This is a genomic window from Microvirga sp. 3-52, from assembly GCF_018383585.1.
Lineage (GTDB): Bacteria > Pseudomonadota > Alphaproteobacteria > Rhizobiales > Beijerinckiaceae > Microvirga.
In genome coordinates, this window is the sequence record NZ_JAHAMK010000026.1 from 1 (window position 1) to 57,671 (window position 57,671).

Sequence of the window (57,671 nt, forward strand, 5' to 3'; positions counted from 1 at the left end):
GCCGGCTCCCACGCTGCGACGCCTCGAGCGCGCCCCTCGTCAGGAACCGATCTAAGGCAACTCTCTAGCTTGTGTGCAACACAGTGTCAAGAACAAAGTGAGAACATTGTCCCCAGGCCTGACCACGCCCTCCACGTCATCACCGGCCCTGCGCCGGTGATCCCGATCGGAAAGGCACAGCGCCTCTCAGCATCGGGATGGCCGGGTCAAGCCCGGCCATCACCCCCGAGGGATGCACTTGCTGTCATTCAGGGGCCGCGTGAGCGCCCCCGGGATCCATCATCGCAACGTTGCAGAATGAGGCGGTGAGCGTCGCGCACTCTTCGGAACCGTCGTGATCATGGATTTCCACGCCTTCGCGCGGTCCTTCGGATCGGGCTCGCCTACGGCGCACGGAATGACGGTGCGAACCGCAGCGGTCGAGCGGCTCACGGCAACGGTGCCGGGACAAGCCTCAATCCCCGCTCCTCCAGCAACGCGCGAAAAGCCTCCGATTTCAGATAATTCAACTCCGCCACCCGGCTGTCCAGCGCCGGGTCGAGGGCGCGCAGCTCGTCATCGACATAGCCCGGGTGGCACATGACGAGGGGCCGGGCTCCAAGTTTCGAGAACGCCTCCTCGAAGATGCGAGCCGCCAGAACCGAGAGATCGAGCGGGGCGAAGCCCGAGAAGCCCTTGTTCGTCCGGAAGCCCGCCGCATGGGCGCTTCGAGCAAAGCCGCGGGCCAGGGATTTGACGATCAGCGCCTTGTTGCGCCCGACGGGGCGGCGCAGGATCGCCGTGGCTTTGTCCGAGGGGTCGCGCAGCCACACGCGGCCCGCATAGCCCCTCGCCTGCAGCGCCTGGATCAGGGCCGGCCTGATCGCCGGCAGGACATGGACGTGCTGGTGGCCGTCGACGAAAGCGGGGGTGTCGCCGAAGGTCTCCTCGAAGGCATCGATCTGGCGGCCGATTTCCTCGGCGATTTCGGTATCGGGCAATTGCCGCTTCAAAGCCTTCGGCAGCAGGTCCTTCAAGGCTGGAAATGTCCCCGAAGGCGCCAGTCCCGGCATCGGTCCCAGGGGCGAGCCCACGGTGAAGTTGAGGTGCAACCCGACGGCGATCCGATCCCTCAGGGGGATCAGAGCCGGCGCCGCCCGGCGCCAGCCGGGCATGTTGCTCATCGCTCCGGTAGCCGACAGACGGCCCATCTCGGCCAGTTCCACGATGCCCCGGCTTACCCCAGCGGCAAGGCCGAAATCGTCGGCACAGAGGATTACGCTACGAGAGAAGCTCATGCATGTCCTTAAAAATCGGCTTTGCCGCAGCCTAATGCTCTTGAGCAAAGGCGCAAACTCGGCTCTTGATGCAGCCCGACAATCAAGGGTCCTTTGCAGTGGCGTCGCCTCAGCTCAGCGTCATCATCCCCGTGCACAACGAGAGCGTGAACATCGCCCCCCTGTGCGAGCGCCTGCTCCCCGTCCTCAACCGGATCACATCGGTCTGGGAGGTGGTCTTCGTCGACGACGGCAGCCGAGACGAGACCTTGGACAGGATCAAGGAGATCAGCCGCTCCGAGCCTCGCATCGGGGCCGTCTCCTTCAGCCGCAACTTCGGCAAGGAAATCGCCATCGCGGCGGGGCTTGACCATGCCCAGGGCGACGCGGTGGTGATCATGGACGCCGACCTGCAGCATCCGCCGGAGATGATCGAGACCTTCGTGGAGCGCTGGCGTGAGGGCTACCTGATGGTCTACGGCCAGCGCACGGACCGCTCCGACGAAACCCGCGTCAAGCGCGGCTTCGCCCATCTGTTCTATCGGCTCTTCTCCCGCTTCGGCGAAATCGGTCTGCCCGAGGGCGCGGGCGATTTCCGCCTCATCGACCGCAAGGGCGTCGAGGTGCTGCGGACCCTCGGCGAGAAGGCCCGCTTCTCGAAAGGCCTCTATGCCTGGATCGGCTTCAAGGCGACCGGCGTGCCCTTCGTGGTGGAGGAGCGCCAGTTCGGCGCCTCGAAATGGAGCTTCAGGACGCTCTTCCGCTTCGCTTTCGACGGCATCGCGGCCTTCTCGACGGTTCCGCTGCGGATCTGGACCTATATCGGCTTCCTGATCTCGATCCTGTCGATCGCCACCGCCGTGTTCTTCGTGATCCGCACCCTCCTGTTCGGCACCGATCTCCCGGGCTTCCCGAGCCTGATCGTGTCGATCATGTTCTTCTCCGGCATCCAGCTCATGTCGCTTGGCGTCGTCGGCGAATATGTCGGCCGCATCTTCGCCGAGGTGAAGCGACGGCCGCTCTACGTCGTCGCCGAGCGCATCGGTGGCGCTGCGGAGGTATCGAACGGCCTCGTTCCCGACAATTATCGCATGCGCCGGGCCTGACAGCGATGTTCCGAAAAATCCTCTCCGTCGGCGGCTGGACGCTCGTCTCGCGTCTGACCGGCTTCATCCGCGACGTGGTGCTGGCAGCCGTCATGGGTGTCGGCCCCATCGCCGATGCCTTCGTGGTCGCGTCTCGCATCCCGAACCATTTCCGGGCCATCTTCAGCGAGGGCGCCTTCAACAGCGCGTTCCTGCCCACCTATGCGCGGGTCCTGGAGACGGAGGGCGCCACTCCCGCACGCTCGTTCGCCAGCCGCATCAGCACCCTGATGCTGATCGTGCAGGTCGCGCTCCTCGCGCTGGCGCTCTCCGCGATGCCGGCGGTGGTGACGCTGCTCGCCCCCGGCTTCTCGGAGGATCCGGCAAAGTTCGACCTGGCGGTGACGCTGACCCGCATCACCTTCCCCTATCTGCTTTTCGTCACCCTGGTGACGATCCTGTCGGCCATCCTCAACGCCCACGAGCGGTTTGCCGCCGCCGCCGCGGCCCCCGTCCTGCTCAACGTCTCCATCGTGGCCGCTCTGGCGGTGGCCTTCCTGTTTCCCAATGCCGGCTATGCGGCAGCCTGGGGCGTCACGGTTGCGGGCGTTCTCGAACTGCTGCTGGTCTGGGTCTCGGCCAGGCGCCTGGGCGTTGCGCCCGGCGTCGAGGCGCCGCGCCTCGATCCGGCCATGAAGCGGTTCTTTAAGACCCTGGGACCGGCCGTGATCGGCTCGGCGGGCGTGCAGCTCGCCATGTTCGCCGACACGATCATCGCCTCCTTCCTCCCCACCGGCGCTGTGGCCTCGCTCTATTATGCCGATCGGATCTATCAGCTGCCTCTCGGGGTGATCGGCATCGCGGCCGGTACGGTGCTGCTCCCCGAAATGAGCCGCCGGATCGCCGCGGGCGATGTTGCGGCAGCCCATGGGGCCCAGAACCGGGCCGTGGGGCTGACGCTGGCCCTCGCGGCACCGTTCGTCGTGGCCTTCCTGACCATGCCGGATCTCATCATGTCGGCCCTGTTCCAGCGCGGCGCCTTCGATGCGGCCGCAGCCCAGCGCTCCGGCGCGGTGCTCGCGGCCTATGCCGTCGGACTCCCCGCCGCCGTGCTCATCCGCTCGGCCGTGGCGAGCTTCTATTCGCGCTCCGACACGGTGACGCCGCTCATCGCCTCGCTCAGCGCGGTGGCCGTCAACGTGGCCCTGAAACTCATCCTGACCGGCCCCTACGGGGTCGTCGGCCTGTCGCTCGCCACCGCCATCGGCATCTGGGTCAATCTCGGCCTCCTGGTGCTCCTCGCCATGCGCCGGGGCTGGATGGATCCGAGCGGCACCCTCGGCCGCACCTCGGCTGCGGTGGCCGCCGCAAGCCTGCCGCTCGCCGCCTTTGCCTGGTTCGCGCCCGTGCCTCTCACGGAATGGACCGCCGCCCTCCCCGCCTGGCGCAACGAAACCCTGCTCGCGGGTCTCGGCGCTGCCGGCGCCCTGATCTATGGCGGCATGCTTCTCGCGGGCCTCAAGGTGCTGGGCGTCAGGCTGTCCAGACGCTGACGGACGCGAAGGTGAAGAGCTCCCGTTCCGTCGCGATGCCCCGGAGCCGGTGCCGGCCGAGGGAGCGGACGGGGACCGGGCTCGCCGAGGCCACGCTGTCGGACAGGACGACGGAACAGTCGAGGCTGCTGCACAGCGCCTCCATGCGGCTGACCTCGTTGACCGCGGGGCCGATCACCGTGAAGTCGAGGCGCCCGGCCGCGCCGATATTGCCGTAGAACACATCCCCGCAATGGAGTGCGATGTCGAGGCTGAGCGGCGTCTCGCCGGCACGGAGGCGGTTGACGGCATCGTTGCGGTCGAGCGCCGTTCGCGCAGCCCGTATCGCGGCCGCGCAGGCGCTCTCGCGGGAACGTTCCTCGGTGATCGGAAACGCCGCCAGGACGCCGTCTCCCATGAACTTGAGCACCTCGCCGCCATGCTCCGCCACCGGATCCGCCATGGCCTCGAGATGCTGGTCGAGCCGGGCGATCAGGTCCATGCCGGCGGTGTCCGCCAGACTGGTGAAGCCGCGCAGATCCGCGAACAGGAGCGCCGCCGTCACGGTCGTGCCGAACCCGCGCCGGATCTCGCCGCTCAGGACCCGTCTTCCGGCCGACAGCCCCACATAGGTGTCGAGCATCGCAACCGTGAGGTCGAACAGCGTCATGCGATAAGCAGCCAGGCCCAACAGGGGCAGAAGCCCGTCGATCCCTGCGATCTGCTCCGGCTGGAGCCCTTCGGGACGGCTGCTGGAGAAAGAGATCCCGATGCCCCGGAGGTCCGGGGCGCTCGTGTTGTCGAAGCTGAAGAGGCGCGCCAGATAATCAGCCCCGCCCTCGCGCCTGACATCCTCGAACACGTCGAACTGCTGGGCCGTCGGATCGTCGATACGCCAGTAGCAGCTCGTCTGCCCGGTTTGCATCATGTGGTTGAAGGGGCTCCGGTCGAACGCACGTTCATTGCGCTCATGGGAGACGCCCTCGACCATCAGGCCGGCCGAGCGGGTCCAGACATGGGTGTAGACGCGGATCGTCGGATTGACGGTCGGCAGGGCGAGATAGACCCGGACCAGCGGCATCCCCTCCGCCACCAGCTGCTCGGCAAAGCCTGAGAGCAACGAGCCGACATCCGTTCCCCGCAGGCCTTGTTCGATGATCCAGTCTTCGAGATTCGCCATGGCGGCCAGTCTAGCATTCCGGTCGGGAATGTCTTCTGGGACCGAACATCGGTTACCGGCCGGCGTGGCGGGTTGCCCCGCCGGTCCCGGCGATTTCCGTCAGGAGCTTGCGGCGAGCGGCGACCGCGAAGGGCCGCATCTCGTCGGCGATCTCGACGAAGGAACCGGGGCCCCCGATGACGCTCTGGCCATAGTAATCCTCCAGCGACATCCCGCCGGGCCCGCCCGGGCGTCCGCTGCCGGGACGGCGGATCGCCAGGGCGTTGATGGTGAAACCCTTGGCAAGCGCATCCGCCCTCGCCTGCTCGAGCGACCGGCCGTTCATGTTCGGGCCGTCGCCCGACACGTCGATGACCTTGCGGGTGCCTTCATGAGCGTTGGTCTCGACGAGGCGAACGGAAAAGTCGATGGCGTTGGAGATGGAGTTGTAGCCATAGGCTCCGCGCGGCGCGCTCATGAGTTTGTCGGCGAAGACCCTGGCGCTCGCCTCGTCGCGGAGCACGTGCCAGTCGACGATGAGAACCTGGGAGCTCGGCCCGCCCCATTCCATGTAGGCAACGGCAATGGCGCCGATGGACCCATCCTTGATGCCGTTGAGCACATCGGGGCTCACGAGCGCATCGGCCCAGCCCTGGCGCTGGAGGCGCAGTTCCGCATCGTCGATGGAGCCGGAGCCGTCGGCCGCGAAGACCAGTTCCAGGTCGACGGACTCCGCGAAGGCCGGAGCCGTCAGGAGGCCAAGGGCCACAAGGCTTTTCAGGACAAGGCGCATCGAAGGCTCCAGCGTTGGGCACAATGCTGGAGCCATTTAGGGCATTCCGTGGGGGAGACGGCCTCACCGGGCGATCACAAGTTTGTTGGAGGTCTCGGTGTCACTCGCCACTGAAGCGTTGCTGGAGGGGGTGACACCCTCCACGTCATCACCGGCCTCGTGCCGGTGATCTCGGTCCGAAAAGGCACGGTGTCTTCCAATCGGGATGGCCGGCACAAGGCCGACCATGACGGCGGTAGAGGCAGGATGAGATGAGACGGTGGCAAAGACAGCGTCGTGGCGAGAGGCGTTCGTTCAGCCAGACTCCTATCGCAGAGGAAGATCAGACTTCAGCGTTCAACTTCGCGATCAAATTGCAATAAGTCCGCCAAAATCCAACCCCTCAATAGTGCGAACACGGTTAACCCGATGTTTCACAATTCCTGAAATACTTTCCTGCAAGGGCATAGAATTCTCATGGGGCAAAAACGGTGTCTTTCTCGCTTCGATCCTGGTCCATTCGGACCAAGCTGTTTCTCAATTTCGGTGTACTGGCGCTGCTGATCGTCTCTGCCGTCGGTGGGGGCTGGTTCGGCACCCAGTCCATGCACGATTCCATCGACAGGATCTATGTGGATCGCATCGTCCCATTGCGGGACCTGAAGGTCGTCGCCGATCTGTATGCGGTGAACATCGTCGATACCTCCCACAAGGTGCGCAATGACAATCTGGGATGGGCCGATGCCCTGAAGGGCGTCGAGATCGCGAAGGCCGACATCGCCAAGCACTGGGCCGCGTACAAATCGATGATCGACGATCCGGGCGAGCTGAAGGCCGCCGAGGATGCTCAGGAACTCATGAAGAATGCCGACATTGCGATCGAAAAGCTCGTGGAGTTTCTGAAGGCGGAAGACAAGGTCAGCCTGACCTTCTTCACGATGACGGATCTCTATGCCGCCATCGACCCTGTGTCCGAAGCCGTCGGAAAACTCGTGAACATTCAGCTCGAATCGGCCAAGGCGCGCGCCGACTCGGCGAACAGCCTGTTCTCGACGATCAGCATCGCGTTCATGGCTATCGTGGCCTTGAGCGTGGTCGCCCTTGTCATGGGGGGCTGGTCGGTCGTTGCAGGCGTCTCCCGGCCGTTGACCCGCATCACCGGGCAGATGCAGGACCTGGCCGGCGGCAACCTGGCGGTCCAGGTGACGGATGCCCACAAGGGCGACGAGATCGGAATGCTCGCCCGGGTGCTGCAGGTGTTCAAGGATGAGCTGATCGCCAAGAAGCAGGCGGATGAAGCGGCCGCCCTGGAAGCGGACGCCCGCATGCGCCGGGCTGAGGTTCTGGACCAGCTCACGAAGCGCTTCGACGCCACGGTGTCGGCCCTGACCCAGGGGCTGTCCGCGGCAGCCACCGAGATGGAGGCCACGGCCCAGACCATGACGGCCGGCGTGGAGCAGGCCGCCGATCAGCTGGTGACCGTCTCATCCGCCGCCCAGCAGACCTCCTCGAACGTGCAGACGGTGGCGGCCGCCACCGAGGAGCTGTCGATCTCGATCCGTGAGATCGCCAGCCAGGTGAGCCAGTCCTCGCAGGTGGCGGAACGGGCCGTGGCCGGGACCCAGCGCACCAGCGCCACGGTGCAGGACCTCGCCGCCAGCGCCGAGAAGATCGGCAATGTGGTGCAGCTGATCAACACCATCGCGGGCCAGACCAACCTGTTGGCGCTCAACGCCACCATCGAGGCGGCGCGCGCCGGCGAGGCCGGCAAGGGCTTTGCCGTGGTGGCCACCGAGGTCAAGGACCTGGCCACCCAGACGGCCAAGGCCACCGAGGAGATCTCGGCCCAGATCGGCTCGGTGCAGCAGGCGACGCAGCAGACGGTGGCGGCGATCCAGGAGATCGCCCGCACGATCACCGAGATGAGCCAGATCTCGACCTCGATCGCGGCGGCCATGGAGGAGCAGGGTGCGGCCACCGCCGAGATCGCCCGCAACGTCCAGGAGGCGGCGCGCGGCACGGAGCAGGTGACCGGCAACATCGTGGGCGTGCAGCAGGCCGCCCAGGAAAACGGCGCCGCCGCCTCCCAGGTGCTGAGCGTCGCCGAGGAACTCGCCCGGCACTCCAGCGATCTCGGCCGCGAGGTCGAAACCTTCCTGTCCGGCGTCAAGGCTGCCTGAGTCTCAGAGCGCGATCCGAATAAGATGGGCGCGGGCGGCTTTCGAAAGCCGCCCGCGCCCATTGTCTTTTCCTCAGGCGTCTCGCCCTGCGTGCCGGGCAGGCCTCAGGCGGCCTTGAGGATCCCCTTGTCATGGGCGAAGGCCCAGTAGAGCTCGCGCGCCCGGCGATAGAACGGGCCGGGCTGCAGATCGCGGCTGTCGATGCGCAGCACCGGCATGACCTTGGAATAGTTGCCCGAGATGAAGATCTCGTCGGCGCTGGCGAAATCCTCGTAGCGCAGCGTTCCCTCGACCACCTCGGCGCCGTCGTCGCGCAGGAGCTGGATCACACGCTGGCGGGTGATGCCGTTCAGGAACGTGCCGTTCGGATACGGCGTATAGACCACACCGCCCTTGGCCATGAACACATTGGATGTCCCGGTTTCGGCCACGTTGCCGAGCGCATCGCACACGAGCGCGTTGTCGAACCCCTTCTCCTTCGCCTCGCGGATCACCCGGGCATTGTTGGGGTAGAGCGCGCCGGCCTTGGCGTCGGTCGGCATGGATTCGAGGGTCGGGCGGCGGAAGCTCGACTTCATGACCGAGAGCCCGCCCGGCACCGGCATCGGCGCCTCGAAGACGGACAGGCAGAACTGGGTCGATTCCGGATCCGGCGCGATGGTGGCCAGGCCCTCGGCCTCGCCCCAGTACATGGGCTTCACGTAGAGCGCCGTCCCCGGAGCGAACTTCTTCACGCCCTCGCGAACCAGATCGAGCATGGTCCCGACATCCATGGTGGGCTTGAGGCCGATGGTGGGGGCCGAGCGGTTCACGCGCTCGCAATGCCGGTCGAGATCGGGCGCGACGCCCTCGAACACCCGTGCGCCGTCGAACACGGACGAGCCGAGCCAGGAGACATGGGAGCGCGGCCCGATCAAGGGCGGATTGCCCTCATGCCATGCGCCGTTGAACCAGTTCCAGGTCTGCGAATGCCAAGCCACTTGTCTCGATCCTCTTAGGTCAGAAAGCCTGTCGCATCGAATCCCCTTCAGCCTCACCCGTCAATCGTTCCTTCGACCATCGGGGCATAAAGACTTGTGATGGATTCCATCCGGAGTGCTGATCATTGGCCGGATTGCCATCGATCCCTGTCGGTGCGAACCTTGCCGAATGCCCGCCTCAGCCGTCATCCCGGTCTCTGCCAAAGCCGTCGTCTTCGACGCCTATGGCACTCTGTTCGACGTGCACGCGGCCGTCGCCCGCCACATGACCGACATCGGACCGGACGCGGCGCGCTTCTCCGAGGTCTGGCGCGCGAAGCAGCTCGAATATTCCTGGGTGCTGTCGCTCGCCGGCCGATACGAGCCCTTCTGGACCCTGACCGAGAAGGCGCTCGACCATGCTTTTGCCCGGTTCCCGCAGATCGACCGTTCGGTCGGACCGCGCCTGCTGGAGGCCTATCGCACCCTCGATGCCTATCCTGATGTGCGGGAGACATTGCGCGCCCTGCGGGCACTCGGTCTCATGACCGGAATTTTGTCGAATGGCGATCCGGGCATGCTGAACGCGGCGGTGTCATCGGCAGGACTAGCCGATGATCTCGATACGATTCTGTCGGTCGATGCCGTGCGGGTGTTCAAGACGAGCCCCCGCACTTATGAACTCGTTCTCCAGGCTTTGCCCGTCGCCGCGAGTGAAGTCGTCTTCGTCTCCTCGAACCGCTGGGACATCGCGGGCGCCGCCGCATTCGGCTTCCATCCCGTATGGGTGAATCGGGCGGGCCTGCCGGACGAATATGCGGAGCTCGCGCCAAGCGCGGTGGTCAGGTCGCTCGGAGAGTTGGTGTGAACCGTCGTCATGGCCGGGCCTGTCCCGGCCATCCGATCAGAAGCGCGTTGCGCTCCACCGAAGCGAGATCACCGGCACGAGGCTGGTGATGACGTGTGCGGAGCACCGAATGTAAGACAATTCACTTCGCCAATGCCGCCAGGATCCGCGCCCAGGAGCGCGTGCCTTTGTGGAAGCTCTTGAGATCGTATTTCTCGTTCGGCGAGTGGATGCGGTCGTCGTCGAGACCGAAGCCGACGAAGAGGGTGTCGAGGCCGAGGGTGCGCTTGAAGTCGCCGCCGACCGGAATCGAACCGCCCATGCCGATGACGATGGGATCCTTCTGCCATTCGTCGTGGAGCGCCGATTTCGCCGCCGTGATCGCCGGGAAGTCGTGCGGCAGGGCCAAGGCGCGCGAGCCCTTGTGCCTGATGAATTCCACCGAGCAATCGGCGGGAATGCGCTCGCGCACGAAGGCCTGGAAATTCTCGGAGATCCTTTCCGGATCCTGATCGCCGACGAGACGGAAGGAGATCTTGCAGCGGGCCTCAGCCGCAATCACCGTCTTGGTGCCCTCGCCCGTATAGCCGCCGATGATGCCGTTCACGTCGCAGGTGGGGCGCGACTGGATCTGCTCGATCAGCATGCGTCCCTTCTCGCCGGCGGAATGCCTCAGGCCGATCTGGCCGAGGAATTCCTCCTCCGTGAGATTGAGGTTCTTCCACTGCTCGAGAACCTGCGTCGGCGTTTCCGGCACGCCCTCGTAGAAATCCGGAACCGTGATCCGCCCGTTGTCGTCGTGAATGGCCGCGACGATCTTCGAGAGCACATGGATCGGGTTGCGGGCCGCGCCGCCGAAGGTGCCCGAGTGCAGATCGCGGTCCGCGCAGCGCACGATCACTTCCTCGTAGACCATGCCGCGCAGAGAGGACGTGATGGCGGGCGTGTCCTGATCCCACATGCCCGTGTCGCAGACGAGAGCCACATCGGCCTTCAGCTCGTCCTTGTTGGCCGCGATGAATTCGGGCAGGAACTTGGAGCCGTCCTCTTCCGCGCCCTCGACAAGGAACGTGATGTCGATCGGCAGCGAACCCGTCACGGCCTTCCAGGCGCGGCAGGCCTCGACGAAGGTCATCACCTGCCCCTTGTCGTCGGAAGAGCCGCGCGCGCTGATGGCCTTGCGGCCATCGGCGAGCGTGATGATGCGCGGCTCGAAGGGGGGCGTTTCCCAGAGTTCGAGCGGATCGACGGGCTGCACGTCGTAATGCCCGTAGAAGAGCACATGCAGCTTCCCCTCGTGGCCGGCACGGCCGAGCACCACCGGATGCCCGCCCGTCTCGCGCAGGGAGGCCTCGACCCCGATGCTCTTCAGCTCGTCGACGAGCCATTGCCCGGCAATGCGGCAATGATCCTTGTAGGTCGGGTCGGTGGAGATGGACGGCACTTTCAGCCAATGGAACAGCCGCTCCAAGGAAGTGTCGAGATCGGCGTCGATGCGCTGAAGAACCTGGTCGAGATGGGACATGGGAGAATGCAACTCACTTGAGACAAGCTGCCGATTCCATGCTCCCGATCCTGGCTTATTGCAAGGCCTCCGCTGCTTTCACGGGCGCGGGCTCCAGGATGCCCACGGGACACAGCAAGGCGCCGAGCCGTGCCTGGACGGCGCGGTACGAAGCCATGTGCACCCCGTCCCGCATCGTACCGGGCTGAGCGGTGCTTCGATCGCGCTCACGGGCGGAGTCGTACGGATCGACAAATTCGCATCCCTCGCGGGCGCACAGATCGCGGAGCATCTCCGAATAGGCCGCAACGGCCGGGATCTCGAAACCGTCCTTGAAGGAGCTGACCGGTGGAACGGCCGTAACGATCACGCGGGGCGCCACCTTCCGGAAGGTGGCGACAATCTGCGAGACGTCGCGCTCGTAGGCGTTCTGTGATGCCGGCGCGAGCGGATTTCTTTTCCGGGTCAGGTTGTTCGTGCCGATCGTCAGCACGATCGCCTCCGGGCGGGAATGGAACTCGAGCCTTGAAGCGAGATCCCTGTAGAGATCGGACTTTGCGCCGCTGATGCCGCCATTCACGATCTCGCGGCCGCACAGACGGTAGGTTTCATTGAACAGTTCGACGTGGGAGTCGCCAGCGAGAAAGATGAAACCCTTCCGGACCTCGTCCAGATGGGTGTTGATCTGCGGGAGCCGCTGCTCCGCATAGGTTTCGGAACTGAGCCCCCTCGACTGCTTGGTTCCAGCCCAGAACGCCAACCCGCCACAGAGAGCAAGGACCCCGAGTGAACTCGCGATCAAGCGGGATGGGTGTCCGGCCCGGCCGGCCAGGACGAAGGAGTGGAAAAACCTGAGGAACATCGGGCAACGGGACTCGGTTTACGCAGATACGCCTGCCGATTCCTTACATAATTACACTGCAAAACCTCAACGTTCCCTTACCGGGCACCTCCTCAATTTGTGACATTGTGACATTTTTGCCTTACCGCCGCAGGAGACCGCCCAGGGTTCCGCGCACGATGGCGCGTCCGATGGAGCTGCCCTGGCGGCCACCGATGGTTCTGCCGATCTCGGCCGCCAGGCCGCCCACCGTCTGGTTGACGATCGTGCGGGTGACCTCGCGGGTCACCCGCTGCGTCGCCGTCATCGATCCCTTGCGCTGGCCCGTCGTGCCGAAGAGACCGCCGAGCATGTCCAGAATGCCTCCTCCGCCTTCGGCCGCCTTCGCTTCGGCGGCCGCCTGCTCGGCGCGCTTGGCGAGCATCTCGTAGGCGGATTCCGGATCGACCGGCTGGTCGTATTTGCCCCGCATCGGGCTGGACGCCACGATCCGCTGGCGCTCGGACAACTCGATCGGCCCGACCTGCGCCATGGGCGGCGCGATCAGCGTGCGCTCCACCATGGAGGGCACCCCCTTCCCTTCCAGGGTCGAGACCAGGGCCTCGCCGACGCCGAGTTCGGTGATGGCCTTCTCCGTGGCGAAGGCTGGGTTCTGGCGGAAGGTCTGCGCCGCCACGCGCACGGCCTTCTGCTCGCGCGGGGTATAGGCGCGAAGCCCATGCTGCACCCGGTTGCCGAGCTGCGCCAGGATGCTCTCGGGCACGTCGACCGGGTTCTGCGTGATGAAGTAAACGCCGACGCCTTTCGAACGGATGAGGCGGACCACGCGCTCCACGGTCTCGACGAGCGCCTTCGGGGCATCGTTGAAGAGAAGGTGCGCTTCGTCGAAGAAGAAGACGAGCTTGGGCTGATCGACATCGCCGACTTCCGGCAGTTCCTCGAACAATTCGGACATCAGCCACAGGAGGAAGGTGGCGTAGAGGCGCGGATTGCTCATGAGCTTGTCCGCCGCCAGGATGTTGACGACGCCGCGTCCGTCGCGATCCGTGCGCATCAGGTCCTTGATGTCGAGCGCCGGCTCGCCGAGGAACTCGTCGCCCTGCTGGTTCTCGAGAACGAGAAGCTGGCGCTGGATCGTCCCGATGGTGGCCTTTGACACGTTGCCGTAGGTCGTGGTGAGTTGGCTCGCATTGTCGGAGATGAGCTGGAGCAGCGCCCGCAGATCCTTCAGATCGAGCAGCAGCAATCCTTGCTCGTCGGCGATCCGGAAAGCGATATTGAGAACGCCCTCCTGCGTATCGTTGAGATCGAGGAGGCGCGAGAGAAGCAGCGGCCCCATCTCGGATATCGTCGCCCGCACACGGTGGCCCTGCTCGCCGAACAGGTCCCAGAACACCACCGGGAACGTGTCCGGCACGTATTCGATGCCGATCTCCTTGGCGCGTTTCACCAGAGGCTCCTTGCCGTTGCCGGGAGCCGCCATGCCGGAGAGATCGCCCTTGATGTCGGCGGCGAAGACCGGGACGCCCGCGTTGGAGAATCCTTCCGCGAGCACCTGGAGCGAGACGGTCTTGCCCGTACCCGTGGCGCCGGTCACCAGGCCATGGCGGTTGGCGAGCCTCAGGTCCAGATATTCCGGCTTGGTGCTTTTGCCGATGAAGATCTTCCCGTCTTCGAGCATCGTGATCCAGAGCATCGGGCCCAAAAGCGAATCGCACTCTCGGGATCAATCCGATGCTCTCCTCTTCGATAAGCGCATCGTTCTGCGCGAAAACCGGATCCACTTTTCCGCACGACGCGCTAAGGATCTTAGACGGCTTGTGGCGAGTTTCCACTCTCGGGTTTCTTGATTTAACAGTTTAGTCGTGAACTATCGCCCCCGTACCAGTATCAGGAGAATCAGATGGACGAACTCATCGCCCGCGTGACGCAGAAGACCGGCCTCGACCAGGCGACCGCCCGGAAGGCCATCGGCATCATTCTGGGCTACCTCCAGAAAGAGGGACCGCAGACCGAGGTCAACCAGCTGATCGCGGCCCTGCCGGGTGCCGAGGACGCCATCGAGCAGGCCAAGACCGGCGCCGGCGGCGGCATGATGGGCATGATCGGCTCGATGGGCGGCGGCGTGATGGCACTGGGCGGCCAGCTCATGGGTGCCGGCGTGTCCATGGGCCAGATGCAGCCCCTGGGCAAGGAGCTCTTCGCCTATGGCCGCGAGAAGGCCGGCGAGGACACGATGGGCACCATCATGGGCTCGATCCCCGGCCTGTCGCAGTTCGTTTAAGGGACAAATCGGGCACCGCCGGCCACGCAGGTGATCCCGATGCTGAAAGGCACGGCGCCTCTCAGCATCGGGATGGCCGGGTCAAGCCCGGCCATGACGAGGCAGGGTACGACGGGATGATGGACGACGCCGGATGAGGCGCAGCCTTTCACTCCTCCCTCCACGTCATCACCTCCTCCACGTCATCACCGGGCTTCTCCCGGTGATCCCGATTGTGTGGAGCGCCGCGCTCCACACAATCGGGACGGCCATGACGGCGGAGACATGACGGCAGGCCTGCGCAATCCCCGTCCTTTGGGGCATTCCCACGGCATCCCCATCCCGGTATTGTCCGGCGCAATCTCAATGCCCTGCCCGAATGGGAATGCCCATGGACGATCTCTCTCTCGCGGCCGATTTTCCGCCAGCCACCCACGAGCAATGGCTCAAGCGGGTCGAAGGCGTGCTGAAGGGCGCGGACTTCCAGAAGAAGCTCGTGTCCCGCAGCCATGACGGCATCGCCATCCAGCCGCTCTATCCGAAGGCGGAAGGGTCCGCGCCGGTTGCCCGCGAGCAGGCCGGCCGCTGGCGTGTGTCGCAGCGGGTCGACCATCCCGATCCCTCCAAGGCCAACGAACTCGCCCTGCTCGATCTCGAAGGCGGCGCCGATGCGCTCACCCTCGTGACCCACAAGGCGCCCGCCGCCCGCGGCTTCGGCGTGCGGATCGACAGCCTCGACGATCTCGACCGGGCGCTCTCCGGCGTGATGCTCGATCTCATCCACCTGCGCCTCGACGCCGGTGGCCATGGCCGCCAGATCGCCGCGCTGGTGCTGGCTCTGGCCGAGCGGCGCGCCCACAGGCTCTCCGACGTCTCCCTCGATCTCGGCCTCGACCCCATCGGCGCCATGGCCGCGCAGGGGCACATGTCCGCCTCGTGGGACGCCATGGCCCGGCGCATGGGCGACACGCTCGCGAATCTGACGGATCAGGGCTTTGCCGGCCGCACCTTCCTGGCCGATGGACGGGTCTATCACGAGGCCGGCGCCAGCGAGGCGCAGGAACTGGCTGCCGTGCTCGCCACAGGCATCGGCACCCTGCGCGCGCTTGAGGCCCAGGGCCATTCGCTCGATGCCGCGCGCCGGGCGCTTTCGTTCCTGCTCGTGGCCGATGCCGACGAGTTCCTCACCGTGGCGAAGCTGCGTGCCCTGCGGCGCCTCTGGGCGCGGGTCGAGCAGGCCTGCGGCCTGGAGCCGAGGCCGATCCGCCTGCATGCGGAAACCGCCTGGCGCACGACCACCCGGCGCGACCCGTGGGTCAACATGCTGCGCACCACGGTCGCGGTCTTCTCGGCCGGGATCGGCGGGGCGGATGCGATCACGACGCTCCCCCTCACGGCGGCCCTCGGTCTGCCCGACGCCTTCGCCCGCAGGATCGCGCGCAACACGCAAGTGATCCTCCTCGACGAATCGAACCTCGCCCGCGTGGTCGATCCGGCCGCCGGTGCGGGCGGATTCGAGGCACTCACCGATGCTCTCTGCGAAAAGGCCTGGGGACTGTTCCAGGAGATCGAGCGCGAGGGCGGCATTCTGGAGAGCCTGAAAGGCGACAAGCTCCAGGGTCGGATCGCCACGGTCCGGGCCCGGCGGGAGAAGGCCGTGGCCACCCGCAGGGAGCCGATCACCGGCACGAGCGAGTTCCCGAACGTCCATGAGGCGGATGTGGCGGTCCTTTTCCCCTCCCCCATGTGGGGAGAGGCCAGGGTTGGGGCTGACGGCGCTGAACTGGACCAGCGTGGCGCTCACACCCCCTCCTCCACCTCCTCGCTACAAGGGGGAGGAGAGCTGGTCGCGGCGGCAGAGACCCCTTTCGCCGCTCTCGTCCAGATGGCCGTGCAGGGTGCGAGCCTGCCGCAACTCGCCGGCACGGCTTCCGGCCCCTCGCCGGTCTCGATCGCACCTCTGCCGTCGATCCGCACGGCCGAGCCCTTCGAGCGCCTGCGCGATCGTTCGGATGCCTATCGGGCCAGGACCGGAGAACGCCCCAAGGTCTTCCTGGCCAATCTCGGTCCGATCTCGGCCTTTTCGGCCCGCGCCACCTTCGCCAAGAATTTCTTCGAGGCGGGCGGAATCGAAGCCGTCATGACCGATGGGTTTTCAGACAACGACAAGCTCCGGCAAGCCTATATCGAAAGCAAGGCCAAGCTGTCCTGCATCTGCTCGACCGACGAGATCTACGAGAAGCACGCGCTTGATGCCGCGGGAATCCTGCGCTCGGCCGGATCGCCGCTCGTCTGCCTTGCGGGGCGGCCGGGTGAGCGTGAAGCGGAGCTGACCCGCGCAGGCGTCACCACTTTCATCTATGCCGGGTGCGACACCCTCGAGGTCCTGAGCCAGGCTCTCGACGAGGCCTGCGCCTGAAGCTTTGAGCCTCCTCCCGGTTCTTCGGGTGCCGGATGGTTCGGAGGCCCACCGGCGACGCCTGCTCCAGTCCCGTCCATCAACATTCCAGAGCCGCTGCATCCGCCGGTGCAGCGGCTTTTTCGCGGCTCACGCAAAGCTGAAAGACACAGCAGGAACCTGCCCGAAAACCTCACGTTGGTTCAGCCCATTCCTCGATGTTTCGGAGTGTTTCATGGGTGTGATGTCCTGGCTTGGCGCGGCAACCCTGACGGCCATCGTTCTTGCGCCCCAAGCTCATGCGCAAGCCAACCGGTTCGACGGCAACTGGAGCGTGGAAGTCGTCACGGAGAGGGGCGCCTGCGACCGGGCCTATCGCTATGCCGTCGTCGTTCAGAACGGCCGCGCCCGCTACGGCGGCCCGGAGAACTTCAACGTCAACGGCCAGGTCAGCCCGAACGGCTCCGTATCCGCCAGCATCTCGCGCGGCCAGGACCGGGCCAGCGTCTCCGGCCGCCTGACGGGCAACACCGGCCGGGGCACCTGGACGACCTCCGGCGGACGGGTCTGTTCGGGCTATTGGAACGCGGAGAAGCGGGGGTGATGTTCCATGTCATGGCCGGGCGCGTCCCGGCCATCCCGATTGATTGAAGCGCGGCGCCTCCCGGGTCGGGATCACCGGCACGAGGCCGGTGATGACGTGGTGGAGCATCGGCCTACCTTCTCCGACCATGCGCCGATAGCATCCCGGTGCCGGATGCCCTAAAATGAAGCCGTTCATATTGTTTCATCCGTCAAGGGCACCCGTTCCAAGGTCATGACCAGCATCCCGGACTTTCCGAGCGTCGCCTTCGCCGACGCTCCCCTGGCATCCTCCTCGCCGCAGCAGGCCGAGCCGTGGCTGACGCCGGAGGGCATCGCGGTCAAGGCCGCTTATGGAGCCGAGGATCGCGCCGGGCTGGATTTCCTCGACACCTTGCCGGGCATCGCGCCGTTCCTGCGCGGCCCCTATCCGACCATGTACGTGAACCAGCCCTGGACCGTGCGCCAATATGCCGGCTTCTCCACGGCCGAGGATTCCAACGCCTTCTACCGGCGCAACCTCGCGGCGGGCCAGAAGGGCCTCTCGGTCGCCTTCGATCTCGCGACCCACCGCGGCTACGATTCCGATCATCCGCGCGTGGCGGGCGACGTGGGCATGGCGGGCGTCGCCATCGATTCCATCTACGACATGCGCACGCTGTTCGCCGGCATTCCGCTCGACCAGATGAGCGTGTCGATGACCATGAACGGCGCGGTGCTGCCGGTGCTCGCGCTCTACATCGTGGCCGCCGAGGAACAGGGCGTGCCGCCGCACAAGCTCTCGGGCACGATCCAGAACGACATCCTGAAAGAGTTCATGGTGCGCAACACCTACATCTACCCGCCGAAAGGGTCGATGCGCATCATCTCGGACATCTTCGCCTATACCTCGGCGAACATGCCGAAGTTCAACTCGATCTCGATCTCCGGCTATCACATGCAGGAGGCGGGTGCGACGCAGGATCTGGAGCTCGCCTATACGCTCGCCGACGGCGTCGAGTACATCCGCGCGGGCATTGCCGCGGGTCTGACCATCGACCAGTTCGCCCCGCGCCTGTCGTTCTTCTGGGCGGTGGGCATGAACTTCTTCATGGAAGTGGCCAAGATGCGCGCCGCGCGCCTTCTCTGGGCGAAGCTCGTGAAGGGCTTCGACCCGCAATCCGAGAAATCGCTGCCGCTGCGCACGCACTCCCAGACCTCCGGCTGGTCGCTCACCGCGCAGGACGTGTTCAACAACGTCACCCGCACCTGCATCGAGGCGATGGCCGCCACGCAAGGGCACACGCAGTCCCTGCACACCAACGCGCTCGACGAGGCGCTCGCTCTGCCCACCGACTTCTCGGCCCGCATCGCCCGCAACACGCAGCTCTTCCTGCAGCAGGAGAGCGGCACCACCCGCATCATCGATCCGTGGGGCGGCTCGTACTACGTCGAGCGTCTCACTTATGAGCTAGCCGAGAGGGCCTGGGCCCATATCCAGGAGGTCGAGAGCCTGGGGGGCATGGCCAAGGCCATCGAGGCGGGCATTCCGAAGCTGAAGATCGAGGAGGCGGCCGCCCGCACGCAGGCGCGCATCGATTCCGGTCATCAGAAGATCGTCGGCGTGAACTGCTTCAAGTCGACGGACGAGGCTTCCATCGACATCCTGAAGGTCGACAACGCCGCCGTGCGCGCGAGCCAGATCGAGAAGCTCGCGCGTCTGAAGGCCGAGCGCAGCCAGGCCGACGTGGAGGCTGCTCTCAACGCCCTGTCGCAGGCGGCAGCCGGCGCGGGCAACCTGCTCGACCTCGCCGTGAAGGCGGCGCGCGCCAAGGCGACGGTGGGCGAGATTTCCGACGCGTTGGAGAAGGTCTGGGGCCGTCATCGGGCCGAGATCAAGGCGATTTCGGGCGTGTACAAACGGGAGGTCGGCATGGCGTCGCCAGCGGTCGAGAAGATCCGCGCTCTGGTGGAGCAGTTCGAGCATGACGACGGCCGGCGCCCGCGCATTCTCGTCGCCAAGATGGGCCAGGACGGGCACGACCGCGGCCAGAAGGTGATCGCCTCGGCGTTTGCCGATCTCGGCTTCGACGTCGATATCGGCCCGCTCTTCGCCACGCCTGCGGAAGCGGCCCGTCAGGCGATCGAGAACGACGTGCACATCATCGGCGTGTCGTCGCTGGCGGCGGGCCATCTGACGCTCGTGCCGGAGCTGAAAGGCGAGCTCGCGAAGTTCGGCCGCGACGACATCATGATCGTGGTCGGCGGCGTGATCCCGCCGCAGGATTTCGACGCGCTGCATCAGGCCGGCGCCTCGGCGATCTTCCCGCCCGGCACCGTGATCGCCGATGCGGCCGTGAACCTGATCGACGATCTCAACCGGCGTCTGGGATACGGGCCGAAACAGGCGGCGGAGTAACGCCGCCTCGCTTTCCGCGAACACCTTTCGATGTCATGGCCGGGCTCGTCCCGGCCATCCCGGCTCTGTGAAGCGACATGCTTTTCCTAATCGGGATCACCGGCACGAGGCCGGTGATGACGAGGAGAGGTCAGTTGAGACGACGGCCGGAGAGTTGGCCAGTCGGTGATGTGGTCGAACTACGACCGCTCGATCGCCCGCTTGATCACCTGCTGCACTTCATTGTTCGACAGGAACAGGTCGTGGTTGATGATGCCGCCGCCGAATTCGGAGGCGTCGGCCACGCGCACGCCGAGGGATTCCAGCCGCTCGCGGTCCGCCGCTCCGGCCCGGATGATGCCGCCCGCGAGACGGCTCGAGACGGCGAGCGCCCGGTCGTTGGTGGAGCTGATGACGGTGATCTTCTTCGCATCCGGTCCCAGCCGCTCGAGGCCGCGGGCGAAAAGATCGATGTCGATGTCGGGGGCCGCCAGCACCACGGCGCCGATGCGCTCCATGGCGTTCTCCCCGCCCGAGGCGCGCAGCATCCGAAGGGTCTCGAGGGTGAGCAGGGTGCCCATGCTGTGGGCCACGATGTGGATGCGCCCGCCGCTCGGGGTCTTGGCGATGGCGGTGAGCAGATCCTCCAGGGCGTCGCGGGACCACATGGCGCTTTCGCGGTCGGCCACGTAGCTGAAGGTGGAAGCCGCGGAGGGCCAGGTGAACAGGCCCGTCACGCCGCCGAACTTGATGCCCTCGGAAAGATCGATCGTCGAGGTCGCGGCCGTCTCGAAGCTTTCCTTGTAGCCGTGGATGTAGAGCAGCAGGTTGTGCCCGAAGGCCGCCTGAGCGAAGGCCTGGGCCGCGTTGCCGTGATCGACCTTCTCGACTTTCGAGATGCTCCAGCCGCGGGTTCCGAGGAGGGAATCGGCCGGCGGCGTCAGGCGCGCTTCCGCGAAGACCAGGTCTGCGGAGCGCTCGCTGCTGAACCAGGGCTTCCTCGGCGGATCGCCGACCGGGAGCCGCGTGGTCGCCACGAGGAGCTTCGGATCCCGCGCGAGACCGACCTGCGACGAGACCGGGGTGGTGAGCGCCGATTCCTCTCCGAGGCAGCCGGACAGGGCGAGGCTTGCAAGGCACACGAGAGCAAGGCGCGAAACAGGGAGGAGCATGAGGCCTGGTTTCAAGAGACAATGGGGGCAGTGCTGTTTTGGCCCCGATCATGGCATGCGCAAGGCAGAGGCCCGATGAAGACGCGTCGGAGCGGAAATACGGTAACCCAATGGTGAACGGGAGCGCCCGCATGTCACCTTGATGCTCCGGCGGAGCCTCCGTACCTTGGCACGATGCTTGCTTTCCTTTCCCGTGTTTTCCTCGTCATCGTCGGCCTGTTTGTTCTTCCCCTAGGGGCTCATGCGCTCTGGTGGGCGATGCGCGACGACGTCGCGCCGAGTTGGCGCGCGGCGGACTGGTCGAGCGCGAAGCTCCTGCCGGCCGTGTCCGAAGCGCCGCAGGCCATCGTGGCGATCTATGCCGCGCGGGTCGGCCGTTGGCGCGGCATCTTCGCCCATCACACCTGGGTGGTCATGAAGGAGGCCGGGGCCGGCACCTATACCCGCTACGACAAGGTCGGCTGGGGCAGCCCGGTCCGCACCAACGGATGGGCGCCGGACGGCCGCTGGTTCGGCAATGCGCCGCATCCCGTCGTGGTGATCGAGGGCGAGGCGGCACAGCGCCTGATCCCGCAGGTCCGCCAGGCGGTGGCGAGCTACCCCTATCAGACCTTCGGCGCCTACAACGCCTGGCCCGGCCCGAACTCGAACACCTTCGTGGCCCATGTGATGCGCTCGGTCCCCGAACTCGGCGCAGCGCTTCCGCCGACGGCGCTGGGCAAGGACTGGCAGCCCTGGCGGGAGATCATCGGCCTGACCCCGAGCCGCACCGGCATCCAGATCTCGCTCGGCGGCTATGCGGGCGTCGCGCTCGGCTGGATCGAGGGCATCGAGGTCGACTTCATGGGCCTCGTGGCCGGCATCGACGTGCGCCGCCCGGCCATCAAGATTCCCGCCTGGGGACGAATCGGCATGGACCCGATCACCTGGTGAAAGCCGGGCGCAGATGCGCTAAAGCTCTCCCATGACCGGGGGCTCGCACAGGAAAACGGACATCACGGCTGAAGCCGTCGCAGCAGGCGACCGGGCCGCGCTCGCGCGCGCCATCACCCTGATGGAATCGCGCCGCCCCGATCATCGCGAGGCCGCGCGCGCTCTTCTGCAGGAACTGATGCCCCGCACCGGCCATGCGGTGCGCATCGGCATCACCGGCGTTCCCGGCGTCGGCAAATCCACCGCCATCGATATGCTGGGCTCCATGCTCACCGAGAAGGGGCACAAGGTCGCCGTGCTCGCGGTGGATCCCTCCTCCACGCGCACCGGCGGGGCGATCCTCGGCGACAAGACCAGGATGGCGCGGCTTGCCGCCGACCCTAATGCCTTCATCCGCCCCTCCCCGTCCTCCGGCACGCTCGGCGGTGTCGCGGCCAAGACGCGCGAGACGATGCTGCTCTGCGAGGCCGCCGGCTTCGACGTGATCCTGGTCGAGACCGTGGGCGTGGGCCAATCGGAAACCGCCGTCGCGGATCTGACCGACTTCTTCCTCGTCCTCATGCTGCCCGGCGCGGGCGACGAGTTGCAGGGGATCAAGAAAGGCATCCTGGAGCTCGCCGACATGATCGCCGTCAACAAGGCGGACGATGCGGGCATGAAGGCGAAGGCCGCCGCCGCCGAGTACAAGGCTGCCCTGCACATCCTGGCGCCCGCCTCGGCCACCTGGACACCGCCCGTGCTCACGGTCTCGGGCCTGACCGGACAAGGCCTCGACGAACTCTGGATCAAGGTTCTGGATCACCGCAGGCGCCTGGAGGCGACAGGAGAGCTGATGGCCAAGCGCCGGGCGCAGGACACGAAATGGATGTGGGCGCTCGTTCATGAGCGCCTCCACGAACGCCTCCATCACGATCCGGCCCTGCGTCGGCGCGTGCCCGAGATCGAGAAGGCCATCGCGGACGGTACCCTGTCGCCCAATGCCGGGGCGAGCGAGATCGTGAATCTGCTGGGGATTTAGCCTGCAGCTCTATCCATTCGTCATCACCGGCGTTGTGCCGGTGATTCCGATGGGACGAGCGCCGCGCCTCACCGGATCGGGATGGCCGGCACAAGGCCGGCCATGACGTGGAAGGGGCCTATCCGTAATTCCACCTGATCTCCGTCCTGAAATCCGCTTCACTCTGCAGTGAGCAACCGTCAGCCGCGAAGAAGCGAACCGCGTCGTGATCGATAGGCTGCATCAATTTCCCATCGTGACGGGCGCAGTGATCGTCTGCCTCGTCTTCCTGGTGCCGACCCTGATCGGCTCGGCCCTGCTGCAGCCCGCTGTCGGGCGCCTGCTGCGGGACGAGCGGGATCCGAACACGGTCGTGGGGCTGCTCCTGAATGCCTTCTCGCTCTATTACGGCGTGCTCCTGGCGCTGCTCTCCATCGCGGTGTTCGAGAATTACGGCAAGGCGCAGGATGCGGTGGGGCGCGAGGCGTCCAGCATCATCGCCCTCTACCGCACCTTCAGCGGCTATCCCGAACCGATCCGCACATCCCTGTCCGACAATCTTCGCCAGTATGTCGACGAAGAAACGGGACCGGGCTGGGCTTTCCAACGGCGCAATCAGGCCTCGACACGCGGGACGCTGCTTGTCGACCAATTGAGTCGTCAGCTCCTCCGCTTCAGGCCCGATCGCGCTTCAGGTGAAGACCTGATTCATCAGGCGGCCTTGCGGATCTTCGAGGATTTCGTCGAGCAGCGCCGCCTGCGCATTCAGGCGGCCGGGACCAGCATTCCAAGGGTGATCTGGGCAGTGGTCATCGTCGGCGCAGCCCTGAACGTCTTCATTCTGTGGCTGTTCGACCTGAAGCGAACGACGCATTTCATTCTCGGCGGCGTGCTCATGATCTTCGTGGGCCTGGTCGTCTACATGGTCGGCGTGCTCGACCGGCCGTTCCACGGCGCCCACGGCCTTCAACCGGGCGACCTCGTCCATGCCCGCCAGCAGATGAACCCGCGACCGTGAGCCACTGCCGATCAAACTCTGACCTCATCCTGAGGAGGTCGCGCAGCGACCGTCTCGAAGGAGGATCCAGCGCATTCTGGAGGCGCCCTCTCCTTCGAGACGCCGCCTCCGGCGGCCCTCAGGACGAGGGCTCGGGAATATGCTGATTTGGATCCAAGCTCCGGTGTGCACTCGTCATCAGCGCATCATGTGAAGCGCCGACCGCGTTGCCATTCGAGCAGGATCCGCTAAGCCGCGCCCTTGATCTCCGCCGAGACGCGGATCTGTCCGACCTCGACCCCGTTCCAGTTCTTGAGCACCGGCTGGGCCAGCGCTTCGACAGCGCGACGCTCCTCGGTGTCCAGGTTGAGGAAACGGAGGACGAGCCCGGCCATCATGACCTCGGCCGCGCGGGCATTGCCGTCCTCGATCTTCAGGGCGACGCCGTAACCGAGTTCGGGCAGGGACGCGCAGTAGACGCCTTCGGCCCCCACCTTCACGAAGGCGCGCTCGCCGAGGATCTCCATCAGCCTGGTGTCGAAACGGCCGGTGCCGGCGACCATGAAGGGATGCCGCGCCACGGCCTTGCGGATCCGGGCCGAAGCGGCCCTCCCGTCACCCGGCAGCCCGCTTCCGGTGCCGAACCGCGCAAAGCCGAAAGCGAGCGAGGGAAGACGGATTGCATAGGTCGGGATGGAGCAGCCGTCGATGCCGCTCTTCTCCACCGTATGGCAGGCGCCGGTGATCTCTTCCAGGGCCTCGCGCACGCTTCGCTGCACCGGATGGTCCGCCAGCACATAGCCCTTCGGGTCATGCCCCACGCCACAGGCGAGGCAGACGAAGCCCGCATGCTTGCCCGAGCAGTTGTTGTGCAGGGCACTCGGGTTTCCGCCGCTTGCAGCCAGCGCCCGGTTGGCGGCCTCGCCCATGGGCCAGTGCACGCCGCATTCGAGGCAGCCGACATCCCGTCCGGCCTTCGTCAGCATGGCCTGGGCGGTCGCCGCGTGTTCCGGCTCGCCCGAATGGGACGCGCAGGCGAGCGCGATCTCCGCGTCGGTCAGGCCGTACTTGTCCGCGATTCCGCTCTCGACCAGCGGCATGGCCTGGAGCGCCTTCACGGCGGAGCGCGGAAAAACGCGCCGGTCCACATCTCCAATCGACAGAACCGTGGCCCCCTCGGCATCAACCACCGAGACGCTGCCCCTGTGGCGCGACTCGATCAGTTTGCCGCGGGTGACCTCGACAAGAAAAGGATTGTCCATCAATGCCCCGTTCAAAAAGCGGCGGAGTTGTGGAGGCACTTGTCCCAGAAGTCAAAGGGGGCATTGTTGCAATAGCCAGGAAAACTGCCCCGAAATCGCCAGACGCCACAGCTTGCTGCGAAGCCCTGGCCACACTAAACCCAAGTTTCGGACAATCAGGGAGTTCTCGATGCGTGTCGCGATGATCGGAGCGGGCTATGTGGGCCTGGTCTCCGGCGCCTGCTTTGCGGATTTCGGCCACGAGGTCTGCTGCGTCGACAAGGATCCGGCCAAGATTGAGGCTCTCAACCGGGGCGCCATCCCGATCTTCGAGCCGGGCCTGGACGATCTCGTGGCCAAGAACGTGCGCGAGGATCGCCTGACCTTCACGACCGATCTGTCGCAGGCGGTCCGGAACGCTCAAGCGGTCTTCATCGCGGTGGGCACCCCGTCGCGGCGCGGCGACGGCCATGCCGATCTGTCCTACGTCTACCAGGCCGCCCGCGACATCGCCGCCACCATGGACGGCTACACGGTGATCGTGACCAAATCGACCGTGCCCGTGGGCACCGGCGACGAGGTGGAGCGCATCATCCGCGAAACCCGGTCTGATGCGGAGTTCGCCGTGGTGTCGAACCCGGAATTCCTGCGCGAAGGCGCGGCGATTGCCGATTTCAAGCGCCCGGACCGCATCGTCGTGGGCACCGAGGACGAGCGCGCCACGGGCGTGATGACCGAGCTCTACCGCCCGCTCTACCTCAACCAGTCGCCCCTGCTCACCATGTCCCGGCGCACGGCGGAGCTGACGAAGTACGCGGCCAACGCGTTCCTGGCCACCAAGATCACCTTCATCAACGAGATCGCCGATCTGTGCGAGCAGGTGGGCGCCAACGTGCAGGACGTGGCCCGCGGCATCGGGCTCGACAACCGCATCGGGTCGAAGTTCCTGCATGCCGGGCCGGGCTATGGCGGCTCCTGCTTCCCCAAGGACACGCTGGCCCTGATCAAGACCGCGCAGGATTACGAGGCGCCGATGCGCATCGTCGAGACGGTGGCGGCGGTCAACAGCCAGCGCAAGCGCGCCATGGGCCGCAAGGTGATCGCCGCTTGCGGCGGGTCGGTGCGGGGCAAGACGGTGGCGGTGCTCGGGCTGACCTTCAAGCCCAACACGGACGACATGCGCGATGCGCCCTCCATCGATGTGATCACGGCCCTGCAGGATGCGGGCGCCCGGGTGAAGGCCTATGACCCGGAGGGGATGCAGGCGGCCCGATCGGTGCTGACGGACGTGGCTTACGCCAAGGACGCCTATGACTGCGCCCGGGGTGCCGACGCCCTGGTGCTGGTGACCGAGTGGGACACGTTCCGGGCGCTGGACCTCGCCCGCCTGAAGGCGACGCTCGCCGCCCCGGTGGTGGTGGACCTGCGCAACGTCTACCGGCCCGAGGAAATGCGCCACCACGGTTTCACCTATGTCAGCGTCGGGCGGACCTGAATCCCGGCGTTCCGTGTCATTCCCGACAGTCGGGACCGGAAAGGGAATCTGCTGATCCGCGTTATCCCCGGTGGCCGCAGGCCGGGAACGACACCGTGGATGATCGAGCCGGGAGGTTCTCACCGGCACGGTCCCGTGCCATATCTCCCTGACGATCGAATTCCAGACGACCTCTCGGAGCCCCCCATGCAGACTTTCTTCGTCGAGATCAAATGCAAGCTCGGCAAGACCTACGCCGTCGCGAACGCTCTTGCCGACCGGGAAATCGCGTCCGAGATCTATTCGACGGCCGGCAATTACGACATCCTGGCCAAGTTCCACGTGGACGACGGGGTCGATATCGGCCATTTCATCGCCGAGAACGTCCAGGTGATCCCCGAGATTGCCGACACGCACACGATCATCACGTTCAAGGCGTTCTGAGCTCCCTGACCGTTTTCAGGTGCTTCCAAGCACACCACGGGGATTCCACCCGAGATAATATCGACGCTCCTTCAAGGAGGAGCCGATGTCATCACATATGGATTGGCGCAGGGTCTACGACTTCTGGTTTCCGGTCGACCTTTCGGATTCCCATATCGCGGCACACTGGCAGATGATGGCCTGGTGGATGCGCGGCGGGGCCAATGCGGAACTCCACCGGTTCGCTCCCCTGGTTCACGCGGCCAAGGCCGGTCAGCTCGATCACTGGGCCGGAACGCCGCTCGGGCGGTTGTCGCTGATCATCGTTCTCGACCAGTTCCCGCGCGGGTTGTTCGCCGGCACGCCGGAGGCCTATTCCTCCGACCCGGACACTCTGAGGATCGCCGAGGAAGGGCTCAGGAACGGGCACTACGATGCCCTGACCAGCCCTTACGAGAAATTCTTCCATTTTCTGCCCCTCGCCCATGCGGAGGGACCGGACCACGTGGACCGGATGCGGCGCATCGTGGCCATCTCGGAGCGGGCCATCGAGGACGCTCCCGAGCATCTCAAGCCGGTCTGGCAGTTCTCCCTCAGCCAGGCCCAGGCCAATTTCGACGTCATCTCCCGCTTCGGCCGCTTCCCGCACCGCAATCCGGTCCTCGGACGCGCCTCCACGCCGGAGGAGCTGGCCTATCTGGCCAAGGGCGATTTCGTGCACACCCGCTCGCTGCCCGCGTCGGCGTCTTCGGCCATCAGTGCGATCGGATGATCGGGGAAGGGGCAGATGCGGTTCAACGAACTGCGCCGCCGGATCGAGGGTCTGTCGCAGAAGATGCTCTCGCAGACGCTCAAAAGCCTCGAGCGGGATGGGCTGGTCAGCCGCAAGGCGTTCGCGACCGTGCCGGTCACGGTCGAGTACAGCATCACGCCGCTCGGTCACACCCTTACATCCACGGTCGACACCCTCCGGATCTGGGTCGAAACCCATATCGGAGAGGTCGTCGACGCGCAGAAGCGCTATGACGCAGCGGCCTGAAGCTGGGAAGCGGAAGGATCGAGCGGAGACGTTCCTCGCTGCTCGTCGAGGGCAGAGCCGCCGAACGCGAGCGGCAGCGCCAGAATTCCGTTCTTACTGGATGAGCGGCTCGGCGACGGCCGTCCGCTCCGTCTGGCGGGAGATCTCGGCCAGGTAGGGGCCGATGCCCTCGTAGCGGTCGAGCCGGCGGACGATCTTCGTGTCGATCTTGTTGTAGAGTTCCGCCACGCTGACCGAGCGGCGCTTGCGACCCTTGCCTTCCGTGAACAGCCCGGCATTGGCCTTGGCGGCCTTCGGGAAGAGCTTGGACGCCTTCATGTTCGGGTCCTGGTCGAGGACTTCGAGGAACCGGACGGCGCTGGATGCGCCGAGGAAATGGGCCAGGTAGAGCTCGGCCTCGGCCAATTCCCGTTCGCCTTCGGCCTGAAGGGCGCGCTCCACGTCCTTGATCAGCTCGCCGGCCATGAGAGCGGAGAAATAAGGATCCGTCCGCAGGCTCATGATCCACTCGCGGTGCTTCGCATCCACCTCAAGCTCGCCATTGACGTAGCCGATCGCTTCCGCGGCAGCGCCGAACCCGTAATCGGCGGCATGGTGGTAGACGGTTTCGATCCACGTGCTGTCGATGAACTGGAACAGCCCCTGGGCGGACGAGGTCGGCGCCTTGGCTTCCGGCGAGAGGCTCGATTCGACGTCGGCCAGGGTCATCATGTAGACCGGGTCGACCCCGGTCGCGTGGGCGGCCTTGAGGATGGAATGCACCAGCCAGCGTGGAATGGTGCGCCCGTTGAACGGAATCAGCTCGTCCGGATCGCCGGCCGCCTCATCCTGCATCTCCTGAGGCGCCGGCTTCACGGCCCGCGGCTTCTTGAACGAGAAGGCACCGTCGAGGATGGCCTTGAAGAGGCTTGGATCCCTCATCAGCTTCGGGGTGAAATCCATGGAGGCCGTGAGGATCGAGCCGGTGGAGATCGGCTGGGAGGCGGAAGCGGCGACGGGTCTGGCCAGCAACGCGCTCGGGAGGGTCGCCACGGCCGCCGGTCCGGCGGCGAGACCCTGGAGCCCCAAAATCAGGCCCGCGGTCAAGGTCAAGTGAAGGAAACGGCGGCGAAGTCCGGACTCGCGCACATCCGCAACAGGCTGCGGAACTGCGCACAGCAGCGTTCTCGCGTTACTCATCATCACTTATCCCGCAACAGCCCGACCTGATGGCTGGGCCTTCCCTTGTTCTGAGACAAGGGTTGACGGGTAGATGTGACGAGAATCGGTCAGCTTGGCCATAAGAAGTAGGATTTTGCTAACCTTAAGCGGCATTTCCCCCGAAAAATCTCAGGGTTGACCGGAAATTCAGGATGAGGACTGTGCGACAAGCTGTGCGTTCGTCCGCTCGAGGCGCTTCGCCAGTTCCCGCATGATCGCCAGGGACATCTGGGGAAACTGGGCGAGAAGCTCGAGAAAGACCCGCTTGTCGATTCGCAGGGCCGTGGTCGGCTCGGCCGCCATGATCGTGGCGGAGCGCGGCGTATCCGACAGGATGCCCATCTCGCCGACAAGGGCGTTGCTCCCGAGTTCGGCCACCTGGATGTCGCCGCCGGGGGTATTGAGGAGCACGCTCGCCCGGCCGTCGAGGATCACATAGGCGGCGTCGGACGGATCCCCTTGCGAGAAGAAGCGCTGTCCGTCGGAGAACTGCACCCGCTCGCTCGTGAAGGCGAGAAGTTTCAGGCGGGCCGGATCCACATCCCGAAACATCGGCACCTGACGCAAGGACTGAACCTCGGTCTCAAGGGTCATGCCACCTCTCCTGCTACTCTCTGCGCGGCATCCGGCTCGGGCTTGGGAGGCCTGAGATCCGGAGCGGCCGTCTTTTCTGTGATGATCTGTCCATTGCGGAAGCGCAACTGAACATCGAAAGCGCCTGCCTGTCGATCATTCGGAAGGACCATGAACAGGCTTTGTTGATCGAGAAGCTCCAGCAGCAATTCGAGCAGTTGCTGACCGCGCGCCTCGTCGAACGCTGCGAGCGCCCCGTCGATGACGAGAATGTCCGGGCGCTTCACCAGGCAGCGCACGAGATTCACGCTCGCCCGCTCCTCAGGCGCCAGAAGCCTGCCCGCCGCGCCGACCTGATAATCGAGGCCGATCCGCTCGATGTCTTCGAGCAGATCGAGCTCCCGGACGACCGTCCCGACGGCTTCGGCGACCCGGGCGCGCGCATTGGCGACCTGATAGCTGACGCGCCCGAACAGGAGATTGTCCCTCAACGGCGCTGCGGCGCAGTAATGCTCAGGGTCGTAGAAATCCACCCCCTCGGCGGACTTCCCGAGAACCTCCCGGACGAGGCCGCGCGCCTCGACGATCCGCTCCATCAATCGGCCGTCGAGGAGCCCGAGGCGGTGCCGGGCCTCGATATAGGCGAGCGGAAGGGCCAGGAGCCGTGTCCGGTCCTCCCGTCTCAGATTGCCCTCGCCCCGGCCATGCCGGCGCAGAATGGCCTCGAATTCCGACAATTCCTCAGCGCCGATGAAGGAAAACTGTTCGAAGAGCGAATGGCCGGGGGGCAGCCCCTCGAAGATTTCGGTCATGGTCTCTGCGATCTGCAGGCCCATACGGACGAGATCGTCGGTCAGACCGGCCCGGTCGATGGCGCTGCGGAACTGGCCGTTCTCCGCCAGATTGCGGCCCTTGAACTCCTCCGAGATCGGCACCCCGAAGAGCAGGTTCTCGGCAACGGTGGCCTGGCTGTTGTAGCGCGCCGGATCGAAGGGCTCGACAAGATCGGCCATGCCGTTCGACTGGAACGTTTCGCGCAGGCGTCGCCGGGCCTCGACGACACGCTCGGCAAGGGCCGTGTGGCGTTCGGGATTGATCCTGCCCGCAAGGCCGAACAGGTAGATCGTGTCACCCATGCCGACCCGGTCCAGCAGGTCGAGGAGGATGCGATCGAGATCGCTCTCGTCCCTCGCGCCGACGCGCTCGTAATCCACCCATTGATCGGCGATGCTTTCGACCGGATTTCCCGTTCTGATCGCCTCGGCGATCCGGCGATCCATCTCCCGCTTCTCTTCCTGGATCCTGCCCAGAGGCTTCGAGCGGAGGCCGTAAATCAGATTGTCTCGGATGCTGCCGGGGAAGAGAATCGGATCGACGCCCGCATAGGCGATACGACGCCCCACCACGGAGATCGGGAGCTGCGTCAGATCGCGCTTGCCGATACGGATCTGTCCGCTGAATTCCGACGTGCGCCGGGCGATGATGCGCGCCAGCATGCTCGCCGCGGCGCCGCCATTGGACACCAGCGCGACGCTCGCGGGGAGATCGACGGCGAAGGCGCCTCCTTCGATGATCATGTCGCCATGGGGGCCGGCCACGCGAACGTCCTCGGCCACGAAGGGACCCGCCAGCGGCTGGTCCTCCTGCGCCTCCTCGGCGGCTTCGAGCGGAGGTGCGAGCCGCTCCTCGGCGAAATGCTGGGTGACCTGATCGTATTTCACCTGAACGTCGAGACGCTGCTGGTCCCAGTCGATCAGTTCCTTCAGAGGCGGCGGCAGCTCGCGATAGGCGCCGATGACGGCCACGAGCTGACCGATGTCGAGAGTGCCGCGCAGGGCGAAATAGCCGCCGATGGCATAGAAGAAGAAGGGCGTCAGCTGCGCCAGGAAGTTGTTGAGCGATTTGACGAAGAATTTCCGGTTATAGATCTTGAGCCGGATGGTGAAGAGATTGAAGAGGCGCTCACCGACCTCGGCCCGCTCCCAGCCATAGCTGTTGTGGACGTGAACGACCTCGATGCCGTCCTGGACCTCCGCGATGCGGCCCGCCAGTTGCCGGGAGGCGATCTGCCGCTGCCTTCCCAGGCGAAGCAGCTCCCGCCGCAACCGCGGAATGATCGTGAACTGTATGGCAATCACCGCCAGGGCGATCAGGCCGAGCCAGACGTTCTGGATCATGATGAAGGCGAGCGCCGTGATGGCCTGCATGCCGAGGAAGATCGGCGTGATGAAGGCATCACCGATGAAACCGCCGATGGGCTCGACCTCATCCTTGATGATCGTCGCGGTCTCGGATGCTTTGACGGTGCGCAGGGCATCCGGGGTGAAACGGAGCATCATGGAAAACAGGTCGAAGCGCATGCGCCTCAGCATCCGCTCGCCCAGGATGCCCTTGGCGACGTTGATCCAGTACTTGAAGGCTCCGTTGACGATGACGAAGAACAGGAACACGGTCGAGAGGCCGAAGAGCAGGCCGAGCCGGCCGACCTGAAAGCCCTCGAAGATTTCCAGGGTGCCGCCCCCGAGCCATCCCGGCCATTCGAGGTTGAGATGAAGGAAGGGAGCCGTCGTATTGCCGTCCCTGAAAGCCTCGCCCTGGATGGCCTGGTTCACGATCTGGCGAGGCAGATCCAGGGACATGAAGTAGAACGGCAGGGAAGCGAGGACTACGGCGCAGACGATCAGCTGGTCGCGCTTGGAATGTGTCCAAATATACCTAAAGAGGCTCTTTTCCATTGCCCAACGGTTACCACTTCTGTACGCCTGGATGAACCTCTTTCCGATCTCGGGCAACGCCTTATTTGATCGATAGGGACCGTAGAAGGTAGAGAAGGCGGATGGGTCGTCAATCGACCCGCCGGCCTTATCGTAGGGGCAGCCCCATGGCAGACCTGGTGAAGGACTTCGATCAGGACGCAGGTCCGTCCCCGGTGCAGCCCGTGAGCAGCCGTGGAACGAGAGTCCTTATCTACAGCCATGACACCTTTGGCCTCGGGCATCTGCGACGCTCGAGGGCGATCGCTAATGCGATCGTGCAGGACCGGCCGGACACCTCTGTCGTCATCATCTCCGGCTCACCCGTCATCGGCAATTTCGAGTTCGACAGCGGCGTCGATTACATCCGCATCCCAGGGGTTACGAAGCTGCCGGACGGGGATTACCGCAGCCTCAACCTCAATGTGGAGCTGGACGAGGCGGTGGGCCTGCGCCAGGCCCTCATTCTCCAGGCCGCCAAGGCTTTCAGGCCGGACGTGTTCATCGTCGACAAGGAGCCGACGGGTTTCCGCGGCGAGGTCGTGCCGGCGCTCGATTACCTCAAGGCAGCCGGGTGCCGCCTCGTGCTCGGCATCCGCGACGTGATGGACGAGCCGGCCCTTCTCGTGCCGGAATGGGAGCGCAAGGGCGCGAAGGAAGCCCTGATCCGCTATTACGACGAGATCTGGGTCTACGGCCTCAAGGACGTGTATCAGCCGCTCAAGGCCCTGGACCTGCCCCCGTACGTGGAACAGCGCATCACCTATACCGGCTATCTGCGCCGGGACGTGCCGCCGACCCCGTCCCTGACCCGATACCCCAAGATCACGAAGCAGCCCTTCATCCTGGTGACCACGGGGGGCGGCGGCGACGGCGACGACCTGATCGACTGGGTGATCTCGGCCTACGAGTCCGATGCGGAGCTCGAACAGCCGGCGCTCATCCTGTTCGGCCCGTTCATCGACCGGGACATGCGCCGTTCCTTCGTGGAGCGCATCGCCAAGCAGCCGAAGCTCGATGTGATGTCCTTCGACAACAAGATCGAATGGCTCATGAAGAAGGCGGACGCCATCGTGGCCATGGGCGGCTACAACACCTTCTGCGAGGCCCTGTCCTTCGACAAGCGCACGCTGATCGTTCCGCGCACCCGTCCCCGCCTCGAGCAACATATCCGCGCCGTCGAGGGCGAGCGGCTCGGGCTGGTGAGCATGCTGAGTGACTACAAGAAGCCGCGGACGCCTGAGCGCATGGCCGCCGCCCTGCGCTCCCTCTCGTCGCAGCCGCGTCCGTCGGAGGTGATCGTCCCGGGCCTGCTCGACGGGCTCGACCGGGTGCAGGAACGCCTGAAGGCTCTCGCGACCAAGGCGCCGTTCGCCACCGCGTATCATCAGGCGGCCGAGTAATCGCATCCATGCTTCCTTCGATGACAGCCCGACGCATCGCGGTCGTCGTGAAAGGCTATCCACGCCTCTCCGAGACCTTCATTGCCCAGGAGATCCTGGCTCTCGAGAAGCGCGGCCTGGAGCTCGAGATCTGGTCGCTCCGGCATCCGACGGAACGGGCCGTTCATCCCATGCACAAGGCGATTGCGGCCCGGATCGCCTATCTGCCCGAGTATCTTTACGAGGAGCCGCTGCGCGTGCTGCGTGGCGCCCTCTGGAGCCTGGGCCGGAAAGGCTTCGGCCCCACGCTCAGGGCCTTCTGGCGCGATCTGAAGCGTGATTTCACCGCCAATCGGGTGCGCCGCCTCGGCCAGGCCTTCGTGATGGCCCGGGAGATGCCGGGGGACGTGCGGCATCTGCACGTGCATTACCTTCACACGCCGGCATCCGTCGTCCGGTATGCCGCATTGCTCACAGGGCGCAGCTGGACCTTCTCGGCCCATGCCAAGGACATCTGGACGACGCCCGACTGGGAAAAGCGCGAGAAGATGGCGGAAGCCCTCTGGGGCGTGACCTGCACGGCGCAGGGAGCCGGCAATCTTCGATCGCTGTCGCAGCCTGAACGAGTGTCGCTCGTCTACCACGGGCTCGATCTCTCCCGCTTTCCTTCGCCGCCCGAAAGCCGCCCGGTCCGGGACGGATCGGACCCGCTCGATCCGGTGCGCATCGTGTCCGTCGGGCGCGCCGTGGCGAAGAAGGGTTTCGGCGATTTGATCCAGGCGCTCGCAGCACTGCCGCAGGACCTCCATTGGCGCTTCGCCCATGTGGGCGGAGGAGAACTGCTCAACAGCCTGAAGAAGCAGGCGCAGGAGGCAGGCATCGCCGACAAGGTGGCCTTCCTCGGCTCCAAGGCCCAGCCCGACATCATCGCGCTCCTGCGCGATGCGGACCTTTTCGTCCTGCCCTCGAAAGAGGCGAAATCGGGTGACCGTGACGGGCTTCCGAACGTGATCATGGAGGCGGCGAGCCAGGGGCTCGCCATCGTGGCGACGGACTTTGCGGGCATTCCCGAATTCATCCGCAACGACGTTGAAGGCCAGCTCGTGCCGCCGGGTAACTGGGAGGCCTTGTCCAACGCGCTCAACATCCTCGCCCGTGATCCGGAGCGCCGCAAAGCCCTTGGCGCGGCAGCCTTTTCGCGCCTGCGGCAGGACTTCTCCATGGAGGGTGGGATCGACGTGCTGGAAGCCCGTCTGCGAGCCGCGACGGAGAACCCCGAGAGAACACCGGAGCGGGTGTGACGATCTCGCGGCCTGTGGCGTTCTACGCTCCCTTGAAGAGCCCGAGCCATCCGCTTCCCTCGGGCGACCGCACCATGGCCCGCCTGTTGATGAAGGCTCTCGAACGGGCAGGTTATTCGCCGCTCCTCGCCAGCGAACTGCGGACGCTCGACAGGACAGGCGACCGCCAGCGTCAGGAGAGCCTCCGGGAGCAATCGCTGGAGGAGGCCGATCGCCTCATCGCCCATTACAGGGCGCTGCCTGAAGGGATGCGGCCCTGCCTGTGGTTCACCTATCACGTCTACTACAAGGCTCCGGACTGGATCGGGCCGCTGGTCGCCGACGCGCTGGGCATCGCCTATGCGATCGCCGAAGGATCGCGAGCGGCCAAGCGCGCGCAAGGACCTTGGGCTCTCGGGCACCAAGGGGCGGAAGCGGCGCTCGGCCGGGCCGATGCGATCCTCGTCATGACGGCCCATGACCGGGAGGCTTTGGAGGCGGCGCGACCGCAGCATCAGGTTCTGGTGGACCTGCCGCCGTTTCTGGACCTGCAGGAATGGCCTGCATCGGGCTCTCGTCCCTTGCCCGTAGCCGAACCGCGCCTTCTCACCGTGGCGATGATGCGCCCGGGCGACAAGCTCGCCTCCTATCGCATTCTCGCTGCGGCCCTGGACCGGCTGCGGCACCTGCCCTGGACCCTCGATGTCGTCGGAGACGGCGAGGCGCGGGACGAGGTCGCACGGCTCTACTCGCCCTTGGCGCAACGCGTGCGCTTCCATGGGCAGATCGAGAGCAAGGCCAACCTGAAAGCGCTCTATGAGGCGGCCGATCTCCTGGTCTGGCCTGCCGTCAACGAGGCCTACGGCATGGTGCTGCTGGAGGCGCAGGCTCTCGGTTGCGTGGTGATTGCGGGCGCCTATGGCGGCGTCCCCAGCGTGGTGCGGGATGGCGAGACCGGAATGCTGACGAGGCCCGGCGACGTCATGGCCTTCGCCGATGCGTTGAGCGAACTCCTGCAGGACCGGGAGCGGCTGCGGGCGCTCGGCACCAGTGCGTCTCGCTTCATCAAACATGAACGCGATCTCGATCATGCCGCTTTGCGCTTGCGCAATGCGCTCGCAGCGCTCACGGATTAGAGGGGAGAAAGAGTTTGCGCGTCCTGATCGCCGTCACGCATCTGCTGGGAGCGGGCCACCTGACGAGGGCCGCCGCCCTGGCGCGGGCTTTCGCGCGAAAAGGGCACGAAACGATGCTTGTGTCGGGCGGAAGCCCCGTCCGCCTGTCCGATCTCGCGAACGTCACCTTCGTTCAGCTGCCGTCCGTGCGCACCATTGGGACGGATTTCAGAACACTGCTCGGCGAGGACTTCGAGCCCGTCGACGCGGCCTATCTCGAAAGGCGCCGAACCCTTCTGCTCCAAGCCTTGAAAGCCGTCCGGCCCGACATTCTCATTACCGAGCTTTTTCCCTTCGGTCGCCGCGTTCTCGCGGATGAGTTCTCGGCCCTGCTCGATGCCGCGCGCAGATCGAGCCCGCGCCCGCTGGTTCTGTGCTCGATCCGGGACATCCTGGTGCCCTCCTCCAAGGCGTCCCGGATCGCCGAAGCGCACGAGCGCGCGCTTCGCGACTACGACGCCGTACTCGTCCATGGCGATCCGGATCTGCTGCCTCTGGAGGCTTCATGGCCGGTGGACGAGCGGATCAAGCCGCTCATCCACTACACAGGCTATGTGGACGAGAACGACGGCTCTGTCCCGGCGTCTCGCAGACATGGAATCGTGATCTCCGGCGGATCGAGCGCAGCGAGCCTGCCGCTCTTCCGGACCGCTCTTACGGCGTCACGGGAGATCACCGATCGGCCCTGGCGCATCCTCATCGGCCGGGGTGTCGCGGAACCCGACTTCCTCGCTCTCCAGGAGGTTGCCCCGGCTCACGTCGTCGTCGAGCGGGCGAGATCCGATTTCCGGGCCCTGCTCGCCGGGGCCGAGCTCTCCGTGAGCCAGGCCGGATACAACACGACAATCGACCTCCTGCGGTGCCGGGTCCGATCGGTTCTCGTCCCCTTCGAGGCGGGCCATGAGACGGAGCAGCGCCTGCGCGCCGAGCGCCTGACGGCGCTGGGGCTTGCCGAGATCCTGCCCGAGACGGACCTGTCATGGCAGAATCTGGCCAACGCGATCCGGCGCGGGCTGACCAGGGCGCCCTCCCCGGCTCCATCCATATCAATCGACGGGGCCCGGCGGAGCGTTGTCGTGGCCGAAAGCCTCGTGCATTCCAGGCCCGCGCTTCACCGGACCACCGACTGGTCGCCTCTCGACCGGGCCCTGGACCGGGCCGAAGATCAGGGCTACCCGGTCCGCGTCTGGTGGCGGGACGACGATGCGGTGGCAGACACACCCCAGCTCGACCGGCTTCTCGGTCTTGCCCGCCGGTCCTACGCCGGGATCGGCCTTGCCGTCATTCCTGAAGGCATCGATGCCTCGCTCGCGATGCGTCTGGCGGACGAGCCGAAAGCCGTCGCTCTCGTCCATGGCTGGAGCCATGCCAATCATGCTCCCGCCGGCGACAAGAAGGCGGAGTTCGGCCCTCACCGTCCCCTGGAACTCATGGTGGCGGAGGCGGAACAGGCTCTCCATGCGGCGCGGGAGCACCTCGGATCGAGGCTCCTGCCGGTCTTCGTGCCGCCCTGGAACCGCATATCCCCGGAAATCGTCGCTCACCTGCCGCATTTGGGGTTTCGGGGACTATCCACCTTTATGGACCGGAAGGCTGTCCATCCCGTCACGGGACTTGTCCAGATCAATACCCATGTGGATCCCATCGATTGGCACGGCACGAGAAGCCTGGCCGATCCGGCTCTGATCGTTGCCAGTCTCGCCAGCGCGATCGAACGACGATCGGCCGGCAAAGCGGATCGCGACGAGCCGATCGGGCTTCTGACGCATCATCTCGTCCATGACGAGGTCATCTGGTCGTTATGCGAAAGGCTTATCGCACACCTTGCCGCGAGAGGCATACGTTTCATGTGCCCTGATGAGTGTTTCGGCATGGAAACAAAATTGCATTTGAGATCTAATGGGATTTGATGCGTTATGCTCATAGTTCCTGGAGGAGCATATGGAAGCGCCACTCCTGTCGGTTCGCGAGCTGACAGTTGATTTCAACACCGATGCCGGAAACTTCCGGGCCGTCAACGGCCTGACGCTCGACATTCCCAAGGGGAAGACCGTGGCGCTCGTCGGCGAGTCCGGCTCCGGCAAATCGGTGACGGCGCAAGCCATCCTCCAGATCCTGTCGAAGAAGGCCAGGATCACAAGCGGCTCCATCGTGTTCAACGATCCCAGGGGCGGCGCAGCCATCGACATCGCGTCGCTCCCGCCCGAGAGCGACGCGATGCACGCTCTGCGCGGCGGACGCATCGCGATGATCTTTCAGGAGCCGATGACGTCCCTGTCCCCGCTGCACACCATCGGCGACCAGATCTCCGAGGCGCTGATGATCCACTCGGATGTGGATCAGGCCAAGGCGAACCAGAGCACCATGGACGTGCTGGCCCGGGTCGGATTTCCCGATCCGAAGCGCGCCTTGAAGACCTACCCGTTCGAACTCTCCGGCGGATTGCGCCAGCGCGCCATGATCGCCATGGCGCTCATCACCCGCCCGGCCCTGCTGATCGCGGATGAACCCACGACGGCGCTCGACGTAACCACGCAGGCGCAGATCCTGGATCTCATCAAGGAGCTTCAGGTCGAGACCGGCATGTCGGTGCTTCTCATCACGCACGACCTCGGCGTCGTCGCCAATGTGGCCGACGAGGTGGTGGTGATGTATCGCGGGAGGATCATGGAGGCCGGCTCCCGGGAGAACATCTTCCGCAACGCGCAGCATGCCTATCTCCAGGCACTCATGCGCGCAGTCCCGCGCTTCGCCATGGAGGAGAACGAGCGCCTGACCCCGATCCGGGAGGTGACGAGTTCAACCCTCGCGTCGGCCAACGCGCCTGAGCGCGTTCAGCCCAAGGGTCCCATCCTGAAGGCCGAACACCTCACCAAATGCTTCACCCTTCGGTCGGGCTGGTTCTCCGGCAAGGCGCAGGACATCCGCGCCGTCAGCGAGGTCGATCTGGCCCTTCCCGCCGGCAAGACCCTGGGGCTCGTGGGCGAATCCGGCTGCGGCAAGACCACCGTGTCCAAGATCATCATGCGCGCGCTCAACCCCAATTCGGGCCGCGTGCTCTTCGACGACGGCACGGGACCGAAAGACGTGCACAAGCTGGAAGGAGATGCGCTGACCGCCTATCGCCGTTCGGTACAGTTCATCTTCCAGGATCCGTTCTCGTCCCTCAACCCGCGCATGACGGTCTACGAGCTTCTGACCGAGCCCCTGCGCATCCACGACATCGGCACCTCGGACGAGCGCTATGAGCGCGTGAAGCAACTCCTCGACATGGTCGGGCTCGATCAGCGCTCGCTCAGGCGCTATCCGCATTCCTTCTCCGGCGGCCAGCGACAGCGCCTCGGCATCGCGCGTGCGCTCGCCCTCGAGCCGCGCGTCCTGCTCTGCGACGAGCCGGTCTCCGCGCTGGACGTGTCGGTGCAGGCGCAGGTGCTCAACCTGCTCAAGGACCTGCAATCGGCCCTCGGCTTGTCCTATCTCTTCGTCTCCCACAACCTCGCGGTCGTGGACTACATCGCCGATACCATCGCGGTCATGTGCCGGGGCTATATCGTCGAGGAGGCGCCGAAATCCTCCCTCTTCCGCAACCCGGTGCATCCCTATACGCAGGCGCTCCTCGCCGCCGTGCCGGATCCGGATATCGACCGGCCGCTGGATTTCGCCAAGCTACGAACCGGTCGCTTCTCGCAACCGTCGGAATGGCCCGAGCCCTTCCGCATCAAGCCCGGCGAGTTCGGACTGATGAAAGAGATCGAACCTGGTCACAAGGTTCGCGTGGGGCACCTGACAGCCCAGGAGGCTGCGTGATGCTGCTCAAGATCCGGACACGATCGCTCGTTCTTGCCGCCGCCCTCGGCTTCCTGGCCCTGCCCGCTGCGGCGCAGGACTTCAAGGACGCTCCTTTCTTTGCCGATCAGCTGAAGGAGAAGAAGCTGCCGCCGCTCGCGGAGCGGCTTCCGAAAGTGCCCATCGTGGTCGACGCAGCGGGTCAGTATGGCGGCGATATGGTCACCCTGGTGCCGCGGCCGCGCGATATCCGCTACATCTCCACATTCACCTATACGCGGCTCGTAGGCTACGACAGGAATCTCCAGCTCCAGCCCGATCTCCTGGAAAAGTTCGATAACGAGGACGACCGGGTTTTCACATTCACCCTGCGCCCCGGTCATCGCTGGTCGGACGGCTCTCCCTTCACCACGGAGGATTTCCGCTACTATTGGGAGGATGTGGCGCAGAACGCGGATCTCTCGCCGGCCGGACCGCCCGAGTTCATGATGGTGGACGGCAAGCCTCCACGCTTCGAGATCCTCGATGAGCGGACGTTGCGCTACACCTGGGACAGGCCCAACCCCCGCTTCCTGCCGCAATTGGCCGGGGCGCTCGATCCGGGCATTTATCGGGCTTCCGCCTATCTCAAGCAGTTCCACGCCAAATACGCGGATAAAGCCGCACTCGACGAAAAGGCGAAGCAGCAGAAGCTGAAATCCTGGGCCGCCTTGCACAACCGCGTGGACGACATGAAGGAGCAGACCAACCCTGCCCTCCCCACGCTCATGCCCTGGCGCGTCATCACGGCGGCACCGGCCAACCGCTTCATCTTCGAGCGCAACCCCTATTACCACCGGGTCGACAGACAAGGGCAGCAGCTGCCTTACGTCGATCGGCTCATCATGGACGTATCGGCGAGCGGTCTTTTCGCCGCGAAGGCCAATGCGGGAGAACTCGACCTCCTGTTCCGCGGCCTTTCCATGAGCGACATCCCGGTTCTGAAGGAGGGCGAGAAGGCAAAGGGTTACTCCACCCTGCTGTGGCCCTATGCGCGCGGCACCGAGCTGGCCCTTTATCCCAACCTCAACACGGTGGATCCCGTCTGGCGCCAGCTCAACCGGGACATCCGCTTCCGCCGCGCCCTGTCGCTCGGCATCGACCGCAAGACCTTGAACAACGCGCTGCTCTTCGGGCTCGGCACCGAGGGCAACAACACCATCGTGGCGGAAAGCCCGCTCTTCTCACAGGAGCTGCGCACGACCAATGCCGACTACAATCCGGGCGAGGCTTCCCGTCTGCTCGACGGGATCGGCCTGACGAAACGCAACGGCGCCGGCATCCGCCTGCTTCCCGATGGGCGCGAGCTGGAGATCATCGTCGAAACCGACGGCGAGAGCACCCTCGTGGTCGATGGCCTGACCCTGATCGGCGAGTTCTGGCGCGAGATCGGCATCAAGCTCTTCGTGAAGCCGCAGGACCGCACCGTTCTGCGCAACCGCTCCTATGCAGGGCTGACGGTCATGGTGGCGGCCCCTGGTCTCGACAATGCAATTCCCACCGCGATCATGCCGCCGACCGAGCTTGCCCCCATGCGACAGGACAATTACGCCTGGCCGAAATGGGGCCAGTTCGCGGAGACCAAAGGCAAGAACGGGGAACAGGTCGACATGCCGGAGGCCCAGCGCCTTCTCGACCTCTATACGACCTGGATGAACACCGGAAACCGCGACGTCCAGAGGGACGCCTGGACCGAGATGCTGCGCAACCATGCCGAAAACCAGTGGGCCATCGGCACCATCTCGGGCGCGCTGCAGCCCATCGTCGTCCGCAATGGCCTGCACGGACTTCCGGCCAAAGCGCTCTACAGCTGGGAACCGACGGCCATGATCGGGATCTATCGCCCGGATGAGATCTTCTGGAACAAAGCCGCCGGCAAAGAGGCCCGTCGATGATCCGTTTCCTGTTGCGTCGCATCGTCACCATGGGAGTGACCCTGCTGATCATTTCGGCCCTGGTCTTCTTCATCATCAAGCTGCCGCCGGGCGACTTTCTGTCCAATCAGATCGCCGAACTGAGAGCGCAGGGAGAGTCCGCCTCCATCGCGAAGGCGGAGTTTCTCATCAAGCAGTACGGCCTCGATAAACCCGCCTGGCAGCAATACCTGGTCTGGATCGGCGTCATGCCCGGACCGAACGGATTCTCCGGCTTGCTGCAGGGCGACTGGGGATGGTCGTTCGAATACGACAAGCCGGTCGTGGACGTGATCGGCGATGCCCTGTGGCTGACGCTCCTGGTCAATTTCGCCGCGGTGATCTTCATCCATGTCGTCTCGATCCCGATCGCGATCTATTCGGCGACGCGGCAATATTCCATCGGCGATTATCTGGCCACCTTCATCGGCTATATCGGGCTCGCGACCCCGAGCTTCCTGCTTGCCCTGATCCTGCTCTACTACATGAACCGCTGGTTCGGAGTTTCCATCGGCGGGCTCTACGATGCGCAATATGCGGGCGAGCCTTGGACCTGGGCCAAGATGCAGTCCCTGCTCTCGCATCTCCTGGTCCCGACCATTGTGATCGGCCTCGGCGGCACGGCGGCGATGATCCGGCGGATGCGCGCGAATCTGCTCGACGAGCTCGGCAAGCAATATTACGTGACCGCGAAGGCGAAGGGCCTGGGCCCCACCAAGGCCCTGCTGAAATATCCCTTCCGCATGTCGCTCAATCCCTTCATCGCCGATATCGGCAACCTGCTGCCGCATCTCGTGTCCGGGTCGGTTCTGGTCTCGCTGGTGTTGAGCCTGCCGACGGTCGGGCCGATTCTCCTGAGTGCGCTGAAAAGCCAGGACCAGTTCCTCGCCGGCTTCATTCTCATGTTCGTTGCCGTGCTCACGGTGGTCGGCATGCTGGTCTCCGATCTCCTGCTGGCAGGACTCGATCCGAGGATCCGGATGGGAGGCGGGCGATGAACACGGCTCTCCCCTCGAAGCGCCACTACGTCGACCCGGCGCCCTTCGATCCCGGCAAGACCGAGCCCGTCGGCGCCGAGAGCGAGAGCTTTTACCGCGCCTCGTCGTGGCAGCTGATGTGGTGGAAGTTCCGCCGCCATAGGGTGGCGGTGGCGGCGGCCTTCGTGCTGCTCGCCTTCTACGCTCTCGTGCCCTTCGTCGAGGTGATCGCGCCCTACAATCAGACCAAGCGCCACGGCGACTTTCTCTATGCACCGCCGCAGGGCATTCATCTGATGCACGAGGGGCGCTTCATCGGGCCCTTCACCTATCCCTACACCTACAGCTTCGACCTGGAGAGCTTCCGGCGCGTCTACACCGTCGACGCCTCGAAGCCTCAGCCGATCCGTTTCCTGTGCCGGGGCGATGCCTACCAGTTCTGGGGCATGTGGGAGATGGACTTCCATCTCGCCTGTCCTCCGGAAAACGGCACCATGTTCCTGCTCGGCACCGACCGTCTCGGGCGCGATCTGCTCTCGCGTATCATCTATGGCGCGCGGATCTCGCTCACCATCGGCATTGTCGGCATCGCCGTGTCCTTTACGCTCGGCCTCTTCTTCGGCGGCCTCGCCGGCTATCTCGGCGGCTGGGTCGACCACGTGATCCAGCGCATGATCGAGATCCTGCGCTCGCTCCCGGAGCTGCCCCTCTGGCTGGCGCTCTCCGCCGCCCTCCCGGCGAACTGGAGTCCGATTCTCGTATTCTTCGGCATCACGATCATCCTCGGCCTTCTCGACTGGCCGGGCCTGGCGCGGGCCGTGCGCTCGAAGCTGCTCTCGCTGCGCGAGGAAGATTTCGTGAAGGCGGCTGAGCTGATGGGCGCTTCCAAGCAGCGCATCATCGCCCGCCACCTCATCCCGAACTTCATGAGCCACCTTATCGCCTCGGCGACCCTTTCGATCCCCTCCATGATCCTCGGCGAAACGGCCCTCTCCTTCCTAGGGCTGGGTCTGCGCCCGCCCGTGACGAGCTGGGGCGTGCTGCTCAACGAGGCGCAGAATCTCGCCGCCGTGCAGCTTCACCCCTGGCTGCTCTTCCCGATGGTTCCGGTGGTGATCGTGGTGCTCGCCTTCAACTTCATGGGCGATGGCCTGAGAGACGCAGCGGATCCTTATCACTAGGCAGGTGATCTGTTGCCCTTGAGGCATGGGAATGCGAGACATCCTCCTTCAGCAGTGTCGGAGGTGTTTCGTGGCCGAATACAGGATTGATGCGTCCCCCGAGAGCGTTCACTGGGGCTATTTCGATGCGAACCTCAAACCGCTGCTGACGCTCGATTCCGGCGACACGGTCACGATCTCGACCGTGTCGGGCGGCCCCGAGGCGATGCCGAAGGCCCCCTTCATGATCCCGCAGGCGCTGTCGGACATCCATGCGGCCCTCAAGCCGAAGCTGCCCGGCCATATCTGCACGGGCCCGGTTGCGGTGCGCGGCGCCAAGGCCGGTCAGGTTCTGGAGGTGCGCATCAAGGACATCGAGCTGCATTACGATTGGGGCTTCACCTATTCCGCACCGCAGAAGGGCGCCCTGCCCGACGATTTCGACGAGATTCATTTCATGACCATCCCGCTCGACCGCGAGCGGATGACCGGCCGGATGCCATGGGGGCTCGATCTGCCCTTGAGGCCCTTCTTCGGCGTCATGGCCGTTGCACCGCCCGCGCCCTGGGGCGCGCTCAGCACCCTGCCGCCTCGCCGCAACGGAGGCAATCTCGACAACAAGGAACTCGTCGCGGGAACGACCCTCTACCTGCCGGTCCATGTGGATGGCGCCCTGTTCTCCGTCGGTGACGGACATGGGGTCCAGGGCGACGGCGAGGTCTGCGTGACGGCCATCGAAACCGGTCTGATCGGCACGTTCGAGCTCCATCTGCGCGAGGACATGCATCTCACTTGGCCCCTGGCCGAGACTCCCACGCACGTCATGACCATGGCGTTCGATCCGGATCTCGACGACTGCGTCGTCATTGCCCTGCGCGACATGATCGACCTGATCGTCGCCCGCACCGGCATCACTAAGGCGGAAGCCTACGCTTTGTGCAGCCTCGCGGCGGATCTGCGGATCACGCAGGTGGTCAACGGCAACAAGGGCGTCCACGTGATGCTCGACAAGACCCTGCTGCAGAAGGCGCAGCGTTAAGCGGTCCCGTCCGGCGGCGGCTCGTCTCCGAAGATCGAGCGGCCGCCATAGGAATGCGACGTCGCCCGCTCCTGCCGGATATGCTCCTCCACATCGGGCCCCGTGGCGTGGCGCTCCAGCTGGCGGGCCTGGTCGTCCAGACGCCTGAGGGCGAAAAGCTCCTCCTGCTGCCCGAGCATCGCCTTCTGGACCGCCGATTTCAGCACCCGGATGGTTTCATCATAGACCCGCACCGGCACCGGATACGGGTGCCGGTCCTTGCCGCCATGGGCGAAGGAGAAGCGGGCCGGGTCGCTGAACCGGCAGGGCGTGCCATGGACGACTTCCGCCACCATGGCGAGAGCCTGCACGGTGCGCGGCCCCACGCCGGGGGTCATCAGCAGATCGGGAAAATCCGCAGCCCCGCGATCGGCCGCCGCCGCGAGGCTCCCGTGCAGGCGGCGCAGCACCACGTCCTTCGGTCGAACGTCGTGATGCTCCGGCATCACCAGATGGGGCAGCAGGGGCTGCGGGCTCACGGCCGGCGCCGTATCCGCTTCGCGCTGCTCGAGCGCCAGGAATTTGCGGGCGACACCGTCGGGTCCCAGGGTGTCCAGGATCTCGATCTGAGCCCGGCGTGATGCCTCGGCCCGCCGGTCGGTGAGATTGACGATCGTGCCCTGGCCGACGCCGTCGATGGCCGTGTGCGGTTCGTCGACGAAGCTTTCGAGATCCTCGGACAGCCAATGGTAGCGGCGCGCCTGCCGGCGCCCATCGTTCATCCCTTGCTGGACGACCGCCCATTTGCCGTCGTCGGTGACGATGAAGCCATGGAGGTAGAGGTCGAAGCCATCCTGGATGGCGGCGCTGTCGACCTTCGCCACCAGCCGGCTGGCATTCGCGAGTGCCATTCCGTCGAAACCGACGCGCTCGCCGATGGAAACCAGTTCGTGAGGCGTCTGCCGCGAGTGCCGCCCGCGCCCACCGCAGACATGGATTCCGAGCTCTTTCGACAGGGGCGTCAGCCCGCGCTTCAAGGCGCCGATGACGCTGGTGGTGATGCCGGAGGAATGCCAGTCCATCCCCATCACGGCTCCGAACGACTGGAACCAGAACGGATGGGCGAGCCGGCGCAGCAGCTCGTCCCGGCCGTAATGGTGCACGATGGCCTCGCTCACCACGCCGCCGAGGCGCGTCATCCGGTCGGCCAGCCATTTCGGCACATGGCCGGAATGCAGCGGCAAGTCGGCGCTTCCGGCCCGTTTGGCCATTAGGCGATGTCTCCTCGGAGCTCGGATGTTACAGCGGGTTCTATGCCAGATCTGGACTTGTTGGTCACATCCAGGGCCCGTCATTTGGTGACAAGATTAGCGCAATGAGCCCTCCTCCTCGTGGGGAGGAGTTGGAGGCGGGGGCGTGAGCGCCACACTGGTCCAGCTCAGCGCCAGCACCCCCACCCTAGCCCTCCCCGCAAGGGAGAGGGAAGATCGTTGAGTCTCCCAACGAAAAAAGGCGCCTTGCGGCGCCTTTTCTGTCGTCATGCCTTAGCGGCGGCGCGGGCTTTTTTCGAGCCAGGCCACCTGGGCTCCGTCGCCCCGGCGTCCGTCCTGACGGCCCGACGCAGGCTTTCCTTGAGCGGGCCGCTGTCCCTGTGCGGGACGCTGGCCCTGGGCCGGCCTCTGCTGGTTGCCGGCAGGCTGTCCGCCCTGCGGCTGAGCATTGCCGCCGGGCTTGCCGCGGCCGCGACGACGCTTGGGGCCGCGCTCGGCATTCGGATCGGCGCTGCGCGACTGGCCATGTCCCTGATGCCCGCGGGCATGGGGAGCGGGACGTCCGCGCTGCGGTTCGCGACGCTCGGAGGTCTCGCCACCGGCAGGAGCAGCAGGAAGACCCTCAGGCAGCGGCATGACCGGCACCTTCAGGCGGGTCAGCTTCTCGATGTCCTTGAGGTAAGCCTTTTCCTCGTCGTTGCAGAACGAGATCGCGAGTCCGGTCGCTCCCGCGCGGGCCGTGCGGCCGATGCGGTGGACGTAGGATTCCGGCACGTTCGGGAGGTCATAGTTGATGACGTGGCTCACGCCCTCGACGTCGATGCCGCGTGCGGCGATGTCGGTCGCCACAAGCACCCGGCACGAGCCGTCCCGGAATCCAGCAAGCGCACGCTCGCGCTGCGGCTGGGACTTGTTGCCGTGAATGGCCGCCCCTGCGATGCCGGCCTTGTCGAGGCCGCGCACCACCTTGTCCGCGCCGTGCTTGGTGCGGGTGAAGACGAGGACGCGTTCGATGGACGGATCGCGCAGGAGCGTTTCGAGCAGGACCTGCTTGCGGCCGGTCTGCACGAAGATCACGCTCTGCTCGACGCGCTCGGCGGTGGTTGCCACCGGCGTGACGGCCACGTTGGCGGGATTGCGCAGGAAGGAATCGGCCAGCGTCGAGATCGTCTTCGGCATGGTGGCCGAGAAGAACAGGCTCTGGCGCTCCTTCGGCAGCAGGGTCACGATGCGCTTGAGCGCATGGATGAAGCCGAGGTCGAGCATCTGGTCGGCCTCATCGAGGACGAGGATCTCGATCTCACGCAGGCTCAAGGCCCTGCGGTCGATGAGGTCGATCAAGCGGCCGGGCGTGGCGACGAGCACGTCGACGCCATTGGCCAGCGCCTTCTCCTGGCGGGAGATGGTGACCCCGCCGAACACCACCTCGGTGGTGAGCCTGAGGTTGCGGCCATAGGCGCGGAAGCTGTCGGCGATCTGGCTGGCGAGCTCACGGGTCGGGCTGAGCACGAGCACGCGGGGGCTCTTGGCCCGGCGCGGCTTCGGGTTCGCGTTCAGGCGATGCAGGATCGGCAGCGCGAAGGCGGCCGTCTTGCCGGTGCCGGTCTGGGCGATGCCGCAGACGTCATGGCCTTCCATGGCATAGGGAATGGTCTGGGCCTGGATCGGCGTTGGCTTCTCATAGCCCTCGGCAGTCAAGGCCTTCAGGATCGGCTGGGCCAATCCGAAATCGGTGAAGAGTGTCAAAGTGGATGTCTTTCGAACGGATGCGGTGAGCCGCAAAGCAGGTTCGGCTTGATAAAGCAAAGGCGCTTCAGGGCTCTTTAAGGCGAGAGCCCGCGTGATGGGGCCGTCGTATGATTGAGCGATTGAAGAAGGGGACCGGGGTCTTCGCCGTTTCGCGATTATCCGTCACGCAGTCCCGCTCAAGCTGCTCGATGGTCGAGCGCCGTCGCCTGCTGTGCATATGGAGGCTAAAAACCTATCCGTCAACCGCAAGGCCTGACATAAAGCGAGAATGTCTCCCTCCGGCTCCATGCCCTGGCGCTTCGTCTCGGCCCTCTCGTTCACCCAGCTGATCTCCTACGGGACGCTCTTCTACGCCTTCGCGCTCATCATCGAGCCCATGGAGCGGGAGCTGGGATGGTCGAAGACGGCCCTGACCGCCGCTTATTCCCTGGCCCTCGTCTCCTCCGCCTTCTTCGCGGTTCCGGTCGGCCGGCTGATCGACCGGGGCTATGGCCGGGCCGTGATGACGGGCGGCTCGATTCTCGCCGCCGTTTTCCTCGGACTCTGGGCCTGGACGGACCATTACCTGGCCTTCCTGCTGATATGGCTCGGCATCGGAGCGGCCATGAGCGCCGTGTTCTACGAACCGGGCTTTGCGGTTCTGGCATCCCGGCTCGGCCTTCTGACCCGCCGCGGGATCACCATCATGACCCTCGTCGGCGGCTTCGCCAGCACGGTCTTCATCCCCCTCACCCATGTGCTGATCGAGGCCTATGGCTGGCGTGGCGCGCTGCTCGTGCTGGCCGCCCTGAACTTGGCAATCTGCGCCGTGCTGCATGCATCGAGCATTCCGGCTGCGCCGGTCCGCCCCAAGCATGGCCGCGAGACGCCCGCCGCCACCCGGCCTGCGTCCGATCCCCGCCGCGTGCTCGCCAATCCGGCCTTCTGGCTGTTCGTCGTCACGAGTGTCCTGCAGGGGATCATTTCCACGGGGATCCCGGTCCATCTGATCCCGATCCTGCTCGAGAGGGGCTTCACCATCGATGCCGCCGTGGTGGCCTATACCGTGATCGGTCCGGCCCAGGTCGCCGCACGGTTCCTGACCGGGTTCGGCGAGCGCGCCATGAGCCTGCGAGGGATCGGGGTCGCCACCATGGCCCTGAGCGTCCTCGCCTTCGCTCTCCTGCCTTTCGTCCCGGCCGGATCCTGGCTGATACTGGGATTCGCAGGCCTCTATGGCGCGGCCAACGGCATGCTCACCATCGTGCGCGCCCTCCTGCCGCCGGAGCTGTTCGGCCGGGAGGATTACGGGGCGATCCAGGGCATGATCGCCATGCCCGTCCGGATCGCCATGGCGGGCGCCCCTTTCGCCTTCGGGGCCCTCTGGGCCTGGCAGGGCAGTTATGACGCCGTCGTGCTGCTGTGCTTGGGAATGGCCGTGTGCGCCTTCGGGGCTTTCATGCTAAACCTCGCCTTGGCAAAGGAGCCCTGAGATCCATAAAAGAATCCACTTGCTTTAGACGGCTAAAGAAATCATGTGCAGGGGTTCGGGGTATCCGGGTTGCAAGGAAAGACGCGTTCCGTGACGACAGTGACTGATCTTCTGATTGTGGGCGGCGGCATCAACGGCGCGGGCATCGCACGCGATGCCGTGGGCCGGGGCCTCTCGGTGGTGCTCTGCGAGCAGGGCGATCTCGCCGGATATACCTCCTCCGCCTCAACCAAGCTGATCCATGGCGGCCTCCGCTATCTCGAATATTACGAGTTCCGGCTGGTGCGCGAGGCCCTGTTCGAGCGCGAGCGCCTGCTGGAATCCGCCCCCCACATCATCTGGCCCCTGCGCTTCATTCTGCCTCACGAGAAGGGCATCCGACCGGCCTGGTTCGTGCGGCTCGGCCTGTTCATGTACGACCATCTGGCACCGCGCAAGAAACTGCCCGGAACAGAAGGCATCAAGCTCACCCGGCACCCCGCCGGCCAAGCTCTCAAGCCCGGCTTCGACACGGCCTTCGTCTATTCCGACTGCTGGGTCGAGGACAGCCGCATGGTGGCCCTCAACGCCCTCGACGCCTTCGAGAAGGGCGCCGACATCCGGGTGCGCACCAAGCTTGTTTCCGCCCGCCGCGAGGGCCAGACCTGGGTGGCCACCCTGCAGAGCGCGGAGACCGGCGAGACGCAGGACGTGCGCGCGAAGGTCATCGTCAACGCCGGCGGCCCCTTCGTGGCCGATGTGCTCAATGCCAAGCTCGGTCTCAACACCACCAAGAACGTGCGCCTGGTGAAGGGCAGCCACATCGTGGTGCCTAAGCTCTTCGACACCAAGGAAGCCTTCATTCTCCAGAATACGGACAAGCGGATCGTCTTCGCAATTCCGTACCAGGAGAAGTTCACCCTGATCGGCACCACGGACATTCCGGTCGAGTCGGTCCCCGACAAGAAGGTCGAGATCAGCCAGGACGAGATCCAGTATCTGTGCAACGTCGTGAACCACTTCTTCAAGCGCCAGGTCACGCCGGCGGAAGTGGTGTGGACCTATTCCGGCGTGCGCCCGCTCTTCGACGACGGCTCGAGCAACGCCTCCGCGGTGACCCGCGATTACGTGTTCGACATGGACGCCCCGCAGGGTCAGGCGCCGGTGCTGTCGATCTTCGGCGGCAAGATCACCACCTTCCGCAAGCTCGCCGAGCACGCCCTCGACGAGTTGAAGCCCTACTTCCCGACCATGAAACCGTCCTGGACCGAGAAGGCGAAGATGCCGGGCGGCGACATGCCGGATGCGGATTTCGACCGCTTCTTCGCCAATGTACGCCAGCGCTGGCCCTTCCTGCCCGAGCACCTCGCCCATCGCCTGGCGCGGGCCTACGGCACGCGGATGGAAGAGCTCCTGGGCTCCGCGACGTCGCTTGCCGATCTCGGTGAGGATTTCGGCGCCGGGCTGACGGCGGCCGAGGTCGATTATCTCATGCGCCGCGAATGGGCGCGCACGGCCGAGGACATCCTCTGGCGCCGCTCCAAGCTCGGACTGCATGTGCCGGTTGACGCTGCGGCCAAGATCGATGCCTATTTGGCCAAGAAAAAAGTGGCGTCGGTCGCCGCGCAATAAGGTTTGGGGAAGGACATGGCTCAATACGTCGGCGCCATCGATCAGGGCACGACCAGCTCGCGCTTCATCGTGTTCGACAGGGCCGGAACGATCGTTTCGGTCGGCCAGAAGGAACACGAGCAGATCTACCCCAAGGCCGGCTACGTGGAGCACGACCCGCTCGAGATCTGGCGGAACACGCAGGAGGTGATCGGGCAGGCGCTGGCCAGGAAGGGCTTGAAGCCTCAGGACCTCGCCGCCATCGGCATCACCAACCAGCGCGAGACGACCCTGATCTGGGACAAGCGCACCGGCAAGCCGCTTCACAACGCTCTCGTCTGGCAGGACACCCGCGTCGATTCCATCGTCGAGGAGTTCGCGCGGGACGGCGGTCATGATCGCCTCCGCGACAAGACCGGCCTGCCGCTGGCGAGTTATTTCTCAGGGCTGAAACTGCGCTGGCTCCTCGACAATGTGCCGGGCGCCCGGGAGAAGGCAGCGGTCGGAGACGTGCTGTTCGGCAATATCGACACCTGGCTGGTCTGGAACCTGACCGGCGGCGTCGATGGCGGCTGCCACATCACCGATGTGACCAATGCCAGCCGCACGCAGCTCATGAACCTCCATAGCCTCGACTGGGACGAGGAGATCCTGGGACTCTTCGACATCCCGAGGGCATGCCTGCCGCAGATCCGCTCGTCGAGCGAGGTCTATGGCGTGGTGACCGACGGCCTCGCGGGCGTTCCCATCGCGGGCATTCTCGGCGACCAGCAGGCGGCCCTCGTGGGGCAGGCCTGCTTCCAGCAGGGCGAGGCCAAGAACACCTATGGCACCGGCTGCTTCATGCTCATGAACACCGGGGAGACCCCCTACCCTTCGAAATGCGGCCTGCTCACCACCGTGGGCTACCGCTTCGGCCAGGGAAAGACCGTCTATGCCCTGGAGGGCTCGATCGCGATCGCCGGCGCCCTCGTGCAATGGCTGCGGGACAATCTCGGACTGATCCAGAACAGCACCGAGATCGAAACCCTCGCCCGTGGCGTCGAGGACAATGGCGGCGTGACCATCGTTCCGGCCTTTTCAGGCCTCTATGCGCCGCACTGGAACTCCCATGCCCGCGGCCTGATCGGCGGCCTGACGCGCTTCGCCAACAAGGGCCACATCGCCCGCGCGGCGCTCGAGGCCACCGCCTTCCAGACCCGCGAAGTGCTCGATGCGATGGCCAAGGATACCGGGATCACCGTCAAGGAACTGCGCACGGACGGCGGCATGGTCATCAACGAGCTTCTGATGCAGTTCCAGGCCGATATCCTGAACGTTCCCGTGGTGCGCCCCAAGGTGATCGAGACCACGGCTCTCGGAGCGGCCTATGCGGCCGGACTGGCGACGGGGTTCTGGAGCGGAACGGACGAACTGGTCAGCAATTGGGCCATCGATAAGCGCTGGACACCGGCCATGGGTGCGTCTCGTCGCGAGCGGCTGAACGCCGTCTGGGACAAGGCCATCGCCCGCTCTCTCGATTGGGCGGACTGACCCTGGGCCACCGTGAACGTTTGACGGGATCTCCTCACTCCACGTCAGGGCCGGGCTTGTCCCGGCCATCCCGATTTGAAAGGCGCATCACTTCAAGTCATCGGGATCACCGGCACAAGGCCGGTGATGACATGGCGCGATGAGATCGCAATCCTTCGCCGATCCCGGTCACGCCGCCGGCAGCTCGGCGCGGATCTTCGCAGCGAAATCCGCCAGCACCTCAGGCTTCTCCATCTGACCCGTATGGGGCTTCAGCGCCACCCCTTCGAAACGGGGGAGCACATGGAAGTGGATGTGGAAGACCACCTGCCCGCCCGCGCTCTCGTTGAACTGCTGGATCGTCAGGCCATCGGCGGAAAGCGCTTTCTTGGCGGCCTTCCCGACGATCTGCACCGCCTTCGCCAGTTCGGCTAGATCGTCGGGATCGACATCGAGGAGGTTGCGGGCCTTGGTCTTGGGAATGACAAGCACGTGCCCGTCGCTGCGCGGCATGACGTCCATGAAGGCGAGCACGCGATCCGTCTCGTAGACCTTCTGGCATGGAAGCTCACCGCGTAAGATCTTCGCGAACACGTTGTTGTCGTCGTAGGTCATCCCGCCCTCTCGTCCTGAGCCATCATCCTGGGCGCTCCCGAAGGAACTCCTGCGCAGAATCTTTTATACCGATCATCTTTTATACCGATCCGGGCGGACAATCATCTCTCCAGATCGGCACTCGCATCCGCAGCCCTGATCCTTTGTTGAAGGTTGTCTCCAGCCGAGACCGCAGCGTTCCTGGGTCTCGAGATCAGACGACGGGCACAGAAGCCTATTTATTCGCAAATAGAACCGCTCGCCAGCGTGCGACAAAGCAAGTACCTTCTTGGTTCATATTCCCATGAACAAGATGTTGCCACGTTTATCCGGCTTAAGCGATTGCGCTAAGCTTAACAATTGGAAGTGAATGAATATTTTCATGGAATTTTTTGCAACGGTTCCCTCTTCCATATCGGAACCATCGAATCCGAGAGCGGTTGAAGAAGCACGGACACGATTCGATAAGGAGGCATAAATGACGCCAGGTAGTTCGACCTCGAAGCGTGGCTTCGCGTCGATGGACTCTGACCGGCAGCGGGAAATTGCGAGCAAGGGCGGCAAGAGCGTTCCCGCCGAGAAGAGGTCCTTCTCTCAGGATCGCGAACTCGCCTCCGAAGCCGGCCGCAAAGGCGGTCAGGCCTCGGGCAACACGCGTGGCAACCAGGAATAGTTTATTTCTGATGCATACTGGTTTAGGGGCCGCTGAGCGGCCCCTTTACTTATGAATTCTAGATGAGATCCCATCGCACCTCACCCGGATGCCGCCGGCTCCATGATCTTCTTTTCCGAGAGAGATAGAGCCGTCGCGGCCAGCATGATTCCCATGCCGAGACCCTCGGCCCAACCGAACGGCTCATCCGCGTAAACCACCCCGACGGCAACGGCGATGATCGGGCTGACGAAGGCATAGAGCCCGGCCCGAAAGGCGCCCCAGTCGCGCACGAGCCCAAGATAGATCCAGAACGCGATCAGCGACCCTCCCAATACCAGAATGCTCAGGCCGAAGATGGCTCTTGCATCGGAAAGCCCGGTGAAATGCGCGGGATCGTATCCTTCGATGAAGAGGGAAACAGGAACGAGCGCCATTCCACCGATCAGGCTCTGCCAGAAGGCGAGCACCAGGGGCGGCATGGAAAGGGTCAGCGGTCGGCTGATCACCGAACCCCAGGCGTAGGACACCGTTCCAATTGCAACCGCGACGAGACCGACGATTGGCATCGGACCGCTCTGGGTCGCGCTCGATCGACCGGAGAACAGAAGGACGAGCCCCAGAATCCCGAGGCCGATGGCGCCGACCCGCCGCATCGTGATGCGCTCCTGGCCGTAGAGGGCACCGATAATCACGAGGAAGATGGGCATCAACGACAGGTTCACGATCGCGGACAGGCCGCTGGGAGCTCTTGCGACGCCCCAGAACAGGAAACTGTAGCAGCCCGTGGTGATTAGGAGAGAGGCAACGACGATGCGGCCGAACTGGCTGGACCGCAGGGACAGGCCCTGTGCCATCGCAACCGCTAGAAAGCAGGGCCCTGCAAGCAGAAAGCGCATCGCCGCGAGAAAGATCGGCGGAACGACCTCCGAGGCCACTTTCATCGGGAGCCACGTCAAGCCCCAGATGAGCGCCATCAGGGTGAAGGCTGCGATGCGACTCACGCGCTACGCCCGAAGAGGGTCATTCGGTTTTCCGGAAGAACAGGTTGCGGCGGGCCTATCGTGGCAGCAGGGAGAGGCATTGAACAGCCGGTTACGACGGCTCTTCACAGGCAGGCAGGATATTTCAGCTCGATCGGATGGCGTCTAATTCCTGAAGTTGAACTCCGCCCTGCCCGAATTGGCCTCAACGAGGACCTCCTTGGACGATTCACGGCTCATCATGGCCCTGAAGTCGGACAGGCTCGGAGGCTCGAAAACAAGCGCCCCGCTGTCCATCTGGCGAACGATTTCCCCAACCAGCGGCACCACCGCATCAAACGATGCGATGTCCAGGTATGCGGCGGCCTCAAGGGCGACGTCCGCCGCGGCATGGCCCAAGGAACCGATCAACGCCAGCAGGCAATATTCGTCCACGCTCCCATGACGGGATCCGAGAGGTCTATGGAGAAACGGCCGGCCTCCCCGCTGCCGGGTCAAAGCGAAGGCCAGCAGCAAGGCGTCCGATACGATGCCCTTGGCCGCTTCGGGCTGGGTATAAACGGTCAACCCCTGCTCCGGCCCATCGAGAAGAGACAGATCGTATTGATCCTCAAGACTGCTGAGCGACCGGAACACGTCGGTGACCGGAACCATGCTCGGATGAAGCAGGAACGCGATCGAGCCAGAAGTTGTCGGGTACGAGGATACTTCAACCATCAATAGACGAACCTTAGATACGGGGAATGCTTGCCGTCGGCACCACATGGGGCAATGCCGGGACGAGCAGATGCCGCCTCAGCAAAAGGGGACAGGTTACTTCGTCCTCACTGCAGACGGGAATGATGCCGCTGAGCATGGAGGCCACCGACGGCTTGTCTCTCGGGGAGGAGCTCGAAGCGAGTCGGGAAAACTCGTCCGGAAGCTCTTCCTGGCAAAGCACCGCATCCAGTTCATTCGTCGCGGTCATCGTCATTCCCTCCGCATTGCGCTTGAAACGGCAACGTATGCGCAAATCACCGGTTCCGTGCGGCAAGACGTCTGGCCCGCGCGACGCCGGGCAGGACAAACTTTCCCGGACTTTTTCGGGAACCGGCTCGGTAGTACGGCGTTAGGACTTCAACCGGTCCGAATGCCCCCTTGGACTGGCACCTTCGAGGCGCAGCTAATTCAGCTGCGCCTTTTATTTTGGGATCAGGTAGCCGGCACCCAGATAAACGGAACGGCGCCTGAGTTTCCTCAGGCGCCGTCTCTCAACAGGAACCGTTGTCCCGATTACTGCTTCGGAGCCGTCGTGGTGCCCGTCGTGCCGGTCGTCGAGCGGTTGGCATTGTTGTCGCCATCCTCATCGAAGGCCGGGGNGGAACCGTTGTCCCGATTACTGCTTCGGAGCCGTCGTGGTGCCCGTCGTGCCGGTCGTCGAGCGGTTGGCATTGTTGTCGCCATCCTCATCGAAGGCCGGGGCAGCCTGGAGCTCAGCCTTCGTCATGCGAAGGACGACGCGTTCGGGCTGGTTCTGATTGCTCGACGCGGTGTTCGCCGCCGTGCTGGTCGAGCCAGCCGAGCCCGTGCCGGTCGTGGCGGTGTTGCCGGTCGTGGCGGTCGAACCCGTCGCGGTCGTCGAGCCCGTGGTGTTCACGGCGTTGTTGCCGCTGCTGCTGCTGTCCATCGCCTGAGCCTGCTGGGCGCTCGCGAACTCCAGCGACTTGAACGGAACGGCAACGTCCTTTTCGCCGATTCCAAGGAAGCCGCCCACGCCGACGACGGCGGCCATGACCTGACCGTTACGATCCACGATCACGTCATTGATGTCGCCGATCGACTCGTTGTTCGCGCTGACCACGCGGGTGCCGATCAGATCGGAAGCCATGATCTGGTTCGTTTCCATCTTGGTCATGAACTGACCGGACATGGCGCTGTTCTGGCCCATGGTGGTCGAAGACTGTCCCGTGGCGGACGAACCGGAAGCACCTGGCTGCATGGCCGGCGAGCCCGTGGTCGTCGACCCGGAACCCGAAGCGGCCGGGCGGTCGGTCGGAGCCGACGGAGATGAAGTTTGTGCAAGGGCCGGCGCAGCCGCGAAAGCCGTCACTACAAGGCAAGCTGCCATATGCTTCTTCAGCATTGTATATTTCTCCTGAGGATCCATTAAAATCGCTTTGTGCACCGAAGTGCGCGGGGGTGTAACGCACAGCATCAGCGACCGTTCCGAATATCGACTCGATCAAGTCAATGTTATCGGGATCTATATTGCTGAACTTTGATATGAATACTTGTTAATATTCCAGAACAACAAAGCACCCTGCCACCTGCCGACCGACAAGCAGCAACAATCACGCTAATAATGGCAACTACTTTTCAGTCGGTTGGTTCCAGCAGAGGAAAGTGGGGCGAGCGAGCCAGCTCTGGAACCCGATGGCTTCATTCAATCGAACAATTGGATGAGAACGGGAAGGCCGGCGCCTGGCATGCACGGGAACAATGGCAAGGGAACAATGGGTTGACTTTGATCCATGCCGGTCACTGGCAGGCTTCAGATCAGCGACTGTTCCAGAAGTGCTAGAC

At 64.9% G+C, this 57,671-nt stretch carries 47 protein-coding genes and 1 pseudogene (1 of these 48 running past the window's edge); 28 read left to right on the forward strand and 20 right to left on the reverse strand.

Going from position 1 to position 57,671, the window contains the following annotated elements; translation table 11 throughout:
* Positions 1-428: 428 nt before the first annotated feature.
* Positions 429-1,277 carry a ChbG/HpnK family deacetylase gene (locus tag KHP60_RS17925; RefSeq protein ID WP_213565699.1) on the reverse strand — a complete coding sequence of 283 codons (849 nt, stop codon included), beginning with the start codon at positions 1,275-1,277 and terminating at the stop codon, positions 429-431.
* Between the two features lie 98 nt (positions 1,278-1,375).
* On the opposite strand from KHP60_RS17925, the gene KHP60_RS17930 reads away from it, so the two are divergent.
* Together KHP60_RS17930 and murJ are read left to right on the forward strand one after the other, a co-directional pair.
* Positions 1,376-2,362 (forward strand): glycosyltransferase family 2 protein, encoded by a 987-nt coding sequence (locus KHP60_RS17930; RefSeq protein WP_311925165.1) that lies wholly within the window; start codon positions 1,376-1,378, stop codon positions 2,360-2,362.
* A gap of 5 nt (positions 2,363-2,367) precedes the next feature.
* Complete coding sequence (gene murJ, locus KHP60_RS17935; protein WP_213565701.1) at positions 2,368-3,894, forward strand: murein biosynthesis integral membrane protein MurJ; 1,527 nt, start codon at positions 2,368-2,370, stop codon at positions 3,892-3,894.
* On the opposite strand, the gene KHP60_RS17940 is transcribed toward murJ, so the two are convergent.
* Together KHP60_RS17940 and KHP60_RS17945 are read right to left on the reverse strand one after the other, a co-directional pair.
* Entirely contained in the window at positions 3,875-5,053 is a 1,179-nt protein-coding gene (locus KHP60_RS17940) for an adenylate/guanylate cyclase domain-containing protein (RefSeq protein ID WP_213565702.1), read from the reverse strand. The genes murJ and KHP60_RS17940 overlap by 20 nt on opposite strands.
* A 52-nt stretch (positions 5,054-5,105) precedes the next feature.
* Positions 5,106-5,825, reverse strand: a complete 720-nt coding sequence (locus tag KHP60_RS17945) for a DUF1194 domain-containing protein (RefSeq protein ID WP_213565703.1) — start codon at positions 5,823-5,825, stop codon at positions 5,106-5,108.
* A 470-nt stretch (positions 5,826-6,295) separates the two neighbouring features.
* Between KHP60_RS17945 and KHP60_RS25715 the strand changes: the two genes are divergently transcribed.
* Positions 6,296-7,984: a methyl-accepting chemotaxis protein gene (locus tag KHP60_RS25715; protein WP_213565704.1), complete on the forward strand. Its 1,689-nt coding sequence runs from the start codon at positions 6,296-6,298 to the stop codon at positions 7,982-7,984.
* 104 nt (positions 7,985-8,088) lie between these two features.
* Here the strand turns inward: KHP60_RS25715 and KHP60_RS17955 are convergent, their stop codons facing one another.
* Positions 8,089-8,964 (reverse strand): branched-chain amino acid aminotransferase, encoded by an 876-nt coding sequence (locus KHP60_RS17955; RefSeq protein WP_213565705.1) that lies wholly within the window; start codon positions 8,962-8,964, stop codon positions 8,089-8,091.
* Positions 8,965-9,133: 169 nt separating this feature from the next.
* Here KHP60_RS17955 and KHP60_RS17960 point away from each other — a divergent pair, with 169 nt between their 5' ends.
* Positions 9,134-9,811, forward strand: coding sequence for a haloacid dehalogenase type II (locus KHP60_RS17960; RefSeq protein ID WP_213565706.1), 678 nt, complete (start codon positions 9,134-9,136; stop codon positions 9,809-9,811).
* 121 nt (positions 9,812-9,932) lie between these two features.
* On the opposite strand, the gene KHP60_RS17965 is transcribed toward KHP60_RS17960, so the two are convergent.
* From KHP60_RS17965 to KHP60_RS17975, 3 genes are all read right to left on the reverse strand, one after another.
* Positions 9,933-11,315 carry a M20/M25/M40 family metallo-hydrolase gene (locus KHP60_RS17965; protein WP_213565707.1) on the reverse strand — a complete coding sequence of 461 codons (1,383 nt, stop codon included), beginning with the start codon at positions 11,313-11,315 and terminating at the stop codon, positions 9,933-9,935.
* A 55-nt stretch (positions 11,316-11,370) separates the two neighbouring features.
* The gene (locus KHP60_RS17970) at positions 11,371-12,096 is read right to left on the reverse strand and encodes an SGNH/GDSL hydrolase family protein (RefSeq protein WP_213565708.1); all 726 of its coding nucleotides are present in this window, start codon (positions 12,094-12,096) and stop codon (positions 11,371-11,373) included.
* A gap of 181 nt (positions 12,097-12,277) precedes the next feature.
* A complete protein-coding gene (locus KHP60_RS17975; protein ID WP_213565709.1) occupies positions 12,278-13,816 on the reverse strand; it encodes a helicase HerA-like domain-containing protein in 1,539 nt (512 codons plus the stop codon).
* A 222-nt stretch (positions 13,817-14,038) separates the two neighbouring features.
* Between KHP60_RS17975 and KHP60_RS17980 the strand changes: the two genes are divergently transcribed.
* The 4 genes from KHP60_RS17980 (at position 14,039) to scpA (ending at position 19,776) form a co-directional block, all read left to right on the forward strand.
* Positions 14,039-14,419 (forward strand): DUF2267 domain-containing protein, encoded by a 381-nt coding sequence (locus KHP60_RS17980; RefSeq protein WP_213565710.1) that lies wholly within the window; start codon positions 14,039-14,041, stop codon positions 14,417-14,419.
* Positions 14,420-14,789: 370 nt separating this feature from the next.
* Positions 14,790-16,817 (forward strand): methylmalonyl-CoA mutase family protein, encoded by a 2,028-nt coding sequence (locus KHP60_RS17985; RefSeq protein WP_213565711.1) that lies wholly within the window; start codon positions 14,790-14,792, stop codon positions 16,815-16,817.
* 214 nt (positions 16,818-17,031) lie between these two features.
* Entirely contained in the window at positions 17,032-17,400 is a 369-nt protein-coding gene (locus KHP60_RS17990) for a hypothetical protein (RefSeq protein ID WP_213565712.1), read from the forward strand.
* Between the two features lie 213 nt (positions 17,401-17,613).
* Positions 17,614-19,776 carry a methylmalonyl-CoA mutase gene (scpA, locus tag KHP60_RS17995; protein ID WP_213565713.1) on the forward strand — a complete coding sequence of 721 codons (2,163 nt, stop codon included), beginning with the start codon at positions 17,614-17,616 and terminating at the stop codon, positions 19,774-19,776.
* Between the two features lie 179 nt (positions 19,777-19,955).
* Here scpA and KHP60_RS18000 read toward each other — a convergent pair whose 3' ends face one another.
* Positions 19,956-20,927: an alpha/beta hydrolase gene (locus KHP60_RS18000; RefSeq protein WP_213565714.1), complete on the reverse strand. Its 972-nt coding sequence runs from the start codon at positions 20,925-20,927 to the stop codon at positions 19,956-19,958.
* A gap of 174 nt (positions 20,928-21,101) precedes the next feature.
* Here KHP60_RS18000 and KHP60_RS18005 point away from each other — a divergent pair, with 174 nt between their 5' ends.
* The 3 genes from KHP60_RS18005 (at position 21,102) to KHP60_RS18015 (ending at position 23,875) form a co-directional block, all read left to right on the forward strand.
* On the forward strand, positions 21,102-21,860 hold the full coding sequence (locus tag KHP60_RS18005; protein WP_213565715.1) for a DUF3750 domain-containing protein: 759 nt from the start codon (positions 21,102-21,104) through the stop codon (positions 21,858-21,860).
* Positions 21,861-21,891: 31 nt separating this feature from the next.
* A complete protein-coding gene (meaB, locus tag KHP60_RS18010) occupies positions 21,892-22,878 on the forward strand; it encodes a methylmalonyl Co-A mutase-associated GTPase MeaB (RefSeq protein WP_213565716.1) in 987 nt (328 codons plus the stop codon).
* 205 nt (positions 22,879-23,083) lie between these two features.
* The gene (locus tag KHP60_RS18015) at positions 23,084-23,875 is read left to right on the forward strand and encodes a DUF4239 domain-containing protein (protein ID WP_213565717.1); all 792 of its coding nucleotides are present in this window, start codon (positions 23,084-23,086) and stop codon (positions 23,873-23,875) included.
* Between the two features lie 227 nt (positions 23,876-24,102).
* Here the strand turns inward: KHP60_RS18015 and KHP60_RS18020 are convergent, their stop codons facing one another.
* Positions 24,103-25,116 (reverse strand): asparaginase, encoded by a 1,014-nt coding sequence (locus KHP60_RS18020; RefSeq protein ID WP_213565718.1) that lies wholly within the window; start codon positions 25,114-25,116, stop codon positions 24,103-24,105.
* Positions 25,117-25,285: 169 nt separating this feature from the next.
* Between KHP60_RS18020 and KHP60_RS18025 the strand changes: the two genes are divergently transcribed.
* The 4 genes and pseudogenes from KHP60_RS18025 to KHP60_RS18040 form a co-directional block, all read left to right on the forward strand.
* Entirely contained in the window at positions 25,286-26,590 is a 1,305-nt protein-coding gene (locus KHP60_RS18025) for a UDP-glucose/GDP-mannose dehydrogenase family protein (protein ID WP_213565719.1), read from the forward strand.
* 186 nt (positions 26,591-26,776) lie between these two features.
* On the forward strand, positions 26,777-27,013 hold the full coding sequence (locus KHP60_RS18030) for an Lrp/AsnC ligand binding domain-containing protein (protein ID WP_009494007.1): 237 nt from the start codon (positions 26,777-26,779) through the stop codon (positions 27,011-27,013).
* An 85-nt stretch (positions 27,014-27,098) separates the two neighbouring features.
* On the forward strand, positions 27,099-27,764 hold the full coding sequence (locus tag KHP60_RS18035) for a DUF924 family protein (protein ID WP_213565720.1): 666 nt from the start codon (positions 27,099-27,101) through the stop codon (positions 27,762-27,764).
* A gap of 15 nt (positions 27,765-27,779) precedes the next feature.
* Positions 27,780-28,031, forward strand: a pseudogene (locus KHP60_RS18040) (winged helix-turn-helix transcriptional regulator); the annotation flags it as partial.
* Between the two features lie 93 nt (positions 28,032-28,124).
* Here the strand turns inward: KHP60_RS18040 and KHP60_RS18045 are convergent.
* The 3 genes from KHP60_RS18045 to KHP60_RS18055 all read right to left on the reverse strand — a co-directional run bounded on the left by KHP60_RS18045 (position 28,125) and on the right by KHP60_RS18055 (position 32,539).
* Positions 28,125-29,210: a transglycosylase SLT domain-containing protein gene (locus tag KHP60_RS18045; RefSeq protein WP_213565722.1), complete on the reverse strand. Its 1,086-nt coding sequence runs from the start codon at positions 29,208-29,210 to the stop codon at positions 28,125-28,127.
* Between the two features lie 168 nt (positions 29,211-29,378).
* Complete coding sequence (locus KHP60_RS18050; protein WP_009494010.1) at positions 29,379-29,825, reverse strand: Crp/Fnr family transcriptional regulator; 447 nt, start codon at positions 29,823-29,825, stop codon at positions 29,379-29,381.
* Complete coding sequence (locus KHP60_RS18055) at positions 29,822-32,539, reverse strand: ABC transporter ATP-binding protein (RefSeq protein ID WP_213565723.1); 2,718 nt, start codon at positions 32,537-32,539, stop codon at positions 29,822-29,824. The genes KHP60_RS18050 and KHP60_RS18055 overlap by 4 nt, the downstream gene beginning before the upstream one ends.
* A 146-nt stretch (positions 32,540-32,685) precedes the next feature.
* On the opposite strand from KHP60_RS18055, the gene KHP60_RS18060 reads away from it, so the two are divergent.
* From KHP60_RS18060 to KHP60_RS18100, 9 genes are all read left to right on the forward strand, one after another.
* Complete coding sequence (locus KHP60_RS18060) at positions 32,686-33,960, forward strand: glycosyltransferase family protein (RefSeq protein ID WP_213565724.1); 1,275 nt, start codon at positions 32,686-32,688, stop codon at positions 33,958-33,960.
* 20 nt (positions 33,961-33,980) lie between these two features.
* On the forward strand, positions 33,981-35,240 hold the full coding sequence (locus tag KHP60_RS18065) for a glycosyltransferase family 4 protein (RefSeq protein WP_213565725.1): 1,260 nt from the start codon (positions 33,981-33,983) through the stop codon (positions 35,238-35,240).
* Complete coding sequence (locus tag KHP60_RS18070) at positions 35,237-36,355, forward strand: glycosyltransferase family 4 protein (protein ID WP_311925173.1); 1,119 nt, start codon at positions 35,237-35,239, stop codon at positions 36,353-36,355. Before KHP60_RS18065 ends, KHP60_RS18070 begins: the two co-directional genes overlap by 4 nt.
* A 14-nt stretch (positions 36,356-36,369) precedes the next feature.
* The gene (locus KHP60_RS18075) at positions 36,370-38,304 is read left to right on the forward strand and encodes a glycosyltransferase (protein ID WP_213565726.1); all 1,935 of its coding nucleotides are present in this window, start codon (positions 36,370-36,372) and stop codon (positions 38,302-38,304) included.
* Between the two features lie 31 nt (positions 38,305-38,335).
* Positions 38,336-40,201 (forward strand): ABC transporter ATP-binding protein, encoded by a 1,866-nt coding sequence (locus KHP60_RS18080; RefSeq protein WP_213565727.1) that lies wholly within the window; start codon positions 38,336-38,338, stop codon positions 40,199-40,201.
* Positions 40,201-42,114, forward strand: coding sequence for an ABC transporter substrate-binding protein (locus KHP60_RS18085; RefSeq protein WP_213565728.1), 1,914 nt, complete (start codon positions 40,201-40,203; stop codon positions 42,112-42,114). Before KHP60_RS18080 ends, KHP60_RS18085 begins: the two co-directional genes overlap by 1 nt.
* Positions 42,111-43,130 carry an ABC transporter permease gene (locus KHP60_RS18090; protein WP_213565729.1) on the forward strand — a complete coding sequence of 340 codons (1,020 nt, stop codon included), beginning with the start codon at positions 42,111-42,113 and terminating at the stop codon, positions 43,128-43,130. The genes KHP60_RS18085 and KHP60_RS18090 overlap by 4 nt, the downstream gene beginning before the upstream one ends.
* Entirely contained in the window at positions 43,127-44,290 is a 1,164-nt protein-coding gene (locus KHP60_RS18095; protein ID WP_213565730.1) for an ABC transporter permease, read from the forward strand. The genes KHP60_RS18090 and KHP60_RS18095 overlap by 4 nt, the downstream gene beginning before the upstream one ends.
* Positions 44,291-44,360: 70 nt before the next feature.
* Positions 44,361-45,308 (forward strand): acetamidase/formamidase family protein, encoded by a 948-nt coding sequence (locus KHP60_RS18100; protein WP_213565731.1) that lies wholly within the window; start codon positions 44,361-44,363, stop codon positions 45,306-45,308.
* On the opposite strand, the gene KHP60_RS18105 is transcribed toward KHP60_RS18100, so the two are convergent.
* Both KHP60_RS18105 and KHP60_RS18110 read right to left on the reverse strand, forming a co-directional pair.
* The gene (locus KHP60_RS18105) at positions 45,305-46,558 is read right to left on the reverse strand and encodes a DUF763 domain-containing protein (protein ID WP_213565732.1); all 1,254 of its coding nucleotides are present in this window, start codon (positions 46,556-46,558) and stop codon (positions 45,305-45,307) included. The genes KHP60_RS18100 and KHP60_RS18105 overlap by 4 nt on opposite strands.
* A gap of 273 nt (positions 46,559-46,831) precedes the next feature.
* A complete protein-coding gene (locus KHP60_RS18110) occupies positions 46,832-48,304 on the reverse strand; it encodes a DEAD/DEAH box helicase (protein WP_213565733.1) in 1,473 nt (490 codons plus the stop codon).
* A gap of 271 nt (positions 48,305-48,575) precedes the next feature.
* Here KHP60_RS18110 and KHP60_RS18115 point away from each other — a divergent pair, with 271 nt between their 5' ends.
* The 3 genes from KHP60_RS18115 (at position 48,576) to glpK (ending at position 52,901) form a co-directional block, all read left to right on the forward strand.
* Entirely contained in the window at positions 48,576-49,778 is a 1,203-nt protein-coding gene (locus tag KHP60_RS18115) for an MFS transporter (RefSeq protein WP_213565734.1), read from the forward strand.
* A 90-nt stretch (positions 49,779-49,868) separates the two neighbouring features.
* Positions 49,869-51,389 (forward strand): glycerol-3-phosphate dehydrogenase, encoded by a 1,521-nt coding sequence (locus KHP60_RS18120; protein WP_213565735.1) that lies wholly within the window; start codon positions 49,869-49,871, stop codon positions 51,387-51,389.
* A 15-nt stretch (positions 51,390-51,404) separates the two neighbouring features.
* Positions 51,405-52,901 carry a glycerol kinase GlpK gene (gene glpK, locus KHP60_RS18125; protein WP_213565736.1) on the forward strand — a complete coding sequence of 499 codons (1,497 nt, stop codon included), beginning with the start codon at positions 51,405-51,407 and terminating at the stop codon, positions 52,899-52,901.
* A 168-nt stretch (positions 52,902-53,069) separates the two neighbouring features.
* Here the strand turns inward: glpK and KHP60_RS18130 are convergent, their stop codons facing one another.
* Positions 53,070-53,495, reverse strand: coding sequence for an HIT family protein (locus tag KHP60_RS18130; RefSeq protein WP_213565737.1), 426 nt, complete (start codon positions 53,493-53,495; stop codon positions 53,070-53,072).
* A 457-nt stretch (positions 53,496-53,952) separates the two neighbouring features.
* Here KHP60_RS18130 and KHP60_RS18135 point away from each other — a divergent pair, with 457 nt between their 5' ends.
* Positions 53,953-54,147 carry a general stress protein gene (locus tag KHP60_RS18135; RefSeq protein WP_152712488.1) on the forward strand — a complete coding sequence of 65 codons (195 nt, stop codon included), beginning with the start codon at positions 53,953-53,955 and terminating at the stop codon, positions 54,145-54,147.
* 80 nt (positions 54,148-54,227) lie between these two features.
* Here KHP60_RS18135 and KHP60_RS18140 read toward each other — a convergent pair whose 3' ends face one another.
* The 5 genes from KHP60_RS18140 to KHP60_RS18160 form a co-directional block, all read right to left on the reverse strand.
* Positions 54,228-55,130: an EamA family transporter gene (locus tag KHP60_RS18140; RefSeq protein WP_311925182.1), complete on the reverse strand. Its 903-nt coding sequence runs from the start codon at positions 55,128-55,130 to the stop codon at positions 54,228-54,230.
* A gap of 144 nt (positions 55,131-55,274) precedes the next feature.
* Complete coding sequence (locus KHP60_RS18145) at positions 55,275-55,763, reverse strand: hypothetical protein (RefSeq protein WP_213565738.1); 489 nt, start codon at positions 55,761-55,763, stop codon at positions 55,275-55,277.
* A gap of 76 nt (positions 55,764-55,839) precedes the next feature.
* A complete protein-coding gene (locus tag KHP60_RS18150; protein WP_213565739.1) occupies positions 55,840-56,076 on the reverse strand; it encodes a hypothetical protein in 237 nt (78 codons plus the stop codon).
* Between the two features lie 408 nt (positions 56,077-56,484).
* Entirely contained in the window at positions 56,485-57,231 is a 747-nt protein-coding gene (locus KHP60_RS18155; RefSeq protein ID WP_213565740.1) for a PRC-barrel domain-containing protein, read from the reverse strand.
* A 408-nt stretch (positions 57,232-57,639) separates the two neighbouring features.
* Positions 57,640-57,671: the end of a hypothetical protein gene (locus tag KHP60_RS18160; RefSeq protein ID WP_213565741.1), read on the reverse strand. It continues 694 nt past the right edge of the window; the window shows 32 of its 726 coding nt (coding positions 695-726); the start codon falls outside the window, past its right edge; it ends in the stop codon at positions 57,640-57,642.

Bases quoted from the DNA above. Each gene is read 5' to 3' on its own strand.
- KHP60_RS18050 (WP_009494010.1), bottom strand. From the start codon at position 29,825: ATGACCCTTGAGACCGAGGTTCAGTCCTTGCGTCAGGTGCCGATGTTT.
- KHP60_RS18095 (WP_213565730.1), top strand. From the start codon at position 43,127: ATGAACACGGCTCTCCCCTCGAAGCGCCACTACGTCGACCCGGCGCCC.
- murJ (WP_213565701.1), top strand. From the start codon at position 2,368: ATGTTCCGAAAAATCCTCTCCGTCGGCGGCTGGACGCTCGTCTCGCGT.
- KHP60_RS18155 (WP_213565740.1), bottom strand. From the start codon at position 57,231: ATGCTGAAGAAGCATATGGCAGCTTGCCTTGTAGTGACGGCTTTCGCG.
- KHP60_RS18080 (WP_213565727.1), top strand. From the start codon at position 38,336: ATGGAAGCGCCACTCCTGTCGGTTCGCGAGCTGACAGTTGATTTCAAC.
- meaB (WP_213565716.1), top strand. From the start codon at position 21,892: ATGACCGGGGGCTCGCACAGGAAAACGGACATCACGGCTGAAGCCGTC.
- KHP60_RS18030 (WP_009494007.1), top strand. From the start codon at position 26,777: ATGCAGACTTTCTTCGTCGAGATCAAATGCAAGCTCGGCAAGACCTAC.
- KHP60_RS18090 (WP_213565729.1), top strand. From the start codon at position 42,111: ATGATCCGTTTCCTGTTGCGTCGCATCGTCACCATGGGAGTGACCCTG.
- KHP60_RS18000 (WP_213565714.1), bottom strand. From the start codon at position 20,927: ATGCTCCTCCCTGTTTCGCGCCTTGCTCTCGTGTGCCTTGCAAGCCTC.
- KHP60_RS18055 (WP_213565723.1), bottom strand. From the start codon at position 32,539: ATGGAAAAGAGCCTCTTTAGGTATATTTGGACACATTCCAAGCGCGAC.
- KHP60_RS18035 (WP_213565720.1), top strand. From the start codon at position 27,099: ATGTCATCACATATGGATTGGCGCAGGGTCTACGACTTCTGGTTTCCG.
- KHP60_RS18135 (WP_152712488.1), top strand. From the start codon at position 53,953: ATGACGCCAGGTAGTTCGACCTCGAAGCGTGGCTTCGCGTCGATGGAC.
- KHP60_RS18150 (WP_213565739.1), bottom strand. From the start codon at position 56,076: ATGACCGCGACGAATGAACTGGATGCGGTGCTTTGCCAGGAAGAGCTT.
- KHP60_RS18025 (WP_213565719.1), top strand. From the start codon at position 25,286: ATGCGTGTCGCGATGATCGGAGCGGGCTATGTGGGCCTGGTCTCCGGC.
- scpA (WP_213565713.1), top strand. From the start codon at position 17,614: ATGACCAGCATCCCGGACTTTCCGAGCGTCGCCTTCGCCGACGCTCCC.
- KHP60_RS17980 (WP_213565710.1), top strand. From the start codon at position 14,039: ATGGACGAACTCATCGCCCGCGTGACGCAGAAGACCGGCCTCGACCAG.
- KHP60_RS18145 (WP_213565738.1), bottom strand. From the start codon at position 55,763: ATGGTTCCGGTCACCGACGTGTTCCGGTCGCTCAGCAGTCTTGAGGAT.
- KHP60_RS18005 (WP_213565715.1), top strand. From the start codon at position 21,102: ATGCTTGCTTTCCTTTCCCGTGTTTTCCTCGTCATCGTCGGCCTGTTT.
- KHP60_RS17965 (WP_213565707.1), bottom strand. From the start codon at position 11,315: ATGTCCCATCTCGACCAGGTTCTTCAGCGCATCGACGCCGATCTCGAC.
- KHP60_RS17925 (WP_213565699.1), bottom strand. From the start codon at position 1,277: ATGAGCTTCTCTCGTAGCGTAATCCTCTGTGCCGACGATTTCGGCCTT.
- KHP60_RS18045 (WP_213565722.1), bottom strand. From the start codon at position 29,210: ATGAGTAACGCGAGAACGCTGCTGTGCGCAGTTCCGCAGCCTGTTGCG.
- KHP60_RS18115 (WP_213565734.1), top strand. From the start codon at position 48,576: ATGTCTCCCTCCGGCTCCATGCCCTGGCGCTTCGTCTCGGCCCTCTCG.
- KHP60_RS18065 (WP_213565725.1), top strand. From the start codon at position 33,981: ATGACAGCCCGACGCATCGCGGTCGTCGTGAAAGGCTATCCACGCCTC.
- KHP60_RS18060 (WP_213565724.1), top strand. From the start codon at position 32,686: ATGGCAGACCTGGTGAAGGACTTCGATCAGGACGCAGGTCCGTCCCCG.
- KHP60_RS17985 (WP_213565711.1), top strand. From the start codon at position 14,790: ATGGACGATCTCTCTCTCGCGGCCGATTTTCCGCCAGCCACCCACGAG.
- KHP60_RS17990 (WP_213565712.1), top strand. From the start codon at position 17,032: ATGGGTGTGATGTCCTGGCTTGGCGCGGCAACCCTGACGGCCATCGTT.
- KHP60_RS17945 (WP_213565703.1), bottom strand. From the start codon at position 5,825: ATGCGCCTTGTCCTGAAAAGCCTTGTGGCCCTTGGCCTCCTGACGGCT.
- KHP60_RS17940 (WP_213565702.1), bottom strand. From the start codon at position 5,053: ATGGCGAATCTCGAAGACTGGATCATCGAACAAGGCCTGCGGGGAACG.
- KHP60_RS17975 (WP_213565709.1), bottom strand. From the start codon at position 13,816: ATGCTCGAAGACGGGAAGATCTTCATCGGCAAAAGCACCAAGCCGGAA.
- KHP60_RS18020 (WP_213565718.1), bottom strand. From the start codon at position 25,116: ATGGACAATCCTTTTCTTGTCGAGGTCACCCGCGGCAAACTGATCGAG.
- KHP60_RS18105 (WP_213565732.1), bottom strand. From the start codon at position 46,558: ATGGCCAAACGGGCCGGAAGCGCCGACTTGCCGCTGCATTCCGGCCAT.
- KHP60_RS17960 (WP_213565706.1), top strand. From the start codon at position 9,134: ATGCCCGCCTCAGCCGTCATCCCGGTCTCTGCCAAAGCCGTCGTCTTC.
- glpK (WP_213565736.1), top strand. From the start codon at position 51,405: ATGGCTCAATACGTCGGCGCCATCGATCAGGGCACGACCAGCTCGCGC.
- KHP60_RS18130 (WP_213565737.1), bottom strand. From the start codon at position 53,495: ATGACCTACGACGACAACAACGTGTTCGCGAAGATCTTACGCGGTGAG.
- KHP60_RS18085 (WP_213565728.1), top strand. From the start codon at position 40,201: ATGCTGCTCAAGATCCGGACACGATCGCTCGTTCTTGCCGCCGCCCTC.